We start from the raw sequence: 57,671 nt of genomic DNA, 5'->3' as shown, positions 1-57,671 counted from the left end.
CGGAACAATTGGCGGTATCTTCTAATAAATTGTTTGTCTCAAACTCCGGAGGTATGGATTACAGTACCGAGGTTGGGTATGATAAAACGGTATCAGTGGTTGATCTGTCTACTTTTACAGAGATAAAGAAGTTGGATGTAGTATTGAATCCCACACGGATACAGGCGGATGAGCAAGGAAATGTATATGTGGTTTCTATGGGTAACTATGCGGATATACCCAATACGGTACAAAAGATAAATACGGAGACTTATGAGGTTACTTCCCTTACGAATTGTCCAAACGCAACGGAGATGGCCTATGAGGATGGCAAGCTATTTCTGTTCTATGCGCAATGGGGAATGTCTAGCCCTGCATTTTTAACATTTGATACAAAGAGCCAATCTGCGGGAACGAGCTTTATTACAGATGGAACCTCAATACAATCCCCTTATTCAATCAGTGCCGTGGGTGGAAATGTCTATGTCGCAGAGTCTGATTATAAGAATAATGGCGATATCTATTGTTTCGGAGGTGACGGTAAATTGTTCAAGAAGTTTGAGGCCGGTTTAAATCCCATGAAAGTAGTCCTCGCTCAAAAAGATAATATCTAATGCGATTACTGATTCTCTTAGGGTTCGCTTTCTGGATGGTGGCATGTACGCCATCCGGAAAGCAAACTTCTTCCAAGGAAGCTCTTTCCTCTGATAGTATTCAATATGCCCAAGGTTTCACGGTTCAGCGCTTTGATACCTATATAATGGTGGAAGTTCGTGATCCGTGGGATAGCACCCGTCTGCTTCAACGCTATTTATTGGTAGACCGGACAAAGTCGGTTCCCGGCGGATTACCCAAAGGGACGATCGTGAAGGTCCCGGTAAAAGATATTGTGATTTATACTTCTGTTCATGCGGCTATTATTGATCAACTGCACGAAACCGATAAGGTTATAGGCGTTTGTGAGCCTCGTTATATGGATACTCCTGCCATACAAGAGGGTATACAGGCCGGAAGAATCGCTGATTTAGGTGAGGCTACCTCTCCGAATATAGAGAAAATGATAGAGATCGGCGCGGAACTCGTGATAGCTTCCCCATTCCAGAACAGTAGTTATGGGCCTGTCGAGAAGATAGGGATACCCATTATCGAAGGAGCCGACTATATGGAGGCATTTCCTTTGGGGCGTACGGAGTGGATTCGCTTTTATGGTTTGCTATTCGGAAAGGAAGAGATGGCCGATTCTATATTTAAAGAAACAGAGCAAGCCTATTTGTCTCTAAAGGACTTAACCGCAAATATAGATAATCGTCCTACTGTTTTGTCGGAGAAGAAGTTCGGCTCTTCGTGGTATGTACCATCCGGAGATAGTTATATGGCTCATCTTATCGAGGACGCCGGAGCCGATTATATGTTTAAGGATTTACCGGGTGCCGGAAGTACCCCCTTAGCATTTGAGACCGTGTTTGATAAAGCGATCCATGCGGATATTTGGCTTGTTAAATATAATCAGTCTTCTGAGATGACCTATAACGATTTACGCTCCGAATATACTCCTTACGAGAATTTCGACGCTTTTAAAAAAAAACGGATTTATACCTGTAATACAGGTGCAGTTCCTTATTACGAGGAATTCCCTATACATCCGGAATATCTATTGAAAGATTTAATCTGGATTTTCCATCCGGAGCTAGTATTCGGGTATTCTCCTCGTTATTTTAGAGAAATGCCCTGATTGTCTTAAAGGTTTCATATCTTTGTTGAAATGTCGTTTCTAGACAAATAAAGGTATTAGACTATGAAGATAAAAAAGGTATATGCTGATGCTTTAACTACATTAGCGAAGGGAACAGATGCCGGGATTTACAGGTTGAATCCCAAACGAGTTGAAATCGTGAGTTGTGAGCAGGATGTAAAACGTGTTCTTGCTGAATGTGAGAAGACTGGTAAATCTGTAACCTTTAAAGCTGGGGGGACCTCTTTATCTGGCCAGACTATTTCAGATTCTGTATTGATAGAAATCAGTCCTGACTATGGAAAGGTTAAGATTTCAGGAGATGGGAGTTTGGCTAAATTCCCTTGTGGTATAACTGGAGAAGAGGCGAACCGCTGGTTGAAACCTTATGCCCGTAAGCTAGGGCCTAGCCCTGCCTCCATCAAATCCGCACGTATCGGCGGGATCGTAGCGAATAACTCGAGTGGTTCTAGCTATGGTATTATCCATAACTCCTATAATACGGTCCGGGATATGGAGATTATCTTTGCGGATGGAGCCTTTTTGGATACTTCTTCGTTAGCGAGTCGCAGGGATTTCATGCAAACGCATATAGGCTTATTGGAAAAGTTGATGAATTTCCGTTTGGAGATCTTGTTGAATCCGGACATGGAAGACCGGATTCTATCTAAATATGAGTTGAAGAATACATGCGGTTATGGAATGAACTCTTTCTTGGATTATACCGATCCATACGATATACTCATGCATTTAATGGTTGGCTCGGAAGGAACCTTAGGGTTTATTTCTTCGGTTACTTTCGAGACAGTCCCGGATGAGTCTTTAAAAGCTTCCGCCTTGATTTATTTCCCCTCTTTGATAGAAGCATGCAGAGCCATAGACCCGTTACGCCAATGCAAGGTGTCCGCCGCCGAGTTGATGGATAGAAACGCCTTACATGCGGTAGAGGATGAACCGGGGATGCCGGAGATATTACATTCTTTACCCGAGGATGCGGTAGCGTTGCTGATCGACACGTCTTCTAATTCGGAAGAAGAACTTCAAATCCAATTCCGGGATATAGAGGAGCGGCTAGCAGATATACAGACCTTATATCCGGTATCATTTACGACCGATCCGAAGCTTTACGCTACTTATTGGCGGGTACGAAACGGTTTATTTACTTCCGCTGCGGGAAGACGGCCACGGGGGACGGTATCTATTATTGAAGATATTGCTTTCCGGGAAGAGGTTTTAGGAGAGGCTTTGGAACAAGTGCGTGGGGTCTTGTCGGATTATGGATACGGAAATGCGGTGATGTGGGGACATTTATTGGATGGGAACGTTCATTTCACGATTTTTCCGGATATAAACGCACAGGAAGGTATTGATCATTACGCTTCTTTTATGCGTAGCCTTGTAGATGTGGTACTTTACTACGACGGTAGCTTGAAAGCGGAGCATGGCACGGGACGAAATATGGCTCCATTTGTTAAAGATGAATGGGGTGAGGAGATTTATGAGTTGATGTGGAAGATCAAAAGGCTCTTTGACCCGGAAAATATATTAAATCCGGGTGTCCTTTTAAATCGGGACCCGGATGTGTTTATAAAGAACTTAAAGCAAATACCGTTGGCGAATGAGCTGATCGATAAATGCATCGAGTGTGGTTTTTGTGAGATACAATGTCCGTCAAGGCATGTGACATTGACACCCCGGCAACGTATCGTGATCTATAGGGAATTATCGGCTTTGGCGGAACAGGGGGAAACAAACTCTAAGCGATATAAAGAACTCAAGAAAGCCTTTAACTATAAAGGTAACGCTACCTGCGCTACCGATGGCCTATGTGCTACGGCATGTCCGGTTGGCATTAATACCGGTTTATTGATCAAAGAGTTACGGTGGAAAGAGAATGGTGTCTTGGCGAATGCTATCGCTTCGGGCATCGCCGGGAATATGGGAACCGTAACGGGTATGCTTCGTCCTTTGCTTAAGCTGCCCCATGTGCTTTCAAAGCTGGTGGGGTATAACGCATTCGAGAGATTTGCCTCTTTCTTGTTTAGGGCTTCCGCTCATAAATTCCCGCTTTGGACTCGGCATACACCTTCTGGCGCGTCAAAGTTCAAGGAACTGACGGGTGTAGAGAATGGGATGGAAATGGTTTATTTCCCGTCTTGTATTACCCGTACGATGGGAGCTTCAGCTGATTATGAAGATGTGGATTTTGTAAGTGTAACGGAACAAATAATCGCTTTATTGACAAGAGCGGACTTTACGATTCGTTATCCTGAGAATCTAAGTAAGCTTTGTTGCGGCATGGCTTTTAGCAGTAAAGGGTTCCGGAAGCAAGCGGCGCAGAAGGCGGAGGAATTGAATGAGGCTCTTTTGCGGGCGAGCGATAACGGCCGCTTGCCTATTTTGTGTGACATGAGCCCTTGCTTGCTGCATATGAGGGAAACCTTGGATAAACGTTTACGATTATATGAACCTGTGGAGTTTATCTATGACTTTATGCGTGATCGTCTGAACTTTACTAAGTTGCCGGTTACGGTAGCGGTACACTCTACTTGTAGTACAACGAAGATGGGAGTACAAGACAAGCTGGTGGAACTGGCGGGCTTATGCGCGAACCGGGTGGTCTCTCCCGCTCAAGTTACTTGTTGCGGTTGGGCGGGCGATCGTGGTTTCTTCTATCCGGAACTAAACGCTTCCGGTCTTCATTACTTGAAACCGAACTTGCATGGGGCGACGGAAGGATATAGCAATAGCCGTACGTGCGAGATCGGTTTGACGATGAATAGTGGGATATCCTATAAATCGATCGTATATTTAGTGGAAAAGGCTACTCGTTAAAAATCAAAAACCCCGGTTTCGTACAACTGAAACCCGGGGCTTTGTAGTTTGGCATTCGAAATTATAGGGAGTTTTATTTCATAGATTTTTTTTATTCATATTATGCGTAACCGTTAAGCATTCCGTTGAAATACATCGGTTTTAAAATATATACCTTTAAGATCCAAGCAAGCCATTGCTCTTTTGATGTATCGATCATCGAGAATGGGAATGAAACGTCGGGTTTCTTTTCGTAGTCAAACTCACAAAGCAACACATGGCCGTAATCCGTGACGATCGGGCAAGCGGCATAACCGTTGTATTTCTCGGTCGGCTCTTTGCCTTCCATGAGCGCGATCAGGTTCTTGGCGGCGATAGGTACTTGCTTACGGATAGCGGCAGATGTTTTACTGGTCGGGATACCGGCTACATCACCCAGAGAAACGATGTTCTGGTATTTCTTATGTACCAAGGTCTCTTTATCGACCATTACCCATGCGTCCGCGGCCAATTTACCTTCTGTCCAACCTAATCCGGCATCACGAACGAAATCAGGAGCGGACATAGGCGGGGTGAAGTGTAAGAAATCGTAATCCTCTACGAACGGCGTTACGATCTTTTCTTCGCCTTTTGTCTCTATCTTCTCAAAATGTACTTGCTTCGCGGATGTGTCTACACCTTTTACACGTACATTCAAGTTAATAGGTATGTTACGTTCATTATATATTTCTAGCAAGCGAGGTGTGAAATACGGGATATCGTATAGTTCCTTCGAAGCGGTAAAATAATTCAATTGCAGCTTGTCGCGTGTCCCTTGTTTCCTTGCGTAATGCTCGGATAATAAACAGATCTTTTTGGGGGCGCCACCACATTTATGTTTTGTATAGGTATCGGTATAAATACCTTTGCCTCCTTTTTTAGCGAATTCTTGAAGAGCTTTCCATGTCTTTTGGGCTCCTTCGAAATCGTAAATAGAGTTTGCGTTTCCTTGTCCCAAGGTATCGTGGGTAATACCCTCTACTTTTTCCCAGTTACATTGTAATCCCGGGGTCAGTACTAAAAAGTCGTATGGAATCTTTCCGTTACTTTTGGTCGTTACTTGATTCCATACGGGATCAACCGCGGCGACCGAGTCCTTTATCCATTTTATACCGCTAGGCATACAATCCTCTTGCTTCTTCCAAACATCTTCCGGTTGGTACACACCTGAGGCGATCAGAGTGAATCCCGGTTGATAAAACTGACGATCGCTGGGGTCAATCAGGGTGATATCCGGTTCATCAAGCCAATGTTTTAATCGGGCAGCCATACTGATACCAGCGGCTCCTCCACCGATAATAACGATTTTACCTTTTGCGCTGCTTGAAAAAGCGTTTGCTTTTCCGGTATTAGCTCCCGCGATCAGTCCTGTCGCCGCTAATAACTTAAAGAAATGTCGTCTGTCGACACCTTTCTTTTCTAGCGCATCTAATTGTTTCTCCAGTTCGTGTTTCATCATGTCGAAAGAATTTAAGATTTTATTCGCCGGCAAAGGAAACATAATAAATTACGGTAGCCATGAAAATGACTACTACACGACTTGCGCAAATGATTTTTTTATTGAATAAGACTACTACAAGACTTTCTCAATCTCTTTCTATGTGTGTTTAATATGCTGTTATATAGAATATTATATATTAAGCATATTCTAGAAAATATTTTTAGTAGTTCATTAAGAAATCGACAAGATTCGTATCCCCATCAAGGGCTAATCGCTTTCTTAAGCGGTATCTTCTTAGCTCGATAGCTCGTACGGATACATTCATTAACGACGCAATTTCCTTCGTGGAAAGGTTCATGCGGAGTAAACAACATATGCGCAAATCGCCTGCCGTTATATCTGCGTATTGCTGGCGTAAACGATCCATGAAATTCTGGTGGGCGCTATTAAAATAGGTCTCGAACTGCACCCAATCCGCTTGATCGTTCAAGGTAGATTCGATCAAGGAACGTAAACGGGTATATAACTTATTGGGATATCGGTCACCCAATGTCTCTTTCTGCTTATCCAGCTCTTCCAACAAAGCTTGGATTGCCTCGTTTCTTTTTACCAAAGCTGTTGTCTGGAGAGTAAGCTCATTGTTTTTGTTTTGCAACTCCGTTTCCAGCATCTCGCTTTTCATTTGTTGAAGCCTTTGCTGTTCGGCTTGTCGTTCAGCTTCCAACATTTCTTGTTCTTTTTTTCGTAAGTTCCTTAAATGATACCGAAGCCCTTCTTGAATGGCGAACCATATCAAAGCGACGTAGATCAAATAGGCCCATACGGTATTATACCAAGGAGGGCGCACCATGATTTGCATCGTGATCTCGGGAAACGGACCCCGGGTTACATATTTACGTACCCTTAGCTCATAAGTTCCTTCCGGAAGTTGTAAGAAGGTAATTTTGCCGTCTTTCTGCCAAGAAGACCAATCGGCGGATACCCCTTCCAGCTTATAACTGATTTGGTGATTAGGGGTGAATACCGTTGTCCCGATGTATAGCGAGAGTTCTTGGAAGTTATGGGGCATGTTGATTCTTTGAGTATCTGGATATAAATAATGTGTACCTTCTTGATCTTGATACTCGATGCGCATAAACCGTGGCATCGTCAATCCTCCTAGGCTTCCCTCTATTAATTGGCGGGTGTTGATTAATAGGGTTCCTTGCATGGCGGATACCAAATCAAGAGAATCATTCAAGGGGATGATCCGTTTGCCGTTGGTCACCAGATTCAGATCGTAATTATCGAATAGGATCCGGCATTTTAAAGTTCCTGTACCGTTTTCCCGATGGAAGAGTCCGGCCTCATTCTGGATCGTGAGCCAATACAAATTGTCTGGAACCGGGTAAATACTTTCTGCGTTGGCGAATACGCCCAATACATCTTTATTCTTAAATAAAGTGCTTACCGATAAATGATTGTCGGCCGTATCCGGATGGATATATGAACGTCCGATCTCACCGGATATCGGGGTAAACTTATCACCAAACATCAAGCTCCGGCTGAAGTAGCCGAGATTTGTCCGGATATAGAGGCGGTTATCCTCTTTTACAGCGTCTTCCAACTTTCCGATCTGGCTTCTTTTACCTAACATGGCGATGGGAGGATTGATATCTATTTGGGAGATACCATTATCCAAGGCGACCCAGATTAAGTTATTATCCTGTACGCAGATGGAACGTACGATATTATCTTGTAACTGATTATTGATGTTGAGATGTTGAAAGATCTCCCCTTCGTCGTTGGTGATATAAATGCCGGACGTAGATGTTCCCGTGAAATTGAGACCTCCGGCGCTAGCGAAAGAAGTAGGGTGCTTTTCCTCGATTTCTTTCGGGATCGTGTAGTTCGTCTCGGGGTTATCGAAACCGACGTGCGATGGGAGCGTATCGATCGGATGGTATTCCAGATTCCCGAGTTCGTCGTATAGCCAATAGCCTAACGATGATTTGCCTTGGGTATAGATAGAATCGTTCTGGAAAGATACTTTATAAATAGGGGTTTTATCCGGTAATGGATATGTGTTCCATGTATTCCCGTCAAAAGTAACCAGACCGGAATTATTAGCTACATATAAGATGCCATGATAGGAAACCGCTAAATCCCAATTCTGGCAACTAGCCTTATAATCGTCTACGGAATAATTTTGTACGAGGATAGAGGGAGCGACCACAGACGCACGCAAGGCGAAAACCGCCAGTATAGATAATAATATGATAAAAGGTAGCCGTCTGTACATGGTCTTTAAACTATAGAGACAAGGCATAAAGCCTTGTCTCTTTATATTACACACATGCAAATATAATCAAATTTTGATTACTTGTACTCCTGCCAGCTCTTAATCTGTATATCTTCTACGTTCATATTGCAGAAAGCGTCGATAAAGGCGCTAGCCAGACGGGCGTTCGTGATCAATGGAATGTTATGATCGATCGCCGCACGGCGGATCTTATAGCCATTGGTCAACTCACGTTTGCTATGATCTTTCGGGATATTTACTACCAATTCGAAAGCGTGATTGCTGAACATATCCATGATATTCAAATCACCTTCCTCATCCGGCCAGCAAACGGCGGTTGCCTTGATTCCGTTATCGTTCAGGAACTTGGCGGTTCCGTGCGTACCATAGATCGTGTAACCCTTGGCATCTAGCATGCGGCAAGGCTCCAATAGATCGACCTTACTCTTAGCTGCGCCGGAAGATACTAAAATGTTCTTCTTAGGAATACTGTTGCCTACGGCGATCATGGCGGAAAGCAAAGCCTCGTTGAAATCGTCGCCGATACAACCTACCTCGCCGGTGGAGCTCATGTCCACACCTAATACAGGGTCTGCCTTGTGCAAACGGGCGAATGAGAACTGGGAAGCCTTGATTCCGATCCAGTCGATATCGAATGCGCTCTTATCCGGTTTCGTATACGGAGCGTCCAGCATGATGCGGGTAGCCGTCTCGATAAAGTTGCGTTTCAATACTTTAGATACAAACGGGAAACTACGTGAGGCACGTAAGTTACATTCGATTACTTTCACGAAGTTATTCTTCGCCAAGAATTGGATATTGAACGGACCGCTGATATTTAACTCCTTTGCGATCATCTTGCTTACTTTCTTGATGCGGCGGGCTGTCTCGAAGTAAATCTTCTGAGCTGGGAACACCAAGGTAGCGTCACCGGAGTGAACACCGGCGAACTCGATATGCTCGGAGATCGCGTACTCAACCACCTCGCCATTCATAGCGACAGCGTCGAACTCGATCTCTTTCGTTCCTTGCATGAACTCGGATACGACCACCGGATATTCCTTGGAAACCTTAGCGGCCAAATCCAAGAACTCGATCATCTGCTCTTTCGTGTGGCAAACGTTCATCGCCGCTCCGGACAATACGTAAGACGGACGGATCAAGATCGGGAAACCTACTTTCTCGATAAATGCGTCGATCTCTTCCATGCTGGTAAGCTCTGCCCAACGAGGTTGGTCGATACCTAGCGAATCCAACATCGCGGAGAATTTATGACGGTTCTCGGCACGGTCGATCGATAGCGGGGAAGTACCTAATACCGGAACATTCTGGCGGTACAGTTTCATCGCCAAGTTGTTCGGGATCTGTCCACCTACGGAGACGATCACGCCCTTCGGCAATTCCAGATCGATCACGTCTAGCACGCGCTCGAATGAAAGCTCGTCGAAGTACAGACGGTCGCACATATCGTAGTCGGTAGATACGGTCTCCGGGTTATAGTTGATCATGATCGATTTATAACCTAGCTTACGAGCGGTCTGGGCGGCATTCACCGAACACCAGTCGAACTCAACGGACGAGCCGATACGGTAAGCTCCGGACCCCAAGATAATCACGCTCTTCTCATTCGGGTAGTAGGTGATATCGTGCGGCGTGCCGTCGTAAGTCATATATAGATAGTTGGTCAATTCCGGATGTTCGGAAGCGATCGTGTTGATACGTTTCACGGTAGGGAGAATGCCCATTTTTTTACGCAAGTTACGTACGCGGATATTCTCTTTCTCCATATTTCCTTCCGGGTTCTCTACGTAACGAGCGATCTGGAAGTCTGAGAAACCAAGGCGTTTCGCCTCTTTCAATACATCTTCCGGAAGATCCTCGATCTTGTTGTAACCTTTCAATACGTTGGCGTAATCCACGATATTCTTCAAGCCCTCCAAGAACCAGCGTGTGATCTTTGACAACTCATGTATCTTGTCTACGCTATATCCCTGTTCCAAGGCTTGCGCCACGGCGAAGATACGCAAGTCGGTAGGGTTCGCCAACTCCTCGTCCAAGTTATCGAAATGGATATCGTTGTTACCTACGAAACCATGCATTCCTTGTCCGATCATACGAAGACCTTTCTGCATGATTTCCTCGAAGCTCTTACCGATCGACATGATCTCGCCGACGGATTTCATGCTGGAACCGATCTGGCGGCTGACACCCACGAACTTCGTCAAGTCCCAACGCGGGATCTTCACGATCATATAATCTACCTCCGGCGCTTTGTACGCGGAGTTCGGAGTACCCATCTCGCCGATCTCGTCCAATCCGTAGCCCAACGCCAACTTAGCGGCGACGAAAGCCAATGGATAACCGCTGGCCTTGGATGCCAAGGCGGAAGAACGGCTCAAGCGAGCGTTCACCTCGATCACACGGTAATCGCAAGTCTCGGAGTTGAAAGCGTATTGGATATTACATTCACCCACGATACCTAAGTGGCGGATCGTCTTGGTAGAAAGTTCTTTCAATAAATCTAATTCTTTCTCGGTCAAGGAGCAAGTCGGAGCTACTACGATACTCTCGCCGGTGTGTACGCCTAGCGGGTCTACGTTCTCCATGCTCACTACCGTGAAGCAATGGTCGTTCTTGTCGCGGATCACCTCGAACTCGATCTCTTTCCAACCCTTCAAAGATTCCTCGACCAAGATCTGGGATGAGTAAGCGAAAGCGCTTTCCGCCAAGGTGCGAAGCTCGGCCTCGTCCTTGCAGATACCACTGCCCATACCACCTAATGCGTAAGCGGAACGGATCATTACGGGGAAACCGATCTTATAAGCGGCAGCCACGGCGTCGTCCATGCTTTCTACGGCTTGGCTGATCGGGGTCTTCACTTCTATCTCGTTCAGTTTCTTAACAAATAGGTCACGGTCCTCGGTGTACATGATAGCCTCAACGGATGTACCCAATACTTTCACGCCATATTTAGCCAACGTACCGCTGGTGTAAAGTTGAGTACCGCAGTTCAAAGCGGTCTGCCCGCCAAACGCCAATAGGATTCCGTCCGGTTGTTCTTTTTTGATAACTTCCTCCACGAAGTAAGGAGTGATAGGCAAGAAATATACCTTATCGGCTACTCCCTCGGATGTTTGGATAGTCGCGATATTCGGATTTAGCAATACGGTACTGATCCCTTCTTCTTTCAGAGCCTTTAACGCTTGCGAACCAGAGTAGTCAAACTCCCCGGCCTGTCCGATCTTCAGGGCACCCGAGCCCAGAACAATCACCTTTTTGATATCACTTTTCGACATAGTAATTTGGGTTGTTTTGTTTATTATAATGATTTTAGAATATTATACCTTTATATTATATCACCGGACCGATGGACACAAAAAAAATGCGTTAGTAAAAGTAACCAACGCATCTTATATAACCAAATTATAATCCCGTAAAATAGAGAAAAGAGCCTCAACCTCCGACATATAACCGGAATAGAACTTCGGATTATCCTTATGTGTCTTGTTTGTCATCTGCTCTCTCTTCAAAATTTCGGCAAAGATAGGGCTTTTGTTTGAAAGAACAAGTTATTTTCTTAAATTTGTAGTATTGTATCAGAAAAAAGAAAGCTTATGGCACGAATAACGATTCCTTATGCGGTAGCGGATTTTGTAGAGATGCGGGAACGCAATTTCTACTATGTGGACAAGACCGATTTCATTCCGGGCTTGGAAGACTATAAGGCTCCAGTCTTCTTGCGTCCCCGTCGTTTCGGGAAAAGCCTGTTTATCTCTACCTTGGCCTGTTACTACGACCGTACCAAGGCCGACCGGTTCGAGGAACTGTTCGGCGGGACTTGGATCGGGGAGCACCCGACGGAGGAGCATAATCGTTATATGATCGTGCGCTATGATTTTTCCAAGATGGTGATGGCCGATGACATGGAAGGGTTGGAGCGGAATTTCAACGATCTGAATCGTTCTCCCGTGGAGATCATGGTAACGCATAACCGGGACTTGTTTAAGGATTTTCAGTTCTCCAGCAAGAAAGAGGCCTCCAAGATGCTTGAGGAAGCTTTGGGGTACGCCCGTGAGCATGGACTGCCTAAAGTGTATGTGTTGATCGATGAGTACGATAATTTCACCAATCAGTTGTTGACGGCCTACAAGGATCCGCTCTATGAGCAGGTAACCACGAAGGATAGTTTCCTGCGCACTTTCTTCAAGGTGATCAAAGCGGGTATCGGCGAAGGTAGTATCCGTACATGTTTCTGCACGGGGGTTCTTCCCGTCACGATGGACGATTTGACAAGCGGATATAATATAGCGGAGATCCTGACCTTGCATCCGAGGTTTCTGGATATGCTTGGTTTTACGTATGAGGAAGCGAGCGCTTATCTTCGTTATGTCCTTGACAAATACGGCACGGGGCAGGACTCTTTTGAGGAACTTTGGCAACTGATCGTGAACAACTACGACGGCTATCGTTTCCGTCCTGGCGCGGAGCCTTTATTCAATTCCACGATCTTGACCTATTTCTTTAAGAACTTCGCCACGATGGATGGTATGATCCCGAGTGAGCTGGTGGATGAGAACCTGCGTACGGATATCGGTTGGATCCGTCGCTTGACCCTCTCGCAAGAGAACTCCAAGGAGATGCTGGATGCGTTGGTGATTGACGACGAGTTATCCTATAACGTTTCCGACCTGTCGAGCAAGTTCAACAAGAGGAAATTCTTCGACAAGAACTTCTATCCGGTCAGCCTCTTTTATCTGGGTATGACCACGCTGCGGAATAATTACCGCATGGTGCTACCCAACCTTACGATGCGCAGCATCTACATGGACTATTACAACGAGATGAATCATATAGAGGGAAACGCCCAACGCTATGTGCCTACTTACGAGCGTTTCACGGAAGAGCGTCGTTTCGAGCCGCTGGTACAAAACTACTTCGAGCAATACCTCGGGCAGTTCCCGGCGCAGGTGTTCGACAGGATCAACGAGAATTTCATCCGTTGCTCCTTCTTCGAGCTTTGTTCCCGTTACCTGAGCAGCTACTATACGTTCGCCATCGAGCAGAACAATTCGGCGGGCCGTTCGGATTTCGAGATGACCGGTATCCCCGGTACGGACTATTACAAGGATGACCGGTTGGTGGAATTCAAGTATTTCAAGGTGAAGGAGGCGGAGCGCATGCTGGCGCTCAGCGATCCCCGTCCCGAGGACGTGGCGCAAGTACTCGCCTACGCCAAGGATACCAAGGAGAAGTTCCCGTACTACCATGTCCGTTCCTACATTGTATATATCTGTGCCAACAAAGGATGGAAATGCTGGGAGGTGACTCCGTGATATCAATCCAATTGCTTTATTAATAGTACTTTGTGGTGCCAATGATGTGCCATGCTATTGGCACAGTTGTGCCACCATGCTGGCACGCCCGTGCCACCTCGATGGCAAAGGCGTGCCACTGCGATGGCACACGCATGCCACGGTGATGGCACGTTCGTAACATGGGTAGTGGCACAAGCCTCTCTTCCTTGGTTTACCAGTCGTACTCTTCGAAATAAGCGTCGAAGTCTTTTGGTTCCTTCACCCCACAGCGTTTAAGCGCATTCAATACGACCTGTTGTTCGGAGGGTGAAAGCGGCCTTTCTCCCTTGCGGACACGGTAGTAAGTACGCCGGCTGAAGTGCCTCATGAGTCCCGGGATAACGGAGAGCATCTGTTTGTGCGGCAAGCTCTCCAATAGGCTTACGAATCCCGCGGCATAGCGTACTTTCTTGTTCGGACGGTAATAAGGGCAAGTTCCCTTCAATGAGGCGAGGTGTCTCGGGCTGATGATCTGCCAATAGGCCGTCTCGTCGGGCATACTTCGCTCCGCCAGTTGCCTAAGGCAAGTAGAGGCTTTGGGGCATTGCCGGTCTAGGCATAGGGTATATTGGTTGGGGATTGTAGCGTTGTCAAGTTTTTCTTCCATATTTTTATGTATAAATAGTTTGTTATCGTGGTATTTCCGGATTAAATGATTGTTCTCCCGCGAATGTAAATATAAAATGAAGACAGATACGGAATTTACGGTTTAATTGTCTGGTTGGGCCTCAATATTTGTTGGATAAGTGCCGTGATGCGTTTATTTTATTTATATGTGAATATTCTTGATAAAAGATTAGGACGATAAGAAATATTTTGTATACATTTGTGAAAATACATCTTGGATGTATTTGATAAACTGTTAATAAGACCTGCTTTTTTTCTTTCCAGTTTCTATGGTGATGAAGGCCAGTCCAGTAAGGAGCCTAATTACTATAGGGTTTTTAATTATGAACATTTGAATAGGAGGCTCAATCTTGATTGGGATGTGGAGCCGGTGCGTAACAATGATGGGTGAGAGGTAATCTCGCTTTCGTTGGATAACCTAGATACGAATGATCTCATGGATGCGATCATTTTGTAGGTTCGGCGTAGATTCGGTCAGACTGGCGGAATTGGATAGACGATATCTATTTTGTTGGGTATTCTCGTTAAAGGTGATTGTTTTATGTACTGCTTCAGTTGCGGTCCGGTAGGCTGTATGGTGAGTTTGGTATATGATAATGGCCTTGTATTATGAATTTTATTTCTGGAGAATTTAAATTTTAAGACCATGAAGACGATTAAATCTTTTTTGTTTGTGATGTTTATGTTGCTTGCTAGCAATGCGATGGCTAATCCGATTCTCGGTGAAGTTAATGAATCTGAGCCTGTAGAAGGAGCAGTTACTGGGAGTGAGACTCTTATGATTTATTTGTCAAATTTCTATGAAACTCCGGGGCATAAAGAAGCGGTGGCTCAAGTGGTACGACCTGGCACTTCTGCGGATTTACCTCTACTCCCAATCGGTAATTACACATATGAGTGGACTATAACTCCCGGTGGAGCTACTACTTCTGCGAATATGTGGCCTACAAATGCACGTAGAGGGGATGTGAGTGTCAACTTTAACACACAGATCAGTTCTCGTGTAGAATTGGAATGCAAGGTCTATCTAAATGGTAGTTTATACGATACCTTGTCTTATTTCTGGTATTTATACTAGCTATATGTTTCGTTGATGTTCGAGAGGTGGGCTTCAGAAACGAAGCTCACCCTTTCGTTAGCATTGGATAAAGGTCGGAATATATTTGTTCGTACAGCTTAATGTTTGGTTGATATGAAAAAACTTTTTCTTTGTTTGTTCTTTTTGCCAGTTCTTATCGGTTGCATCACCGACTTCGCTCCCGAAGTGGAGGGTGTACAGGGAATCTTAGTGGTGGATGGAATGATCACCTCGGGAGAATCCGTGTTCCGGTTGAACCGGAGTATAAGTATTACGGGAGACTTGCGTGATAATGACGCGATCTCGGATGCCGTGCTGAATATAGAGCGGAGTGATGGGGTATTGTTTGAGGCTAGGCAAGATGAGAAGGGTGTTTACAAGATACAGAATGGAGAATTCGATTTTAATTTAGCGTATCGCTTGAACCTTGCGGTAGACAATAAACAGTACCAGTCTACTTTCTTGAAGCCCTTGTTCACTCCGGAGATAGATAGCCTTAGTTATCAGAAAAGAGGTCGTGAGGAGCCGGTGACCATTCATGTCTCCAGCCATGCCGGGAAGGATAGTCCTCCCTATTATCGTTGGAGCTATAAGGAGAACTGGGAGGTTCAATCTCCATTGTACGCTAATGCTAGAGAAGAAGGATTCGGTAATATTATTTGGCATAATCCTTATACACCCGACAATCTCTATCATTGTTGGGTAAAGGATTCCTCGAAGATATTGCTGATAGGCACCACCGAAAAGCTGGCTGAGAATCGGCTGGCGGAACACAAGCTATTCGAGATCTCTGCGGCAGACGAGCGATTGTCTATCTTGTATCATGTGGAGATCTCGCAGATGCAGATCCGTAAGGAGGCGTATGATTATTTCAAGATGTTGCAAGAGGAGATCGAGCGCACCGGCAGTATCTTTAGCCCGGTCATGTCGGCTGGTGATAATGGAAATATTTTTAATATATCCGATCCAGATGAATTGGTGATAGGGTATGTTGAGGTGACTAGTTCGACACGGAAGGGAATGTATCTCTCGTATGAGGATGATCTATATGTCCCGGATAAGATTATCCCATGCGAGATCTATCCAAAGGACTTTCCTATGGGAGGTTTGGCTTGGTATCAATATCCGGATTCGAAGACTTATCCTCGATGCGTGGATTGCCGTCAGGGGAAGGCCACGAAGGACCGGCCGTCTTGGTGGCCGAACGATCATTATTAATTTAAAATAGGAACCCGATCATGCGAACAGGAAAAACCATCTTTTATATGCTTTGCCTCCTTTGCGGGTGGCAAGTATCGGCGCAGGAACTGGCTGTGTCGGAGAGTTTACCGGTAGACGGTAAGGAAGGACGTTATGTGGAGAAAGCCGGTAATCAAGCCTTGATCTATGCCGGGGAGTTGGAGCCTCTGTACCTGAACCGGTTGGAAGGGCATCCTTATTTGGATACGAAGGATTACCGAAAGGGAACGTTGGCATTCGATGGGATCGTATATCCCGGGGTGGAGATGCGTTTGAACGTGTATCTGGAAAAGCTGATCGTGCTCTCGCCGGATAGACGGTTGCATGTGATCGTTCCCTCGGAACGGATTCAGTTTGTACGTCTTCCCGGCTATGATTTGTATTATATGGAACCGAAAGGGGAGAAAAGGAATTACCCCGAAGGTTTTTATGTTCGGTTATATGCCGGGAAATATTCCCTTTGGAAAAGATCGACAAAGGGATTGGAGCGGCGCATGGAAGAGCTGACCCTGACAGACCGGTTCGTCGAAAAGATATCTTATTATATATGTAGGGACGGGGTATATTACCCTGTAAGTGGTAAACGCTCGCTTTTCAATTTATTCAAGGAAAATAAGAATGAGCTGAAGCGATATATAAAAGAGCGAAGGCTCTCGTTTGGAGATGAACGGGAACGCTCGCTGATCGAGGTGGTGGAATATTGTGAAACCTTAAATCTACGCTGATGAAAAAACGAAAGTATATCTGGGTGATCCTGTTATTTGTCACGGTAGCGACTTTTGCCGGACGACGGGTAACCATTCGGTTGGACGGACGTCCGGCTATGGAATTGATCGAGGCGATCGAGGGGCAAACGGGTCTCCGTGTATTGGGCGATCCGGCGGTGCTGGATTCGCTGACGGTTACGGTGGAAGTGAGGGACGCGGAACCGGAGCGAGTCTTGCGGGATGCTTTGCGTTCTGCCTCATTGTTTGTGACGAGGTATTCGAATGACTTGATCGTCACGAGCGAAGAAGAACTGACCGCCTCTTTGCCAGAAGGATATTTTAACGCCATCGTGGTTCGTGAGGTGGAAGATGCAGTTTCCTCTCTCTCTTTGCGGCGTGAGCAACGGGCCTCTTCCGAAAATAAGGTGTACGAGGTAGGTTCCCCGAGCGGACCGGTGGAGGAATGGGTGACCTTGACCGGTACGATCACGAATTTTAAGACGGGCGAGCCGCTGAAGGATGTCTCCTTGCAGGCCAATGATCCGGCCATCGGTGTGACGAGCGACACCAACGGTCATTATTCGATCCGGCTTCCCGCCGGACGCCGGGATTTGCGTATCCGCTCCATCGGCTTAAAGGATACCAAACGACAAGTTATGCTTTATACCTCCGGTAAATTGGATATCGAGTTGGAAGAACAGGTATATGCCTTGAGCGAGGTCTCCGTTTCGGCGAATATCGTGGAGAACGTGCGGAGTACGGCTTTGGGCGTGACTCGTTTGAAAATGAAAGAGATCAAGAATATCCCGACGGCTTTCGGTGAGTTGGATATCTTGAAAGTGGTCATGGCCTTGCCGGGAGTCAAGTCGGTGGGCGAGGTATCCAGCGGATTCAATGTACGGGGAGGAGCCACGGATCAGAACCTGATCTTGTTTAATGGCGGGACGGTTTATAATCCTACGCACCTGTTCGGGCTTTTCTCTATCTTTAATTCCGATATGGTGAAAGATATGGAATTATATAAAAGCAGTATCCCCGCCAAATTTGGTGGTCGTATCTCCTCCGTGTTGGATATCAATTCCCGGGAAGGAAGTAAGGAGAAATTCCAAGGTTCGGCCAGTCTCGGCTTGCTGACCAGCAGTCTTACGCTAGAGGGGCCGCTTTTCAATAAGAAGACCTCGTATATTGTCGGTGCCCGTACCACGTATTCGGACTGGCTCTTGAATCTATTGCCGGAGAAGAGCGGATATAAGGACGGTAACGCTGGTTTTTACGACTTGAACGCCTCGATCGATCATCGTTTTGATGTGAATAATAGTTTGACGTTGACCGGATATTTCAGCCACGACCGTTTTCATTTCGATGAGGAGGAACGATACGCTTACCAGAATGCCAGTGCCTCGCTGAAATGGACGCATGCTTTCCATCCGAATCTCACCGGGACATTTATCGCCGGATATGATCATTATAACAATCGGACCGAGAACACGGATAACCCGGCGACCGCTTATACGCTGATTTTCGGTATCGACCAGTTTTACGGCAAGGCTGATTTTAGTTGGCAGGCGCATGATCATCATACGATCGGGTTTGGATTGAGTTCCTTGTATTATAACTTGAATCCCGGGGAATATCTGGGGAAAGGCGAGGCTTCATTGGTGCTGGACGACCGGATGCAGTCCGAGAAAGCGCTGGAATCGGCTATTTACGTGGGCGATCGTTGGGATATAACTCCTACCTTATCGATAGACGCTGGAATCCGTTATAGTATGTATAATGTAATGGGGCCTAGAACTTATAATTTGTATGAACCGGATAAGATGCCGTCTCCTTCTGCCGTGATAGATACGAAAGAGGAAGGGAGTGGAGTTTATAAGACTTACCAAGGGCCGGAGTTCAGGATCTCCGCCCGCTATGAGTTCACGGACGGATTCTCTATCAAGGCCGGTTATAATACGATGCGGCAGAATATCCATAAGCTATCCAATACCACGATCATGTCTCCCACGGATACTTGGAAACTTAGCGACGCGAATATCAAGCCGCAAACCGGTTCGCAGGTGGCTGTCGGGCTTTATAAGAATTTCATTAGGGCCGGACTGGAAACTTCTGTGGAGGGCTATTATAAAACCATGGATAATTATTTGGATTACCGTAACGGGGCGAACTTGATCATGAATCATCATATCGAGACAGATGTGGTCAATACGAAAGGACGGGCCTACGGTGTGGAGTTTATGATACGCAAGCCGAATGGGAAGTTGAACGGTTGGGTGAGTTATACCTATTCCCGTACCCAGCTCCGACAGGAGGACGCTCGTATCAAAAAGCCGGTCAACCGGGGCGAGTGGTATCCGGCGGATTACGACAAGCCACACGACTTGAAGTTCGTGGGTAATTATAAATTCACCCAACGGTTCAGCGTATCGGTGAATTGTGACTATAGTACCGGCCGCCCGGTTTCCATTCCGGTCAGCAAATATAATTTTGCGGGAGGGGAGTTCGTCTATTTCTCCGACAGGAACCAATACCGGATTCCTGATTATTTCCGGATGGATCTTTCTATCAATATAGAGCCGAGCCATCATCTGACTTTACTTACGCATAGCACTGTCTCGCTGGGAATTTATAACGTGACCGGACGGGATAACGCTTACTCCGTCTATTATGTTGCAGAGGAAGGCCGCTTGAAGGGCTATAAACTGGCGATTTTCGGAGCTCCCATTCCGTATATTTCTTATAATATTAAATTCTAAAGGCTTGAACCATGAAATATTCGATACTATCATTGATCTTGACACTGCTGTTTCTGGGACATGGTGATTTATTGGCGGCGAACGATTTCCGGGAGCGTATTTACGTGCAAACAGATAAACAGGTCTATCTGGCAGGCGAGTTGCTTTGGCTGAAGCTTTGCGTGACCGATGCGACAGGTATCCCCGTTTCATTCAGTAAAGTGGGATATGTGGAGTTGCTCGATGAATCGACAGCCTTGGTACAAGCGAAAATAGAGATCAAGGAGGGGATCGGGGAAGGATGGCTGGAACTTCCCGCCCTTTTGCCTACTGGCTATTATCGCTTGGTCGCTTATACCCGTTATATGCGGAATGAGGGCGATACAGTCTTTTTCCGGAAAACGATCGGTGTAGTGAATACCTTCCGGAAAGACGAGACTATTCCCACAGACACCCTTATAAAAGCTACTTCTCCGGATATATCCGGTAATACGCTTCAACTGACTATGGATAAAGCTTCTTTTTCACGAAGGGAACAAGGTCATATCCGGATTCAGGGTCTACCTGCTGATGTGTATACGTTGGGAATCTCTATTGCCGGCAAAGAATTTATTCCGGTGCCCGACGATCATTCTATTTGTCAATGGCAGGCTATGTTACCTTCTCTAAACCAAACAATTTTTACGGACGATTATCTTCCGGAGTATGAAGGCCATTTGATCCGGGGCAAAATTGTGAATATCAGGACTGGGGAAGCGTTAGCGCAAACGAGTGTTTCTCCATTACTCGGGTTTGTAGGTGATGAGATCCGATTGTTTGGCGGTCAGCAGCAGGAGGATAAGGAATCCGTGCTGTTTTATACCTCGAGGATCACGGGTACGCATGAGCTAGCCACTACTACCGATTCAAAAGGGACAGAGGCTTATCGAATAGATATCCAATCCCCTTTCGCTCTTCATCCTGCCTCGAGAATGCTGCGATTCAGGATGAATCCCGCTTGGGATGAAGGATTAACGCAACGTAATATCGGTCTGCAAGTTACCCGTACGTTTACGGCGGATTCCTTGGGACATGTAGAACCGGTTCGTGCGTATTTCCAATGGAAACCGTATAAGACTTATTTACTGGATGAATATACCCGTTTCCCTACGATGGGAGAAACGGTCTTTGAATTTGTGGAATCCGTCTCTTTCCGGAATACGAATGGGAAACGTTCGCTTTTCGTCTTGCTAGAGGATCTTTCCAACCAAACGGTATCTCTGAATAGCCCGCTGGTGCTGCTGGATGGTATTCCTATCATGGATCATGAATTGATTTATAACTATAATCCGGCTTTGATCCGTCGTCTGGAGGTGTACAGGAATCGATATAGTTTTGGGGGGCAGGTTTTTGAGGGGATCTTGGCTTTCCATACTTATAAGAACGATTATCCTACGCTGAAAGTCGGTGCGTCTACTCAGCTATTTGATTATGAGGGTACACAGCGCCGCCGTTTGTTCTACGCTCCCTCTTACCCGGATGAGATTTCTCGTGAAAGCCGTATTCCGGATTACCGGCATACTTTGTTATGGATGCCGAATGTACAAACCGGAGGCAACTCGGTATTGACTCTTCCTTTTTACACATCCGATTTGCCGGGAGAATATACGGTGACTGTCGAGGGGATAACAAAAGAAGGGAAAACCGTTCGGGGTATTGTTTGTTTCGGCGTTCTGGAATAGGGGTGTTTACGCATGCGGCCTACCTCATGAATTTACGAGGTAGGCCGCATAAAAAATAGCTATTATCAAGTACTTATTTAACCGTTACATTCCACCCGGAAAGAATACCTCCGTAGAAGTAGAAATCTACGCAGAAAGTCTTACCGGTGTTCAGTTCTTTCACCTCGTAGTATTTCGTGGCACCTTGCTCTTTCACCAATTTATAATCGGCGATATTCGGAATAGGCACGTTGGCGAGCTCCTTGATCTTTGCGTTTATCCTATTCAAGATATCCATGTTCTCGAAAGGATTCGTTACTTTGGTACTCTTGGATAAAGCCGGATTCACCCCATTGTTCTCGGCACGAACCGCACGAACACTATCCGCGTAAGCCTTGAACATCGCACGGCTTTCCGGAGTGCGTAAAGCGGATACGGTAAAGATAGAGATTCCTTCCGCCCCATGATTTAGCGCGGCGTCCATGCTGGCTTGCATATCGTCTGAAACCATTAAGCCGCAGTAAAGCGTAGTTTTCGGGTTCTTATCCCGGACATCCTCTATCATACAGTCTGAGATAAAACTAATATCTTCCGTGTAGAAGTTATGGTATACCATGGGGAAGACAATGTCCAGATTCCATTTACCCCAGTCTTGACGAACCATTTTGGACGCCATCTTGGGGGTTGGGAAAGGGGAGGCTGCCATTTTCTTTCCATAGGAGTGAACCACGTCGGCGATCATATTGGCTACCTCGGTAATCTGGTCACAACGGAATTGAAGCCATTTCTCGTCTTGCGAGGGATCTTCTTGTTCCCTTGGATCATATCCGTAAGCGGCCTTGAACTTCTCGATCATAGCCGGGTGATAGCCAAAATCCCATTGCGGATATTCTTGATCTTGCACGATACCGTATTTCGGCCAAAGGGTAGTCGGCAGGATAACGTCCACGAAACGGTTGTAATCGATAGCGATACCGTTCAAACCCTCTACCTCGCAGTAAGCCTCTATTTTCTTCTTGATAAACTCCCGTACCTCGGGTAAGGCGGGGCACATAAATTTGTAGTAATCCACGTAAGCGGTCGTATCGGCCAAGCTTTGTCCATTGTGGTTTACGCTGAACCATTCGGGATGTTCTTTTAAGATAGCGTCCCGGTCATGTTCCGGATTCATTGTCCATAGCCAAGCGTAGACCTCTATCCCATGTTTCTGGGCGATGGGAATAGCGACCCGATAATCATCCGGAGTAGGGGCGTTTAGCATGACACCGTCTATCCCCGCCTCATTCATGATCGTACAGATGGAGTCGAAATTCATTCCGGGCTGGTAATCCAACCAAGTCCAGAACATCGGATAAGCATCTTTCGTATCATTTTTCGGGGAACTGCAAGCACCTACGCAACAAGCTACTAGAAGCAATACTAAATAATTTATGTGTCTCATAAGTTTAATGAATTTGATTAACGATTTATCCGTTAAAGATAAGTATTCCTGTTTAATGCCGTTCTTTTTTCAGCGTAAATATCGGTAAATAAAAGAAGATGCCTAGGATAGACATGATAAGGCCGCCTATCGTTCCGGCGGCGAGCGGGAACCAAAAGGCTTCTTTATCGGTGCCTAGCATGAACGGGATAAATCCGAGTATGGTCGATATAACGGTTAGGAAAATCGGCGTGATCTTGGCGTTCCATGCCTTTAGATAAGCACGGATTGGGGAAATAGCGGGTATCCGTTCCCGAATTTGGTTATATTCGTTTAAGATATAGATACTGGCGTTTACCGTGATACCGCATAATAAAACGAAGGAGGCGAATCCACCTTGGTCGAAGTTCAGTTTGAACCAATAGAAGGTCAGGAATACCCCGATATAAGAGATCGGTATGACAAAAATGACCGCCAGCGGTTGTTTCAAGGAATTAAACAAGATACTGGTCGTAAAGAAAATAATAACGATGATCAAGAATAATAACGCATATTGTTTATTATCTTTCTGATCCCATGACCAATAGTTCTTTTCCGCTTTAGCCGTATACCCCATAGGCAGGATCTTGTTAAACTCTCTAAGTTCCCTTTTCTGTATCTTCTCGCCTTGTGAGGAAGCTCCGATATATTCATATTGCAGGCAGAGCCTGTATTGCTGGTTTACTTTCGCTATCTGTTGAGGGGTCTGGCTTTTCTCGACGATAGCGAGTTCGGACAACTTATAGGATTTATCACGGATGGTTTGAGGTACATATTGCATACTCCATATATCGAACTCCTTTGATTGGCGGGAAGAAAGTTTTAGCTTTTCCGTCTCGTTATCAACGACGATGGTACCTGCGTAGATATCTTTACCGAAAACAGGCCGGATAGACGCGAATAAATCGATAGGCAATATATCCGCTTGCGCCATACGGGATTTATTCAAGTTGAAGTAGAATTCCTGATAATCATCCTTCCACCAAGAAAACTCGGAATTGATCAATACTTCCTTGATACGGCGATACGTAAGCAATTTCTCCCGCAGTTTCTCCGCCCATTCGTATAGCTCGTCATAATTATATCCGTACATCTCGATCCGGAAAGAACCTGCGTTCTCACGGACATCATTGCTGAAACCTTGGTCCATAAGTCCCCATACGCCCCAACTTCCACCACCTAATTCCAACGCTTTGCTAATCACCCTGCTTTTCAAGGTGTAGGGGAAACCACTTCGCTCGTTCTCACGGGTGAAATAGACGTTGATACTGGCTTGACGTGCGTTATAGATACTGGTCTGGAACTGCCGTATTTCCTTATAGGTACTCAAGTAAGCCTCCATTCGGTTGATCAAGTGGTTCATTTGATCAAGGGTCGTACCGTTTGGCATGGAAGCGCTGATACTTAATACCGTTTCTTCATTCCGGGTAAAATAACTTCCCTCGTATACCTTTTGGACAAATAGCCGCAAGGTTCCTCCCAAACTCTTATCGACGATAGGTTTTATCGTTTCCTTCCAAATATCTTTCGCTGCGAATTCATTGTAGCGGGCGATCCACAAAGAGTCCCTTGCGGATAGATCCTTCTCTTCCGGCTCGATCTTCTCCGGCAATAAAAATATCGGTAGTCCGAAAGCCAGTACTAGAATAAGGCAAGCCAGCTTTTTCCAATTGCAAAGGAAACGGATCTGCGCCCGGTAATAATGAGAGAAATAGACTGGGAAACGGTGTATGAACGACCGTATCGGACGGACCACCGGATGTTGTTTCCAATGACTTCGAGCTTTTGGGGAAGAAGAAGCGGCTTTCTTCGGGTGCAAATTCATCTTATCGATCAATGCCGGAACCAAGAATAACGCGATGAACAAAGATACGGCCAGATTAATGATCACGACAGCGGCGAAATCTTGTAAATTCAACCGTATCTTCTCATCCAAGAAGAAGATAATCACGAGGGCACCCATAGTCGTCAAAGTTGCCGCCAGAATAGACAAGAAAGCTTTCCGGTCATGATGGTGCCGGATGTGATCAGTCATCACGATCGTATTATCGATCACCAAGCTGAGAGAGATCGTGATACCCGCCAGCGAGTACAATTGCATCTCCAACCCTAATAAATAATAAAGGATAACGGCTATACACAGGTTGATACTTAAACTGATGATGATCAAGAATAGATAATGTACATTCCGGGTAATCAGCAGAACGAAGAGCAAGAGGATCAAGATGGTCAAGCCTGTACGGACGTAGATTTTATCCAATTCTTCTTGGATAAATTCGGTAGCGTCGTAACTGGTATGGATCTCGTAACCGGGAGGAAGCAGGGTGCGGATATGCTCCATTTCTTCCTTCACTTTCTTGGCTAATTGCAACTGGTTGGCAGTCTCTTCCGCACGGATAGACAGGTAAATAGAGTTTAAACCATTGATCCGGTAGTAACTTTGCGGGGCCTCTTCTTGCCGGGTTACCTTTATCAATTGATCCAGCCGGATTAAGCTACCATCTTTGTTTGCGACGGTGATATGCGATGGTTCGAACCCATTCGTGATCTTTTCCGGCATTAACGCCAGACGAATCCATTCCTTGCCGGTATCTCCTTGTCCCATATTAGCGGTTCCAAGGAACTCTTTTTTGTAATATTGGCTGATCGCCGATTGGATATCCTCTATCGTGATCCCCAGATCCCGTAGCTGGCGGCTATCGTATTCCAAGCGCCATTCCATAGGGGTTGCCCCGCTAACATCGATACGATAAATACCTTGCACGCTGCTAAGCCGGGGCTTTATCTGATCCTCGGCGAATCGCTGGATGAATATCGGGGTAGCGGAAGCGTTCAAGGTATAACTCATGAACGGGCGTGATTCCTTGTCGTCCGGACGGCTCATCTCTAAAATCGGATAACTTAATTCCTCCGGAAGGTCCGGCCACGTCTGCCTTACAATGGTTGATGCCTCGAAACGTGCGGCGTCTATATTCGTATGTTTATCTAGTTCTAAGGTAATCCTTCCCCATCCGTTTCCCGAGGTCGAGGAGATCTCTTTGATTCCTTTGATACGGGCAAGCATCGCTTCCAACCGGGAGGTTACCTCCATCTCGATAACCCTCGCTGAGTTGGAGGGCATATTATAGCTGATACTTAATTTCGGCAGCGTACGGGAGGGAGATAGCTTGATCGGCAATAAAGGCACGAAGGCGATCCCCGCCAATGCGATACAGAGGAAGGTGACGATGATCGTAAAGGATGATATGTTCGGCTTAGAACCCATGCTCGTAATCAAATTCGTTGGCTAATGAGATGCCTGTCTCGAAATCATGTAAGGTGAGCTTACGTATTTTGTAATAGCTCAACCAATAATTTTGCAAGGCCGTGATATAATTACGTTGCGCTTCCTGCTGTCGGTTCAAGGAGAGCGTAAGGCTATTGATATCCGCTTTGCCGATCATGAAACGTTGCTTGGTCTCGTTATAGGCCATGATCGCGATGTCCAAAGCCTCTTCGGCACTGGCGATCAGGTTTTGCTGTACATTGAAATCGCCGACAGTCATGATTACGTCTTCCTCCAGAGTGACTTCCGTCTGCCGTGCGGATATTTGCGTAACATTTAGATTGCTTTTGGCTATATTGTATTTACCCTTCCGTACTCCCCAGTCTATAAGGGGAATAGAGATAGATATCGATACCAAGTCCTGCTGCAGCGGATTCTTGTAAACTTCCTTAAACTGGGTCGCTACTTGATTGAAACCGATACTGGCATTTAAGGATGCGTTGAATAAGGTTTCCTTCTTGGTCTTATCTACTTGTTGCTCGGCCTCTAGTACCTCTTGCCGCACTTCCAGAAACTTGGGGTTATTTTCCCGGGCTAACGTCAATGCTTGATCCACCGGAATATCCATATCATGGGGGCGTGACGGCAGCCGAAGCCGTATCTCCGTATTCTTATCGAAATTCAAATACGAGGCCAGACTGAACATGGCTCGCTTCAAGGCTATATCGGCGTTTTGTAACGTATTGCGGGCATTGATCGCATCCAGTTTGAGTGTTAGTAAATCCGCTTGACTAATAGCCGCGATCTTATGCCGCTCTTGGCCGGTACGGTATAACGTATCGGTTGTCGCTACATTTTCTTTAGCCATATCATATTCTACTTGAGCCATGGCTAAAGAGAAAAAGTAGGTGGTGGCTTGCTCGCTGACGGTCTCGATATTATAAAGCAACTCTTTCTTTACTTTCTCATATTTTAGAGGCTCTATCTTCTTCTCCCACCGGAAAGGATTGTATCCCAATAAATCTTGGCTGTATCCGATACGGATTGGAACGGAGGTGAACTGATTATAAGTATTCGAGCCGAAATAGCGCATATACCCCAGATCCGTGTCCACGAAGAAACTACCACCCAGCATATCGAAGTTCTGTTTGATCTTTAAGTTTCCTCCCGCATAAAAGGACTGTTGCTTACGGTATTCGTCGATGTCTTTTTCTGAATCGTATCGTTTCGTGATATCCCGGTAATATTCGGCGGGTGTAATATTCAATGTAAGACTAGGCAGTCGCTCCGCTTTGTAATTACGAAACTCCCAGTAGCCGGACAAGAATAGGTTTTTCGTACGAAAAGCCTCCAGCGAGCTATCGGCGGCCAATGAGATCGTCTTCTCAAGGGAAAGGATGAGCGATTGGGCCGATACTCCTCCGGCTAATAGCGAACAGAACGCATATAAAACTAGGAATGTCCTCTTGTATCTTTTTTTCATAATGCATGTCTCCTATAGATAAACCAATAAACCAAAGGAATAATAAATAAACTGACTGCCGTACCGATCAGCATCGCCGAGATCATGGCAATGGAGAGTGGCTTTTGCAACTCACTTCCCATATCGAAGGTGAATAGTAGCGGTACCATACCGAATATAGTTGTCAATGAGGTCATGATAATCGGGCGCAGACGGCGACGACCCGCCTCATGGATCGCTTCCATCAAGGGTACACCTTCTTTCCGAAGCTCATTGATCGCGTCCAGTTTCAAGATAGAGTCGTTTATGATGATACCGCAAGTTACCACGATACCGATAGCACTCATCAGGTTTAAGGTATGCCCGCATATCCATAATACCAGTAAGGAGGCGGCTACGTCTATAGGTATTTCCAGCAGGACGATCAAGGGCTGCAAGAAGCTCTCGAATTGCGCCGCTAAGATAAAGTACATCAAGAGAATGGATATGAACAAGATGACGACCAGTTCATTCAGCATTTGTTGGTTCGAGAAGAAGCTTCCCGAGAAATCGATGTCCCAATTCGTCTTATCTTTGGATTCGCAGCGGACGAGCTCCCGAATATTTTCCATTAACTGTTCCGCGTTCTCTACTTGATAGAAGCTAAAAGGAATATATTCCCCGTTCTTTCCAGCGGTGAGTATCTTCAAATCCTCTCCGGGAGTAATTTTTGTTACTGCGCTAAGAGGGACATGATTCGTCTTTTGGTTTTCGTCCGGTTGCGTACGGATTAACGTATTATGTAGGATATGATCGACCGTTTGCTCGTTTCCGGCTAGCGTGATCGGTAAATACTGTTGATAAGAGCGTAAGGTAGCGACTTCATTTTCCTTGAAGGCCGTCTTAAGTACCCGGTAGACCTCTTCATAGGAGATATTATAAAGTAATAGTTTCTGATGGTCTATGGATATGTTTAATTGATTCTCGAAAGCTACGCCAACGGGAGCGAGACCGGTCTTACTCTCTAGTGTTTTCTCTAGTTTTTGCAAAGTAGGGGCATCCGGAGCTTGTTCTTTGTTACGGGCATAGAACTCGGCTACGATATCGGCCTCACCGGTTACGAACAGTTTCTCAAACACAGTCTCCGGCGGAGAGAACGATAATACGGCTGTCGGGTAATTTCGCTTTACCCAAGCGGAGATTTCTTGTTGTAAAGGAGCGATAGCATCGGTCTCTTCTGTCTTGAAATAAAGCTCTACTTCCGAGATGGATAATTCCCTGTCTCGGTTTAGCAGGAATTGTTGCTGTCCGATATAGGCCGTGTGTTGCGCGCCTAACCGATCGGCCTCACCAAATAATTCGGTGACTCTCTTTCTATTCTCATCAATATGGATGTTCTCATTCCATTCAACATGTGCGATTAACTCATTCTGATCGATTTCCGGCATCCGGCTTTTGGGGATCATATAGAATAGGATCGCGCAAAGGGGGATAGTGACAGCTACAAATAGTAGGCTAGTGGTTTTATGCCTGAATATGAAATCAACCCCTCCGTCATAGAATCGGTCTAGCGTATGCTCCTTGATCAAATTGTTTATTTTCAGATTGAAAAAGGAATGCTTGATCTCCGGTATGCTGTAAACTAATTTGTAAAGTACAGGCAGTAACATGATTCCAGTGAAATAAGAGACCATTAAACCAACCGTAACAGCAAACGCCTGATCGAAGAAAATCGCTCCCGCTATACCACTCATAAATACCAGCGGGACGAATACGGCGATCGTGGTAAATGTGGAACTAAGCATGGGGGTGATTACTTCTGTGGTCCCTTTTATACACGCTTCTTCCAGATTATCTCCTTTTGCCCGGTATTGCGCTATATTCTCCGTCACGATGATGGAACTGTCTATCATCATACCCAATGCCAGAATTAATCCGGATAGGGAGATGATATTTAAGGACATATTGAAAAGGTAGAAGAACAAGAAACTAATGATGATACTGACTACCATACTTAGTCCGATTACCGCCGGGCTTTTTACGTCCCCGAGGAAAAGGATCGCCACGATGCAGATAAATAAGAAACCTAACGATAGATTCTGTTTGAGGTTGGAGATCGTATAATCCAATAACTCGGTCTGGTTTCTTGTGATCGTAAATTCAATATCCGGGTAAATAGACTTGAAATAATCGGTAACCTCGGCAAGCGCCTCTTTCATATTGTCCATATTCTCATCCGCTTGCTTGATAACGGCTAATGTAACGGCCCTTTCCCCGTTGGCTAGCGATAAGCCGGTTTCTTTTTCCGGTACGACAGCTACTTTTGCCAGATCTTTTATCTGGAAGATCCGGTCATTCTTACGGATATAGATATTTTGTACGTCTTCCGGTGTACGTAATAAGGTAGAAAATTTGATATTGTACTCATAATAACCATCCCGTACGGTCATGCTTCCCGGCTCTATATTATTGGCAGACAAGGCTGATTCCAAATCATTTAACGTAATATCAGCCATATCCAAGAGCTTCATATCCGGTACGATCTGTAATTGCCGTCCTAATATGCCCGTGATATCCACCATTGCGACTTCCGGCAACTGTTCGATCCTTCGTTTGATTACTGTTTCCGCGAATTGGCAAAGATCGAGGAAAGCCTCGTCGTTTTCAATTGTCTTGAGTGTGAGGTTGAGGCAAAACACCGGAATGTCCGTAGCGCTCGCCTTGACCACCCGTGGACGTTCTACCTCACGGGGCAGGTAATTCATGGCGGCGTCTATTTTCTCATTGACCTCTATAAAGGCAAGATCCGTATTCGTGCCAAAGTCGAAGCTAAGGCGGATAATACCCGCTCCATCACGAGTCTCGCTATGGATATCCCGTAATCCTGCCACTTGCATCAATTGCAAACGGACCGGCTTCACGACGGTGTTTTCCAATTCCCGTGCGGATGTATTTTGTCCGGATATCTGAACGGTAATCTCTGGTATGGCGATATCAGGCAATAAGGAGACCGGTATGGTGAAATAAGTCACCAACCCCACGATAAAGCAGGCCGTAAAAGCCATCAATACCGCTATCGGACGTTGTAGCAGGAAGCGAATCATACGCAACTAATTTTCAATTCTCAATTCTCAATTTTTAATTACCTTGACCGGTGACTCATGCGCCAGATTAATATTGCCGCTTGTAATCACGACATCCGCTTCTTTCAATCCTTCCAAAAGGGTATAACTATCCGCGTTTTCCAGTCCGGTGCGCACGTAGTTCCAATAAGCGTGCCCATCAACTAAAGTAAATACGACCTGTTTCCCGGAACGTAATACCACGGCCGTTTTCGGTACGACCAATTGCTTCCCGAGCGAGCGTTGTACGCTAACCCGTACATTCATGCCTTCGAATAATTTACCTTTGTCGTTTACCGCCGCTTTCACTTGTACCATCCCGTTCTCATCCACTAGCGGGTTGATCTCGGATATACGTCCTTCAGTCTTTAAGCTGGTGGTGGCGAAAGGGGTAACTTCCACTTTATCTCCGTTTTGGATAAGCGGCAACTCACTTTCCAATACGGTGAAAGAGGCTTCCAGACTATGAGGATCGATAACGGTACAGAATGCGTCCGTCGTAGACGCCACGTTCTCTTGTTTAGCGAAAAGGTTTGCGATAATACCGTCGAAAGGCGCGATTAGCGTCGCATTCTGTTCCTCATATTGGGCAAGTTGATATTGGGCGAGCGCCAGATCATATCCACTTTTTACCCGTGCTAGGTTGAGCGTCGCAGGCGGGACTTTCGCTGAGTCTTCCAGCATATATCCTTGACCGATCAATACGTCTTTTAATTCAAGCCTCGCTTTCTCTAGGGCATCTTTGGCTTGCGCTGTTTTGTTCGTGAGCCGGAAAGTAGCGAGTTCCGCTATTTTCTGTCCTTTGTTTACCCGGTCTCCGTTCTTCACGTAGATGCGGGCGATCGGTTCCGCCGACTCAAACCGTAAGTCCACCAGCTTGCGAGCGGACAGTTTACCATTGCTTATCAACTCATGATTAAATTCCGTTTGCTTCAATGTCATGATCGTGACTTCGTTCGCCTCATCCGGCAATACGGTCTCTACGGAATCCTGTGTGGCATCTGTATCTTTCTTTTCTCCACCGCATGCGCTTAAACAGAATAAAAGCGTAAAGGTCAACAATTTATAGTATTTCATACTCGTATGATTGATCGGTTTGTACAATTTATCATTCGCAAATATAAGTATTTATTGTTACGATGTAGTCGTAATTGCTATAAAAATAAGGATATTGTATTCATATTGATGTGTTGTTTAACATACTTCGTGCTTTCTCTTTCATTTCTTTAATAGCGGAACTTTCCACTTTGGGTTTCTTAGTTAATACGGAATCAATCGCCATTTTCAATTTTGCAGGTTGAAAATAAGATGGTTCCGTATAAAGATTCATTAACAGATAATACGGATAGATACGTTCCGGTAAAATATCAATGGCATGTAACAGGTGCTTCTCCGCTTGCCGGTATTGTCCTAATGACTGTTCGTTTTTTGCCATTACGTAATAAAGCATGGGATCGGAGCTTAATAAGACAGCTCTTTCCAGATATTCATTCGCTTTCTCGTATCGTCCGGTCTTGCTTAGGCATTGAGCGACCTCGAAAAGGAATTCCGGTTTATGCTTCAATAATGGATACAAAGGTTCATATACCTCCAAGGCCGCTTCGTAAGCTTTATTTTTGTAAAACATTTGCGCCTTGTTCCATTTTTGATAAGCCTTATAATGATCTTTTTGCATCCAGAACAAACCAATTCCAAGGATAGCGATTCCCATAAAAAATATCTGTTTGCCCCATCTATGGCCATTTGATTCGGCTTGGTTCTCACGGATCTCATCCTTGTTCGGTGTTACGCTCATCACCCCTAGGAATATCAATACTACCCAAAACTCCGGCAATTGCAATGGATAAGAAGAGAAGGCGAATATAGCCAGAGACATCAATCCCCCGCAACAAGCATACCTTTTGTTCTTTATTCCTTTATAAAATAGAAGCCCCAGCCAGCCTATAAATAGGGCTAATCCTACTAACCCCTGTTCTAATCCAATCTGCAAGTATTCATTAAATGCGTACTCCGGGCATCCGGCAACCAACTTTTCCTGTTCAGTCGCTTTTCCCGAAGCCATGTATTCCGCTTGTGTTTCAGCGTAAGCGGCAGGGAACCCACCTAGGCTGGTACCTGTAATCGGTTGTTTTTGTATTGCTTTCGTCGTGATCTTCCACATCAGAAACCTTCCGTCCGCCGAATCTTTCTTTAATGTATAGAGTGATGCGCTCCCGCCAAGAAGCAATATGCCGCCTATGATACCGCCTATGATATACCACCTTTTGTGTTGTCTCAGTCTGGTCGCTGCCTGTTTCCTGTCAAGGCGGTACAGGGCATATACCCAGGCGCAAGAAACGACCACCGCTATCCATGCCGATCGGCTCATTCCCGCAGGAAGTACAACGATCGCTGTGCCTATACATCCCATGGACAGGTAATAGGGCATATTTCGTTTGGACTGTTCCAGCAAGATGCCAAGAGCCACCGGTAATGTGATCGCCAAATATCCGGAATAAGGCCCCGGATTGAAAAAAGAGCCGGTCAGCCGAAACAGGGAATGGTTCGAATAGGCCCATCCCTGTAATTGACGGAAGCCCCAGATGGCTTCTATAAGGCCTGTCGCGATAAAGAACATTGAAAAATATCCTATGAGCACCGGATATTCATGGAACACCTGCCGAAGCAGATACCACAAGACAACCATTTGTCCGATAAACAGGAGCTTTTCCGGCTCCGGGTGTATGGAGTAGGGATAAGAGAGGAGGATAAGCCCCAAGAGGGAAAGGGGGAGGATATCCACGTAAGTCCATGGGCACAGCCCCTTGCTTGGATTCAACCACAAACCTTGTAGGGACACGGCGGATAAGAACAGGGCGATTAGTTGAATCCAAAAGGTTTTCTCTGTCACCAAGTGTGTGGATAGCATTCCCAATCCTGCGAAAGGGGCGCTTAGCAAAAGTGTCCCGAGTAGGGTATATACGCCGAGTTTCAACAGCTCTTTCATGGTTAATATCTTTTTACCGTATCGTTTTCCACCAAAAAGATACGATCTTCCGCAGCCTTTTCCGGTCGCGAGATCATCGCTTTCAACAGGCTCCCTTTAGGTATCTTGCGAATGAGGATGCCACCGGGTATCGTGTCTGTCGGGAAATATCCGTTTTTAAAACACTGCTGTTCCTGTTCCCAATAAGCGAGTGTATACGGCACTTGCTGTTGATACGGGTTGTCCGAGGCGATAAAGATGGAATCGGTTCGGGCCGGATCGGGCTTAATTTTCGTGATGATCCCCGTATTGCTCACATGGAAAGGGGATGTGATGAAGCGTAGTGAGCCATAAGCCTCTTTGTCATATTCGGCGATGATAAACACATCATCGCCTACGATCTTCGGGAAGGTACAGCGGTTGCCGATCCGTTCGCTCATGGCGAAAGGCCTCCAGTTACCATGATTATAGGTACAGAGGTAAATAGGTGCTCTTTTTGATCTCACCGGGAGGTCGCAAGTCGTATGGATATCTGCGACAGGTGGTAGGTATTGCTCCGTGACAGCGGTCAATAACGGATTTTTTAAGAACGTACGGTATTCATCGGTCGACTCGGTCGTTACCGGATGTAAGGGGGCGAATCCGTATCTGTAAACCTTGGCCGGGGTCAAGAACGGCTTGGTTAGGTTGTAGATCAAGGAATCCGGGCCTTCGTACTCCGGAGCGAAAGGTAGGAATCGCCCATCCTCGTTTAAGAATGCGCACCAATAATGTTCCCCGTTCCTACGAGTCCAGATCGTATGTTCTGCTACAGTGGGAATACCGGCCGCACGCATCAGCTGGATACCATACAAGACTACCCCATCACAACGTCCAACCCCTGTCCGGTGGATCTCCTCTGCGGTTGGATAGTGGATGGGTATCTCCGTTTGATAGGTGACTCGGGTTCGTAGTATCTTTTGTAACCTCACGGCCGCATCGTACGTGTTATCAATATGCGAACTATCCAGCAAAGGGAGGTACGTCCGCATCAGCTCCTCACGTAAACCGGAGGGCTGTTCGTATAACCCCCGGTAGGGAAGTATATACCTGCAAAAATTCTCGAAACTTACCGATTTATTCCAGGGCTTGGGCCACGCCTGAAACGCCAGCTCGATATTACGGATTAGATAGTCCGAGGATAGGGTGGTGATGTCTGATACCCTCTCTCGCTTCTCATATCCGAAATGATAGACCATATTGCGTATCAAAAAGCGGGCGGCCTCTCTTTTTAATGAATCCCCTTCATAGTATTTGATGACATATTCCAACTCTTTCCTGTTATCGCCGGCTTGCGACAACGCATATTCCAACATACTTTCTTCTTGGCTTTTTGAGAAACCGCAAGAGTGCAGACAGATCCAAGCGCATACATATAAAATAAGCTTATTCATAATTCTTCAATTGTTTCGAATATTTTTCCAAAAACGTCCCTTTCTGTATTCCCCCGTGTAAGGGTCAACGGATTTCCACACTTTCCAAGCTACCCCTACGATAAATTCCTCCGGTATAAGTCCGAGATAACGGGAATCTCTAGAGTTTTCTGTCTTATCTCCGGCCACGAAGTAATAGTTGCTTTGGAACCGGTATTGTCTTACCTGTTTGTCTCCTATATAAACTTTACTATCTTTCCACGATAGGGAATCTTTTGATTCCCACTCGATCATTTGTTTGTATAGCTTATAATTTGTTTGATTCACGGTAATTCTATCCCCTTTTCGGGGGATATACAAAGGACCGAAATCATGAACATTCCAATTGAATGTAGAATCAAAAGGGAAACAACGGTAGACACCGTCCGGCATCCGATCCGCTTTTTGTCTGGATAGGTTCGCTTGACTTTCCACATTCCCCAAAGGCTCTTTTGTATGGTTGTTTCGGTAGAATCCCTGTTCGATCCGGATGGAGTCTCCCGGTAACCCGAGGCAGCGTTTGATATAATATTGCATGATGTGCATTTCGATCCGCTCCCATGAATAGGGATGCGGGTAGTTGAATACGAGAATATCATTCCGTTTGATTTGCCCGACTCCGGGTACTCTGTATATATCTACCCGCTTCCCTTTCATAGATGCGAAAATATTGAATAGCCTAGGTCCGGCTATCCATTTGTTTACTAATACTTGATCTCCGGTTTGGAGTTGAGGCTCCATGGAATCGGAAGGGATTTTGAACGTGCTGAAACAGAAGATGAGGAAGAATGCGTATATGCAACCAATACCAAATACCCCATAAAATATAAGTGTCAGATATCGTAACATCTGATTTATATTTGTTTTGTATATACGTTTTTCTATTCCCATTCTTTTATGTTTATGCCTCATTTCCTAAATCCAAATTCTTTGGATATCAGTCATCAATAGTCGAACACTACGATATGATATTCCGGATCATCACTGATACCATAGATCTTCCGTTTTTGATTGTCTACAGCGATGGAGGAGACTCCTTGGTCTAATGTGTAATGGCATTCAAGGCTACCGTCCCATCCGATTACAAATAATTCTTTGCATAATATATTGTAATTAGGCTCTGTCACCATTTTTCCATTATAAAGAACAAATAAACTATTCCCCACGTTTACAGGACTATAAAAAGCGTCTCTATAAGTTTGCGGGCTCGCTTTACTTCCGATAATGTCTCCATCCCTAAATTCTTTGAAAACAGATGCGAAATGATCCGGTCCCCGTAATTGTTTTTCCAAGGTCCCGTTCACGTTATAGATGCAAATTAAATCAGTGAAGTAGTGAGTGATTGCAACCTTCTCTTTTCGGTTGGTGGTTAGGTCTGCCCGAAACGCATTGATTAATTCGGCAGGAGTATACTCCTGCTCAGTTTTAGGATAAGTACCGAAATCCATCGTTTTCTTACCTGTTTGATCAAAAAGGAATCCAGGACTCGTCTCTTGATAGGATACGCCTAAGAACCCGTTGCCCAAGCTTCGAATATTGCTCCATAGCGGTTTTGTATCTAGGGAGATACGGCTGGCGTATTCCGGTTCTTTTCCACTGGTAAATTCCGGGATAGAGTAAGTGAAAATCGTAGAGGTCATCATATCAAAAATGACTACGGAATCGTTCCGATTGACGAAACATGGTGTCATCATCTCTTTAGGCCCTTGTCCTACAGGGATACATTCTCCTTCCTTATGTGCCGTATTGAGGTTGAAGATGTGGAATTGTTTTTCCGCCCCTTGATTGCAAGTAACTAGGAAGGAGTCGAATAATTGGATTTGTGAAGGTCGTAAAATAAGACTGTCAAATTCAATAGTTTTTCCGGATAGTGATTTTCGGACTTTGAAATCACTTCTCTGGAAAGTTATGTTTTTGTCATCTTGTTTTTGATCATCGGTACAAGCGATGAATCCTAATAGGATGAGTGAAAGATGTAAGATAATGTATTTCTTCATGATACTGATTTTTTAAGGAGGGCATGCCAAATTAAGGGATTGAACACATTTTCTTCTTGCTCAAGATACCTAGAGTCTATGAAATACAAATTAAAAATCAATGAGAAAACATCTGCATTCCATTGATTTACCGACTGTATTCCATTGTGATTTTTTTCGTTTTGGCACACCCTCCTTTGATTAAATTTTAGTTCCAACGTCCCGGTATGTAAGTGGATGTCCCATCGGAATATTTGATAATACATCCTCCCCCAGAGTAACTGCAATATCCGCTTCCACCTTCCCCACTAGCCAATGCCTCCACATTGTCAAGCGCTAAATCAGAGAGTTTAATCTCGTTTTCACTCTGGTTGATGTTCCATGCCGCAGCTACTGCTACGACTGCCATTACGGCTATTCCTAAAATCTTTTTTCTCATGATATTTCTTTTTTATAGTTTATGTTTTTGAGAATTTAATCTCTTGCTTACTATTCTTCTGCAAGATAAGGATATTCTCGAATTCCTCTTTCAATTTAATTTACTACTTTTGTGTCACCTCCTTTCTGCTTCATGAGTAAAAGTGGGGTGGGAGGCTTGCTTGTGATCGTTCCAATATATCCGGCAAGCTCTCCCTTCTTTTTTATTTATTGAGCCATCCCCCGAATGTTTAATTTTATCAGTTGATTCGTATTGCATTTCACGGTAATCGTCTCGTCAAAGACTCCTTTGTCTTTCGGTGTCATGATGACTCTTACTTGAAGGATCTCTCCCGGCTTGGCGGGATGTTTGTCGAAAGATGGGCGGGCACAGCCGCAGGTTGTAGCCGCGTCTAGTATGACTAACGGGTTGTTTCCTGTGTTTGTTAATCGGAAAACAGCTTCTTTGCTTTCTCCCATTTGGATAGTTCCTAGCTGTATGGATGCCTCTTCCACTTTCACGGTGGTCTGTATTTGTGAAGCGGGTTGTTTTCCGGTGATCTCTTTTAGGTATAGCTCCCGGATATTCGGGTTGTGGATAGGATTTCCTATCACTACGACCTTATTGTCCTTATCCAATAGAAAGGTTTGAAATCTCCCGTCGGCCGGGAAATGATTCAGTTCGTTCAGCTTGTCGGATTGATCCAGACAGATAGGTTTGTCGAAATTGTCTTTTTTCAATATATACCGTATTTCTTTCTTATCATCGGACTGGAAGAAAAACAGGAATGGAACCGTTCCTTGGGTAATGGAGTCGGTGTATTGAATCAGTTCTTTCCATCGGTGCAGTTGGAGTTTGCAACTGGTACATCCTATGGAATCCACGAAAACCAGCACCTTGTGGGGGGATTTTGGCAGGGTGAAGTCTACCGTATCGGTTGCAAACCGTGCAAAGACCATGTCTTTCGGAAATCGTATCTCTTTTCCTTGCCATTCGGATACTAAATGCTTGATCTCGTCTTTTTTCTTGTCTTGGCAAGCTAGAAGGAATAATAATAGTATGATTAGATTTAAGTATTTCATGATATTTTGTCGTTATATTTTAAATGAAAGAATCGGATCGTTGCTGTTTACATCCGTGGCAAGGATCGTCCCCGTATCCTCATCTACGTCGATACCATAAATGGCATGGTCGAGCACGTATTTCCGGACGGGGTTTCCTTTGAGGTCGAATACATAGATATATCGTCCTCCATCCTCAATCTCTTCCCCTCGTAGGTATGCTTGTTCGATATCTTTGAAGCTACGCCCATGGAATACGGCATAAATGAAATGGTCTGTGATATGAACATCACTGAATCCCATGATACCCGTTGGAATTCCCTCCGATTGTGAGATTGCGAATTGAGGTTCTCCATTAGGTCCGTATCGTACGGTTTGTGTAGTATCTGTGAAGTTGTATATTTCTAATGCCTCTCCTAGTTGGGTTGCCATGACCAAGATGCCTTTTTGGGGATTATAGTCGAAGAAGCTTCGCCACGCTTGCGCCAATGCAGGGCGTGCGATGTCTTCATAATTATTTTCGGTCGGGATCTGATTAGCGGAGTGAATCCATTTCCCTTCTCGGTCTGTCCACTTTTGTCTATATTCACCGAGGTAGTCAGATACTAAAAAGCCCGATTCCATCGGGTAAAAGTCCAATGCCCTAACCAGCCGCTTGTCCATATCGATCGTTTCTACGGGGATGATGTTGTTCATATTTTGTTCAATCTTCCACCGGGTTGTTCGCATTTTGTTCGCATCGAGCGTCCAGATAGAATCCTTGGAGATAAACCGGAAGCAATCTGCCGATACCATTTCTTCGGGTCCCTCGCCTCGTTTGCCAAACGATGTCATATATTCCCATTCGGGGTAAGAGAAGGCATGGAAGAAATAATCTACGTTGTGCAAGTCCATGATAATAGCGATACCATCCTTGACCGCTACCCGGAAAGGATAGCGGAACAAGGCGGTATCTAGGTGGATAACCTGCGCATTTAATGCCTTTTCATCGGGAAAATCCTCGTAGCGGGGGAAGTGCCGTGAGGATTCCGAACAGGATACCAGACTACCTATTAATAGAACTATGTACACGTAGTAGTTCATGTGTTGTTTTAACGGTTGTATATATATTTGTAATATCCTCCATTACATGATAGAGAGCCAGCCATATAACAATCTTTGGATCCACTTTCACCGGAAGCTAGCGCTTCAATATTAGAGAAAGTAAGATCTGAGAAATTTTGTTTTCCTTCTTTCAAAAGAAAATACGAAGCACACAAGGCGCAAATGAAAATGATAGCGAAAGCTTTCTTGAAAGTAATTTGTTTCATGTCGTTTCTAATTTTTGTTACAAACGTACGGCTTGGTCTTTGGATAGCCAATCTTTTTAGGTGACTTTTAGCTGACAGTTGAAAAATAAGCCTTTTGTCTACCTATAGTCATCTTTCATCTTGCGAGTTGAATGAATTTATTCGTAGAAAGGGATGGAAAACGTATCTTTGCAGTTTCAACGAGGAATAATTATGGAGAAGCAAAATTGGAAATTTTATTGGAAGTGGAGTGTATTTGTTCTGATGACGATGATTTGCTTGTTGTCTTTTTATAAATCATACCAAAATGTAAAGTATGAATTACAAGAAGAGTCTCAAACGTTATTTCAGCAGGCAGTTCAAGATGATACAAATAGGCGGATAAAAGATTTAGGGGATGCTTTTTGTTTTTCCTATTCAGGCGCTAATCGATTGGAACGAGATAGCATTACAATCAAGACTGCCGATGCGATTATACATATGAGGAATAATAAGGAGGTGGCACGGAGGATGTCTTCACAGGAGAAGTCTGATTTTTGTCTCCAACATTGTTTGTCCATGGAGAATCCGATTCAAGTAACCTTACTGGATAGTGCTTTTCGTGCATCTTTGTATGAACATGCGATTTCGGCTCAGACCGTAACTTGTTATACCTTTATAGACAAGACGGAATGTAGCTCTTCAGATACTTCTTTTTATCAATCTTTCATACCATTAAAAGAAATTGTTTTTGGAGCGAATCGGGCGATCGTTTTGCGAGCGTTTGTTCAATTTCCTTTCCTTTATATAGTAGGTGAAGTGTTTTTGCGAAATATATTTTGGATTCTGGCAATGGTTATTCTCTGGGTTATTGCGATTGTCTTGACATGGAAAAGACCAAGGATAAATATCTTGCCACTACAAGAAGCACCTAAAGAGATGATACAAATAAAAGAAGATATCTTGTTCGATGAAACACATGGCGTATTGCATTATCATAGGCATCGTATCGAATTGGCAAATCAACGGCTGAAACTGTTTTGTATTTTATTAGAACATAAAGGATATTTCATAGAGTCCGATCAGCTGAAAGAAGAAATCTGGCCGGATGGAAGTGTGTCCAAAGATGCTCTTACCGCTACGGCTAAAAGGCTTAAAGAGGATTTGTCTCCTATTCCGGGTTTGGTGATAGAGAGTGCTCGGGGTAAAGGATATTCGCTAAAGATCGTTTCGGGAGAGTAAATTCTCTATCTCAACGTTCATTTGATGGTTTATTTGTGTGATGAGCTTGCTATCGGCAGTAGTACTGACTTGGCTAAGTAATATATACTGACTTGCCCAACACAGTATATATTACTTAGCTAAGTCTGTATTGGTCTTAGGATTGCCAATCTAAGGTCACCTATTTATATCGTGAGTTGAATGAATTTGTGCAAACAATGTTAATTATTTTTGTCCGGCTTAACCTCGTTCATGAATAAGATAGAACATGGTCAACCTCTTTTATTACTAAGTAGCAAACCGGTCAACCTGCTTTATAAATAAGATGCGAAGTAGTCAACTAAAAACGTTAACATACAGGGGTATTGTTGTTTCTCGTAGGGAAAACAATGGTTTCTCCTATAGGAAACTTTAGTTTCTTCCTAGGGAAACAAAAGTTTTCCAGTTATAAAACAAAAGTTTCATAGGCGGAAAACTTTTGTTTTTGCCAATAAAAACTGTAAGCTATTGTATGTTAATGTTCTATAGGTATCAAGAAGAGTGCTGAAGTGATGAAATACGGCGAGTGTAAGAAGATCGTTCTGTTTTGTGGTGAAAAAGCGTAAGTGATTGTAGATAGGATCGGATTATTGTAGATGTTTTTTTATCTGCAATCATGGGTTAAACTTCGTATAACCAGATGTCTATATGCGAAGTTGTAGATGTTGTAGATGTTTTTGATTATTTATAGGAAAGGATAGGGTGGTAAATGAATAGTGAGTGGGACGAGGGCGTTTTTAAGCAGATAGCCTTAGGGCAATTTATATAAAGGTATTTGCACGATACGATGTGCAATTTTTATACAAAATTGCACATCGTATCGTGCAATTTTGTATATTTGTCCTTTAAACATGAATCGATATGGAGACCTTATTTCGTTCCTTTAGAACTCAATTAGAGCATACTTCGACAGAAGTCGTGCGCTTTCTTCACGATCAGATCGCATGGGATAGCCGATTGGTTGCGATTTTAGGTGCTCGTGGTGTTGGGAAGACTACCCTATTGTTGCAGCATATCAAATTGTATGATCGTGAGGATGAGTCTTTGTATGTTACGGCAGATGATTTCTATTTTACCAAGTATCGGTTATTCGACATGGCTTATCAATTTTATAATCTGGGTGGGAAAAAACTTTATATTGACGAGATTCATAAATACAAAGATTGGTCTAGGGAGGTGAAGAATATATACGATCAAATTCCTGGTCTTCAAGTTATCTATACAGGTTCGTCTATTCTTGATCTGGAGAAAGGTGGTGCGGATTTAAGTCGCAGGAAGGTAGAGTATAGATTACCCGGACTTTCTTTTCGGGAATATTTGAATATTTCGCAGGGGTGGCAGCTTCCATCGTATTCGTTGGAAGAGATTCTTGCTGGGAAGGTTGAGTTCCCTTATAAGGAAGCTCGTCCACTCAAATTATTTAATGATTATTTATTGACAGGTTATTATCCATTTTTTCAAGATACGGAATATCTCTTGCGTCTGCGTAGCGTGATTAACCAAATGGTGGAATCTGATATTCCGATTTTTGCGGATATGACGGTGGCTTCTGCCGTAAAGTTGAAGAAATTATTATATGTATTAGCTCAAAGTGTCCCTTTCAAACCAAATTATACGAAGTTGGCGAGAGATTTGGATATCAGCCGGAATGTGTTGCCCGACTACATGAGTTATTTGGAGAAGGCAGGTCTGGTTAATTTACTGCGAGAAAAAGCGCAGGGCTTGAAATTATTGGAGAAAGTAGAGAAGATCTATCTGAATAATACGAATCTGGCTTATGCGTTGTCGGAGCAGGTACCGGATATCGGTTCCGTGCGTGAGACGGTTTTTCTATCTTGGATGCGAGTCGTATGCTTCGTTACTTCTTCTGCGATTTCAGACTTTGAGATAGATGGCCGAACCTTTGAGATTGGGGGAAAGAATAAGACGCGGCAACAGATCAAGCAAGCGGCGGATGGGTATGTGGTGAAAGATGACATAGAGTATGCTTTCCGCAATATGATTCCTTTATGGATGTTTGGCTTTATCTATTGAATATCTATTAGGAAATCCACTGGAATAAGGCTTGTCTGTGTTTGCTGTAATATGCTGATATACAGTATTTGTTTATCTCCGGTCGTATCGAGAAACTAGATCGAAACGAATAAAACTTAATATATCGTCGTTGAAATCGGGGTTCATGAAATGGCTGTTACATATGTAAAGGCCATCGGGTAAAACTAATAATTGTCTTGAATTGTACGTGTAATTAGGGAAAAGAGTCTCTCCTAGCTTGTTTAACTCTTTGTCAAGGATTATGATTGAAAAGGTCTTTCGTCCATATTCTATAAGTTCCATAGCTTTAACCCCTTTCTCGATCGTAGTGGATGGATAAGCGATCCGATAAAAAACCTCTCGGTAAGGATCGTATATCAAGTCTCCATACATCGCGTTTTGACAGAAATCGATCGCTTGGGCGGTTAGCTCGTCTGGCAATTGCACTTGGTCGATATACTCGCTTTTCACGGATACCTTGCGGATGGAGTCGTGTGCGATATTCGCCACATAGACAGATTCATCGTAAATGAAAGAATATACAAATCGCTGCCCATCAAAAGAACGGCTATAGCTACCCTCTAGCCCGTATCGTTTCAATTTGACCGAAGAGCCGGGATAGTCCGGATAAACAAAAGGTAATGCTCTGATCTCCTTCGTGTCGAGATTGATAGTAGCGGAGACATAATCTTTCTCTATCAAACGGTTGGGATCTGAATAGATATATAGATCCCTCCCTATCAGGGTGGCGGTTCTGAAACTTAGGAAACTACTGTTGTAAAGTCTTGTGCCATCATTTGCTTCCTCATAATTTATTTTTTCTAGTATTTGGCAATCCTTATTGATGCGTATGATCTCTGGTTCAAATAAGCTGGTGAGATATAGGCTGTCCCAATCCTGTATATAGCATCCTAATACACGGCCTACTCCATTTGAACCCTCGATCTCCGGTTCTATCTTGAACGCTAGTTCTTGACTATCCTTATCATAAAAATAGAATTTATTGCTACGGGACTGCATGGAGTAAGATTGTAACACAATATATTCCTTTCCCTTTTTGTCACGATAGTACGATAAGAAAGGGGTTACGTTTTTTGTCTTATCATCCAAGGTGAAAGCCAAGGTCTGATCGGATCTTACTAATTGATAAGACCTACTTTTCTCTGCTTGCTCACAAGAAGAGAGGATAAAGAGCAAGAGTGATAGGAATCGGAAAAATGGTTGTAGTTTCATTCGTTTATTGTATTTAAAATGAATGCATATATTTTATTCTAAATTTAAATAAGCAAACTGAATCTCATCCTCCATGCTCATAATGATCCGCTCGTTTCCTTTGTCATAGCGAAGATTGATGATGTTATATCCTATATCTAAAGTATAGAGATAATTCGCGTTTAGGTCAAAGACACGAATTTGAGTGCAAGGAGTCGGGAGGAGGTTCCCGCTTTTATCTTTGAGGAAGTTATCTTGTCCGGAATAACAAGCGAATATCTTATCACCACAAAATACGATGGAGCGATAATATTCTATCTTGTTAGTTTTCCGGTTGTCCCATCTAGGGCCATATAAGTTATATTTTAGATTACCATCTAAATCGCATATCGTGATCAAATCGTGGTAATTGTAAGCTTCCACATATATATTATGCTCCATGGAAGCATCGCATACTATACGCTTTTTCTCTATTTCCGGGTGTTCGTATTTCATGATTTGGATATCTCCGGTTACCATATTCCATTTACCGATGCTGGGCTTGAAATCATTAGTCCCTATAGGCTGTATGATCCTGCCTATGCATAATGTATCATTTATATATTGATAATCGCTTGGGAATCTTTCGATGTCGATATTCATTTTTACGTAAGGTATGTAAGTGGGATCAGCTAGAACGCTATCCAAATCGAAACTAAAGATTTTCTGTTTGCCATGATCCGTTACATAGAATTTCCGGCGGACTTCATCAATACCTATGTCTCCCATATTTGCGATTTCGGAGGGACCTTCTCCTTTCTGTCCTGTACTGGCTAAGAATTTAAAGGTGTTCTTGTCAAAGATATAGATGAGGTTGTCATAAGCCTTATAATCCTGTATGATTAAATAATTATCCATCAAGTAAATTCGGGGATATCGATTGATCATAATCTCTCCGGTACTTATTTCTTTTACGTTATGCTTTACATCGACAATGTTGTCCATGCTACTTATATGTTTCTCTGTTGTGGAATTTTGTGTACAGCTTAAACATATAATGAAAAAGGATAGGTATAATAATGTTCTCATGATCTGCTATCTTTAGGTTGTTTATTGATTGAATATCCAATTAGGGTCTTGCCACGATCATTACATAATCCCTCTCGAACACTTTAGGATCGTCTAAGAATTTGATCAGGTCTTTTTGGCGGGAGGAGCCTGTGCGTTTAACGGTCTCACGCATTTCGGTGACGGTACGAATCATATAAACACAGTCATCGGTTTGTCCGTCTGGCCAGAACGGAAGTCCATCATCTATATCATTGATAAATCCTCCGGAGCTTTTGGGTAAGGCGTATGTTTTCTTCTCTTTCTTGAGATAGACTACTCGATGGGTGATAACCGGTTTGTAATCGTCCAGCCATCCCAGCCAATTATAGATGGCGGGAGAACCTTTTTGAAAGACTCCCATAAATAGCCCGTTCGGATTCTCCAAGAAAGAACGAAGACCGGTCGGTTTATCTTGATTGTCTTTATGAAGCGCATATAAAGGGGTGATCGAGTGGGAACTTGAAAGCTGGTATACCGTATCTCGATAAGGAATCAAGAAATTCATTCGGTCTTGATCCGTATTCCAATAAAAGGTTTGAAACCGGGTGATCGTATCCGGAGAGACGTTAATATCCTTGGTATCCGCAAGGATGAATTTGCAAAGCGTATCTCCTCGAAGGTTGAATGTCGTTATTCCTTTCGGGATTTTAGAGCCTTCCGCATAATCACAAAGCATATATCCCGAGGAGGAGAAGCCTACTATTTGACTGGCATCCGCATTTATCGAATATTTGGTAGGCAGGTTTTCGGGGAATATATAATTCTGAATGGTCAGCATCGTATCTAATGTGGGTAATTCCCCGATACATGGCCTTATATCGTTGAATGTGGTCGAATCTTTTTTATTGTCTTGGTCGAGGCCGCTCAAGGCGCAGTACATACGGGTTGTTTTCCTGTCGTAAAATAGATTAAGGCCGTTCATACCATGGTTCCATTTATAATCCAAGGCCTTAAATCCATATCGTTTGCTGGGAATGCCTTGCTTACGATAATAAATACGTGGGTTATTGAATGTGATGAAAGCGTCGCTATCCGGAATAGCGATCGCTTGTGTTACCGTGTAACGAGCGTCTCCAACATTATAATATTCCAGCTTAGAGGCTATTTGACTCAGTTTCAACATCGCCGGATGGTCCAGCGCCTTTTCTATATCAATGAGGGCCGGAGTCGTCGAACGATTATACTCCGCTTCATATTGGGGAGAGGCGGGTTGATTCCTTTGTTGGCAACTATTTAAGAGCAATGCAAGGAACAATAAGCATGTTGAGAACTTGGTGATCATGATTGGATACGTATTGTTTATCGCAAACATATGTAAAATAATTGATTGTAACAACTGATATTACGAATTTATCATAGATTTGCGACAGACCCGTAGAATAGTGTCTAGAAATGATGCCTGTATATGATTTTATGATTTAGCGTTCTTTTTCTTAAGCGGAAGCCTTGGGAAAAGCTTTCGGAAACGGACTAGGTGGCTTGTTACGTTACTTCCTGCGATAATGAGGGTAACGGCTAGGATGATCAAGATGATTCCGCAACACAATCGTAACGTTAATGATTCACCGAAGACAGTCACTCCGAAGAATACGGCGGTCAACGGTTCCAAGGCTCCGAGGATCGCCGTTGGGGTGGAGCCGATATATTGGACCGCTAGTGTCGTGCAAAGGAAAGAGATAGCGGTTGGGAATATGGCTAAAGCGATCAGGTTACCCCATAAATACCAATCATGGACAATGTGAAGGCTCCTGCCGAAATCTATACGGACTAAAAACAAGGTCATTCCGAAAAGCAAGACATAGAACGTAAGTTTCAACGTAGCGATATTCTTCAATAGCGGACGATTTGCGCCTACGATATAAATAGCATAGGAAAGAGCGGAAGCCATGACCAACAGGACACCGGTTAAACTAAGAGTCGTTCCGTCGCCACTTTTATAAAGTAAGCCGATACCGCCTAATGCCAGCAAGATACAAAAGATGGTTTGTAACGTTAATTTCTCCTTGAAGACAAACGCCATGATCAGCGCCACTAAGATCGGATAGACAAACAGTAAAGTCGAGGCGATGCCTGCTTCCATATAATTATAGCTTTGGAATAACGCTAGGGAAGAGAAGGAAACCAACAGCCCCATGAGGATTAAAGGAACGATCTCGTTGGGTTTCAACTTAAAGTTCCGCCCTCTCGCTTTGATCATGATACCCAATACCGGGATCGCGAATAAATATCTGAAAAACAGGACTGAATCCGGATTCATACCGGCTTTATACAAGGGTAGGGCGAACAAGGGGTTCATTCCATAAGTCGCGGCGGCGATAGCCCCTAGAACATATCCTTTTGCTTTTGCATTCATGATTAAAAATATTAGCGCGCAAAAGTAGTATATTCATGATAAATATTATATATTTGTAGATTATCATTTCAATAAATCGTTAACTAAAAAGTAATAAATATGCCTCCAGCAGCAAGATTGACAGATATGCATACATGTCCTATGCAAACCCCGGCTTGGCCATCACCGATACCCCATGTAGGCGGTCCTATTGTAGGGCCGGGAGCGGCGACTGTTCTAATCGGCAAGCTACCGGCGGCGGTAATGGGAGATAATTGCGTTTGTGTAGGCCCTCCGGATACGATCATTAAAGGATCTTCCACCGTGATGATCTGCGGTAAACCTGCCGCCAGAATGGGAGATACGACAGCTCACGGAGGGCAAATCGTATTGGGATGTCCCACCGTTATAATAGGTGGTTAGGAGGATCTGCGGCATATAATATATGTATATTGTGAGAATATTACTATCTTTGCCGCCACTTGAAAACTAAAAATAACAAGACATGGAAACAGTAGTAAGTGGAATCAGACCAACAGGTAATCTGCATCTAGGCAATTACTTTGGCGCGGTAAAGAGTTTCTTGCGGATGCAAGATGAGTATAATTGCTTCTTCTTTATCGCTGATTGGCATTCGTTGACTACTCACCCGCATCCTGACAATATACGAAATAGCGTAAAGACGATCCTCTCGGAATATCTGGCTTGTGGTATCGATCCGGAAAAAGCTACCATTTATATTCAGAGCGATGTGCCGGAGGTGGTAGAGTTGTATCTATATTTGAATATGAACGCCGGTATCGGCGAGTTGATGCGTACGGCTTCCTTTAAGGATAAGGCTCGTCAGCAGTTGCATATCAGCCGGGAAGGATGTGAAGGCGATGTAGAGAAAGAGATTTTTAATGAAGGTAATAAACATAGCGTAAGCGCTGGTTTGTTGACTTACCCGACCTTGATGGCCGCCGATATTATTATCCATAAGGCGTTGAAGGTTCCTGTAGGTAAGGATCAGGAGCAGAATATGGAAATGGCCCGTCGTTTCGCCCGCCGTTTCAATTCTACGTATGGCGTGGATTTCTTCCCGGAACCAGCTTCGTTCCATTTGGGCGATAAGTCCGTGAAAGTACCGGGCTTGGATGGCTCCGGTAAGATGGGCAAGAGCGAGGGTAATGCGATCTACTTGATAGATGATGAGAAAACAATCAAGAAGAAGGTTATGAAAGCGGTTTCCGATGCGGGACCAACCGAGCCGAATAGCGTGAAGCCCGAGCCGATCGCCAATTTATTCACGATGATGGAAATTGTCTCCGAGAAAGAGACCTATGATTTCTTTAATGAGAAATACAACAATTGCGAGATCCGTTACGGCGATATGAAAAAGCAGTTGGCCGAGGATATCAATAAGTTCTGCGCTCCGATCCGTGAGCGTATCTTGGATATGGCCGCCAATACGGAATATCTGGATAAGGTAGCCCGTATGGGTGCGGAGAAAGCTCGTGAGAGCGCTTCTAAGACTTTAAATGAGGTACGCCAGATTATCGGTTTCCGTCCATATTGATGCTTATTAATTAAAAATAAGAAAAAGCGTTTAGGGATAAGTCCTTAAACGCTTTCTTTTTATTAAAACCATTATAAAGAACCTGAAAAGCGATTTGTTAAAAAGAAAAGGTTGTTACTTTGCGGTGAATAGTTACAGATAACAAACGTATGGCTGCTATTACCACCCAAGAATTTGAACATCATTTCAAGAGTTTATATAAGCCCTTGTGTTTGTTTGCGCTTCGTTATACCGATCAGGTGGACGATGCCGAGGATATCGTGCAACAGGCCTTCGCGGATGTATGGGATAAGAACCGGGCTGGTAATGTGATCGGGAATCTCAAGGCTTATTTATATCAAGCGGTGAGGAACCGTTCTCTTTCATTTACCTCACAACCCGTAAACGCTGAGGCCACCGAGCAGTTACCCGACGTAGAAGATACCTCGGAAGAGGAAGACATCCTGCGATCGGAGCGTGACGCCCGCCTGTGGGACGCTATCGATCGGTTACCTCCCGAACGGAAGAAGATTTTCTTGTTATCCAAACGGGATGGCTTGAAATACCAAGAGATCGCGGAGGAATTGAATTTATCGGTAAAAACGGTTGAGAACCAGATGAGCAAGGCATTGAAAGCTTTGCGAGAGACCGCTATCCGTGTTTATATGTTCTTTTTCGGATAAATTTTATAGAAAGGAATGGGGGTTTTTCATATTTCTCTGTCTTAGAGATAAAGGTTACTTGTTTATTTCATTAAAGCATGGAGAGTGTATGAGGAAGTTGGTGGTATTTGTGATGTTGATGTCGTGCGTGATCTCGGCCCAAGCGCAATGGAAAGTGACGCCGGAAGCCGGTATGAACGTGACAAAGTATAAGGGAGATGTCGCTAAGGTAGGCTTTAAGGCTGGGGCTGCGGTCTCTTATACATTCGGATCGGGCTGGTTCTCGTTTCAATCCGGTTTGTATTATGTGCGACGGGGGAAGGGGCTGTCTTCTTATAGTGAGATTTATGGAACTAGTGAGAGTCCATATGGGGGACGGGAAGGTACGAGTATATTTCTCTATCCCGTTTCCAGTGATTATTTGAATCTGTGGGGATACGGTTATGGTAATGGTTACGGCTTTACGGGCTTCTATTATGATACCTATGGAATTAAGGATTTTGATGTAGAAGGTATAAGGCATCGCAGTCAGAAGGAGCATCGTGAATATATCCAATTACCGATCTTGGCTCGTTTCGATTGGCAGGTAAGTAAGGATGTTCGGTTACATTTGGCGGTCGGTCCCTATTTGGCGGTTGGCTTGGGAGGAAAAGTGACGTATGAGGAAAGTGATTATTCTTTAAAAGGAAAGCTGCCCTATAATAAGGAAATATCATATAACCCGTTTAATCCCGGCCAAGGATATGCGGTAGCGCCTCGTTTTGACTGGGGAGCTACCATAGAGGCTGGTATAGAGGTGAAACGGGTCGCTTTTAAGGTTGGCTATGATCTGGGTATAGATAAGCAATACAAGGGATATGCTTATAACATAGGTCTGAACTATCATACGGCTAGTTTTACCTTGGGATACACATTTTAAAGAGAAAATAGGATGAAAGCGATGGTTTGTATAAAGTGGGTATTTATATTCGCGGTGTCGATGATGATTTTCTCATCTTGCGTATCGTCTAGGATCTCGCCGAGTATGAGCGTGGGAGTTCCATTGAAGAAGGGGCAGGCCCCAAATGTCGGATTCCAATGGTATGAGACTGGAAGGACTTATTAAATAGAAGGAATAGTTATGAATAATAACGAGCATGACAATAAATTGGAACAACGCATCCGTTTCGTAGCGAAACGCTATCGGGAAGGAAGCCTTGACCCGGATAAGGCATGGCAGAAGTTCGCTTCTGAGCATGCGATTAGCCGGAAGGTCTCGTTTCGCCGGTATTGGATCGGGGCGGCCGCTGTCGTGTTAGTGCTCGTAGGTTTGGGGACATGGTTTACGGTAGAGAGAAACGCCCCGGATTGGGTTGCGATTACTACCGCCCCCGGACAAATGAAAGATGTTTACCTTCCGGATAGTACCTTGGTCGCTTTGGCCGGCGATTCATGGATCCGGTATGACGCGAAGAGATATGATAAAGAGAGGCGTGCCGTGGAGATGAATGGAAAGGCCTTTTTCCAAGTGACGAGGAACGAGGCACGCCCTTTCTCAGTGAAAACGAGCCAAACGGAAGTTACGGTGCTGGGAACAAGTTTCCAGATAGATGAGAAGCCTACCGTTACGGAAGTCAATGTAGTTACCGGCAAGGTATGTTTTACCGCCGGGGAGGAAAAGGAGAATGTGATACTTACCGCTGGAATGTCGGCTCAGTATTCTATGGAGAACAAGGAGATAACGGTAGTGACGGAAGAAGACGTGAACAAGTTAGCTTGGAGGACAGGGCAACTTCGTTTTATGGAGACACCGCTGGATAAGGTGATTGAGGACTTGAGTGATTATTATCAAGTCAAGATTGCGAACCAGACAAAGAATGAGGGAGCGAGATTGACCGCTACTTTTAATAATCTGCCTTTGGAGGATGTCTTGCAGGTTGTTAACCAGACATTGGACGCACGTTTGGTTTCCACTTCGAAGAAATAAAATCAGATCATTTATGAGATCTATTGTTGTATGGCTGATAGGGATTCTTTTGCTTCCCGGTTGGATGGGACATCTATATGCGCAGATGCCCGAACCTACGCCGACGGTTACGTTGGATATGCGGCAGGTTCCCCTGTTGGATATATTGATGGAGCTTGAGAAACAAACCGGATTGTTCTTCTCGTACGAGTCTTCTCTGCTGAAAGAGCTGCCAGAGGTTTCCCTGTCGGTCCGGGATGAATCCTTGTCGTACTGCTTGAAGCGCTTATTTTCCCCATTACCGATTATCTATCGGGTTACGGGGCAATATATCATCTTAAAGCGAAAGCCCCGTCAATATACGATCAGCGGATTCGTCAGGGATTCAGCCTCGTATGAGAGTTTGTTGGGGGCCTCGGTTCTGGTGAAAAGTTCGAGGGGAGGGACGATGTCTAATAATTACGGCTTTTACAGCTTGATACTTCCACCCGGTAAGGTTCGCCTTAGGGCCTCGTATGTGGGCTTTAAGGCGATGGAGATAGAGATCGATTTGCAAAGGGATACGATGATCGACTTCCCGTTGAGGTCATTGGCCTCGTTAGGCGAGGTCGTTATTCGGGGGACCCGGCCTCGCTACGAGATATTGAGTAGCCGTGCGGGGGTGATCGACGTACCTGCCGAGCGGGTGAAGTCGATGCCCGCTTTGCTGGGGGAGGCGGATCTGGTGAAGACCTTACAGCAGTTGCCGGGCGTGGCGGTAGGCACCGAGGGAATGACCGGCTTGTATGTGCGTGGGGGCGGGGCCGATGAGAATTTGTATCTGCTGGATGGAAATCCGGTCTATCATGTGAACCATTTGTTGGGGTTTTTCTCGGCGTTCAACCCGGACGCGATAAAGAATACCCGGTTTTATAAAGGGAGCTTTCCGGCGGAATACGGCGGAAGGCTCTCGTCGGTTGTAGATGTCCGTATGAATGACGGTAACCGGCAGGAGTATCACGGGAATATCTCCGTGGGTTTGCTTTCCGCACGGGCCAATCTGGAGGGGCCGATTGTTAAGGATCGCTCCTCGTTTAATGTCTCGGTACGCCGTACGTGGTTGGATTTGATAACAGGGACGGCTTTGGCGATCGTTAATAAGAACAGTGATACCAAGGAGAGTTTCGGTTATCACTTTTTTGATATAAACGCGAAGGTGAACCATTCTTTCTCGGAACGTAGCCGGGCCTATTTGAGCTTTTATATGGGGCAAGATGCTTTTCGGCAGGGAAGCAAGGAGAAGCATGAGGATTCGGATGATATGTTTCTCTGGCGTTGGGGAAACTTGATCGGCTCCGCAGGGTGGAACTACGTGTTCGGGCAAAAGCTGTTTGGTAATCTAATGGTGGGCTACAGCCGTTTTCGCTCGCATATCCGACAAGAGGCGAAGGGGTATGAAATCGAAGGAAATAGGGCAGAACGGCAATCAATTAAGCGGGATAGCCGTTATAAATCGGAGATGGAGGATCTGAGCGTACGGCTGTCAGTGGATTACAGTCCTTCAATGAATCACCGGATACGAATGGGCACGGATTACCTGTATCATAATTTTCGCCCGGAGAATAGCCAGCAACGGTCTTGGGTGAACGATTCGTTAGTAAATCCCGTATATGAGCTTTTGTATGATTATTCCTTGATAAAAGGGCATGAGTTCTCTTTGTTTGCCGAGGATGAGATGCGGGTCACGGATCGCTTGCGGGTGAATGCCGGATTGCGGTATACCTTGTTTCATGTAGAGAATGAGATCTATCATTCTTTTCAGCCTCGTTTGTCGGCACGTTATTTACTTCGTCCGGATCTATCGGCGAAGATATCCTACAGTAAGATGAACCAATATGTCCACTTATTATCGAATACCTATGTGAACCAACCTACGGATATTTGGGTCCCGGTGACGGAGCAAGTCCCTCCGATGAGTTCTCACCAGATTACTGCCGGGCTTTATTATAATCTGAAACGGATGTATGATTTCTCGATCGAGGGGTATTATAAACGGTTGAATAACTTGATTGATTATAAGGATCATTGGCCGGTTGAGACACATTTCTCCGGTTGGGAAGACCGGGTCGGTTTGGGAAAGGGTAAGACCTATGGTGTGGAGTTTATGGCGCAAAAGACAAATGGGAAGACAACCGGATGGATCGGGTATACGCTCTCTTGGTCGGATCGGTGGTTTCCGGATGGTTCCGTGAATAAGGGGCGTCATTTCCCGTTTCGCTTCGACAACCGGCATAAGGTGAATGTGGTCGTTTCTCGTAAGTTATCCCGGAAGGTGGAGTTAACGGGAGCTTGGGTGTTCGCCTCAGGAAACCATATTAGCTTGCCGGAGTATAAATATCTGTCTCCGATTTATCAGAAAGAGAACGGGTATGCCGGAGTAGATTCATACAGACCGATGAATTCAGGTTTGAGCGCTCGTAATAATTATCAATTGTCTCCTTATCACCGTTTGGATCTGGGCGTGAATTTTTATCGATATAAAAAGAAGGGTCGGATGGGGATTTGGAACATAAGTATATACAATACGTATTTGAAACCGAATCCCTTTATGACGGAGGTTATGGTAAACCAGGATATAAATCAGCGATATCATGTAGTGCTACAGGAGACGATTTTGTTCTATTGCATGCCCTCGGTTTCTTATACTTATAAATTCTAGCTTATGAGAAGATATTTACCTTGCCTGTTTGTGCTAGGATTATTGATGGTCTCTTGCGTTCGGGATGTGGAGATTGATTTGGAGGATCTACCGGATCGGATTGTACTGAACGCATCGGTATGTCCCGGAAAGGAGGTGTGTGCTCATCTCTCGAAAACATGGTTTATCATGGATAGCGTTCCCGATTTTGAGCTATCCGACGCAAAAGTCCGTGTCTATGTCAATGATGAGTTTCAAGGTCTTATGCGCAATGATGACCTGCCGGAAGATTCTATACATTCACGGGGGCAATATGTTCTGCCCGGTTGTTTCGTGAGACAGGGGGATTGTTTGCGTATAGAGGCCGAGGCCGATGGGTATGAGCCGGTATCCGGGGAAACTCGTATCCCCGGTCGGGCACGGATTTATGAGGTGGATACCTTATCCTATCGATCTTCTGCCTACTATGCCGAATATCTGCGTTTCTCTGTTAAAATCGGGGTTGAGACGGATTCCTATTATCGTTTAATCGTGGAGCAGATCTTGGACTTCCGGAAGGGGGATAGTACCCGTACCGTAACCTCTTTCCGTAGCTTAGGAGGATATAGTTGGTATTATTCTGGTTTTAGCGTGGATTATGAGGATCCTGTTTTCCAGTCTTTTGGAGGTAGTCCTATCACGAGCCAGATGGATGGGCGTTACTGTATGGGTGTATTTAGAGGGGAGGATCTGGTTAATACGAATGCTATTAAGGTTTCTGTTTTTCCTGTTGAATACTCGTATGAGAGTGATACCCTTTCTATGGACGTTCATTACGATGTGCGCCTGTTGTCTATCTCCGAGGATTATTATCGATATATGAAGATTATGAGGGGGTACTCTATCACGATCGGCGACGCGAATTTCGGGGCGTTGATAGAGCCTGCCGATACGTATTCGAATGTGGAGAACGGCTTTGGGATTGTCGCCGGATATCAAGAGGATAAATTGCGTATCACGATGCCGAGAGACACGGTGCCTCCTTATTGGAATCCTTGGGATGGATAAGCCCATCCCGCGTTGACGACCTGTGCTTGCCGGTTCATACATCATGAAGCGGTAAGTTCACGAGGTATGAAAAAAAGGCTTTTCCTTGATAGGGGTATTTCCGGGAGATCCTGTCTTATCAATGAACTCAATAAAGTAGAATGATGACAGAGTGGATGAATAAATGGCTTATGGCCATTTTTTGCTGGATGATTTTTATGCCTGTTCCAGACCTCTTGGCCCAATCAGCCAAGACGAAGGATGATCCCCGGATTACGTTACGTATGAAGGAGGTTTCGTTGCCGGAGGTCTTGTCGGAGATCGAAAGGCAGGCGGGCGTGACCTTCTCGTATGAGTCTTCTTTGTTGAAAGAGCTTCCGAAGATCAGTTTCCAAGTGAAAGATGAGGCATTGACGGATTGTTTGACCCGCTTGTTCGAGTCGTATCCGATCGTGTATAAGGTGAGTGGAAAGATCGTGATTCTGAAGCGTAGACAGAGACAGGTAACGATCAGCGGCTTCGTGAGGGACCAAGCGTCCTCGGAGTCTCTGATCGGAGCCTCTGTTTATGAGGTCGCCAGCCGGAAAGGCTCGGCTACGAATAGCTATGGTTTTTTCAGTTTGACGCTTCCGCCGGGGAATATCCGCTTGCATGCTTCTTACATTGGCTATGAGAGCTGTTCCTTTAATTTCACGGAATTGGATAGGGATACCATATTAAATATTGAGTTGCGTCCGAACGCTCGTCTGGAGGAAGTGGTAGTTATCGCTTCGGAGCGGGATCGTTTGTCTGTAAATAACACCTTGATGGGAACGATGGGGTTTAGCCAGAAGACGATCAAGGCGACACCGACCCTGTTTGGTGAGTCCGATATCGTGAAGACCTTGCAACTGACTCCGGGTGTAGCCAGTGGGACAGAGGGACTGGCCGGTTTATATGTTCGTGGCGGCGACCAAGATGGAAATCTGTTTTTGATAGACGGTAATCCGGTTTACCAGATCAATCATGTCGGCGGGCTATTCTCCGCTTTCAATCCGGAGGCGATCCGTAATCTGGACTTTTTCAAGGCGGGTTTCCCTGCGAGATATGGCGGGCGACTCTCGTCTGTGGTAGATGTCCATACCAAAGAGGGCAATATGAAAGAGTACCATGGTAGCGCTACGATCGGGCTGATCTCCGGTAATCTGAGCTTGGAAGGCCCTATCATCAAGGATCGCACGGCTTTTCAGATAGCGCTTAGACGCTCGTGGCTGGATGTACTCTCTGCCCCAGCGATAGCGATAGCAAATAAGGTTCGAAAAGACGGTCATAAAATAAATCTTCGTTACGCTTTTCACGATTTGAATTTAAAGCTTAATCATCGTTTCAGCGATCGCAGCCGGATGTTTTTCAGCTTATATAACGGGAATGATGTATTAAAAGGAGGGGGAACGGATTTCTCAACAGAAGAAGAGCAAGTCCCTTATACGGATGGTACCCATTCATCGCTGCGTTGGGGTAATTTGATGGGAACCTTGGGCTGGACTTATGTCTTCAATAACCGTTTGTTCGGACGGGTTTCCGGGGTCTTTTCACGGTATCGCTCGAATGTACGGAGTTCAAAAGAATATAATTATGGTGTGGAAGGAGAAGATAATTATCTCTCTTCTTCATCGGAAACGAGTAGTTCTACCTCTATCTTGGATATGGGCGTCCGTTCCTCTTTTGATTACACGCCTTCTACGTCGCATGTGATTCGTTTTGGA

General features: G+C 44.7%; 40 protein-coding genes (2 of these 40 cut by a window edge). 19 read left to right on the top strand and 21 right to left on the bottom strand.

Annotation, left to right across the window (positions count from 1 at the left end; translation table 11 throughout):
* The 3 genes from DWX33_RS08235 to DWX33_RS08225 all read left to right on the top strand — a co-directional run.
* Positions 1-593, top strand: partial view of a DUF5074 domain-containing protein gene (locus DWX33_RS08235; protein ID WP_005859612.1) — the final stretch only. The gene continues 772 nt to the left of window position 1, outside the view; only the last 593 of its 1,365 coding nucleotides appear in the window; its start codon lies beyond the left edge, outside the window; it ends in the stop codon at positions 591-593.
* Complete coding sequence (locus DWX33_RS08230) at positions 593-1,711, top strand: ABC transporter substrate-binding protein (protein ID WP_005867452.1); 1,119 nt, start codon at positions 593-595, stop codon at positions 1,709-1,711. The genes DWX33_RS08235 and DWX33_RS08230 overlap by 1 nt, the downstream gene beginning before the upstream one ends.
* Before the next feature lie 63 nt (positions 1,712-1,774).
* On the top strand, positions 1,775-4,546 hold the full coding sequence (locus tag DWX33_RS08225; RefSeq protein WP_121961564.1) for an FAD-binding and (Fe-S)-binding domain-containing protein: 2,772 nt from the start codon (positions 1,775-1,777) through the stop codon (positions 4,544-4,546).
* 100 nt (positions 4,547-4,646) lie between these two features.
* Here the strand turns inward: DWX33_RS08225 and DWX33_RS08220 are convergent, their stop codons facing one another.
* The 3 genes from DWX33_RS08220 to carB form a co-directional block, all read right to left on the bottom strand.
* Complete coding sequence (locus DWX33_RS08220; RefSeq protein WP_005859606.1) at positions 4,647-6,023, bottom strand: NAD(P)/FAD-dependent oxidoreductase; 1,377 nt, start codon at positions 6,021-6,023, stop codon at positions 4,647-4,649.
* Positions 6,024-6,225: 202 nt separating this feature from the next.
* Positions 6,226-8,286, bottom strand: coding sequence for a transcriptional regulator (locus DWX33_RS08215; protein WP_170106227.1), 2,061 nt, complete (start codon positions 8,284-8,286; stop codon positions 6,226-6,228).
* Between the two features lie 77 nt (positions 8,287-8,363).
* Complete coding sequence (gene carB, locus DWX33_RS08210) at positions 8,364-11,582, bottom strand: carbamoyl-phosphate synthase (glutamine-hydrolyzing) large subunit (protein WP_005867460.1); 3,219 nt, start codon at positions 11,580-11,582, stop codon at positions 8,364-8,366.
* 318 nt (positions 11,583-11,900) lie between these two features.
* Between carB and DWX33_RS08205 the strand changes: the two genes are divergently transcribed.
* Entirely contained in the window at positions 11,901-13,619 is a 1,719-nt protein-coding gene (locus DWX33_RS08205) for an ATP-binding protein (RefSeq protein ID WP_044546325.1), read from the top strand.
* 193 nt (positions 13,620-13,812) lie between these two features.
* Here the strand turns inward: DWX33_RS08205 and DWX33_RS08200 are convergent, their stop codons facing one another.
* The gene (locus DWX33_RS08200; RefSeq protein WP_199486262.1) at positions 13,813-14,247 is read right to left on the bottom strand and encodes a DUF6078 family protein; all 435 of its coding nucleotides are present in this window, start codon (positions 14,245-14,247) and stop codon (positions 13,813-13,815) included.
* A 666-nt stretch (positions 14,248-14,913) separates the two neighbouring features.
* Between DWX33_RS08200 and DWX33_RS08195 the strand changes: the two genes are divergently transcribed.
* From DWX33_RS08195 to DWX33_RS08175, 5 genes are all read left to right on the top strand, one after another.
* A complete protein-coding gene (locus DWX33_RS08195) occupies positions 14,914-15,345 on the top strand; it encodes a hypothetical protein (protein ID WP_122380184.1) in 432 nt (143 codons plus the stop codon).
* A gap of 114 nt (positions 15,346-15,459) precedes the next feature.
* A complete protein-coding gene (locus DWX33_RS08190) occupies positions 15,460-16,563 on the top strand; it encodes a DUF4249 domain-containing protein (RefSeq protein ID WP_122380183.1) in 1,104 nt (367 codons plus the stop codon).
* A 20-nt stretch (positions 16,564-16,583) separates the two neighbouring features.
* Positions 16,584-17,309, top strand: coding sequence for a hypothetical protein (locus DWX33_RS22785; RefSeq protein WP_233570144.1), 726 nt, complete (start codon positions 16,584-16,586; stop codon positions 17,307-17,309).
* Positions 17,309-20,047, top strand: coding sequence for a TonB-dependent receptor domain-containing protein (locus DWX33_RS08180; protein ID WP_122380182.1), 2,739 nt, complete (start codon positions 17,309-17,311; stop codon positions 20,045-20,047). Before DWX33_RS22785 ends, DWX33_RS08180 begins: the two co-directional genes overlap by 1 nt.
* A gap of 11 nt (positions 20,048-20,058) precedes the next feature.
* Complete coding sequence (locus DWX33_RS08175) at positions 20,059-21,747, top strand: hypothetical protein (protein WP_122380181.1); 1,689 nt, start codon at positions 20,059-20,061, stop codon at positions 21,745-21,747.
* Between the two features lie 73 nt (positions 21,748-21,820).
* Here the strand turns inward: DWX33_RS08175 and DWX33_RS08170 are convergent, their stop codons facing one another.
* The 13 genes from DWX33_RS08170 to DWX33_RS08105 form a co-directional block, all read right to left on the bottom strand.
* Complete coding sequence (locus DWX33_RS08170; RefSeq protein ID WP_122380180.1) at positions 21,821-23,167, bottom strand: family 10 glycosylhydrolase; 1,347 nt, start codon at positions 23,165-23,167, stop codon at positions 21,821-21,823.
* Positions 23,168-23,219: 52 nt separating this feature from the next.
* Positions 23,220-26,450 carry an efflux RND transporter permease subunit gene (locus DWX33_RS08165; protein ID WP_122380179.1) on the bottom strand — a complete coding sequence of 1,077 codons (3,231 nt, stop codon included), beginning with the start codon at positions 26,448-26,450 and terminating at the stop codon, positions 23,220-23,222.
* Entirely contained in the window at positions 26,440-27,933 is a 1,494-nt protein-coding gene (locus DWX33_RS08160; protein ID WP_122380178.1) for a TolC family protein, read from the bottom strand. The genes DWX33_RS08165 and DWX33_RS08160 overlap by 11 nt, the downstream gene beginning before the upstream one ends.
* The gene (locus DWX33_RS08155; protein WP_122380177.1) at positions 27,930-30,995 is read right to left on the bottom strand and encodes an efflux RND transporter permease subunit; all 3,066 of its coding nucleotides are present in this window, start codon (positions 30,993-30,995) and stop codon (positions 27,930-27,932) included. Before DWX33_RS08155 ends, DWX33_RS08160 begins: the two co-directional genes overlap by 4 nt.
* A 27-nt stretch (positions 30,996-31,022) precedes the next feature.
* A complete protein-coding gene (locus DWX33_RS08150; protein WP_122380176.1) occupies positions 31,023-32,090 on the bottom strand; it encodes an efflux RND transporter periplasmic adaptor subunit in 1,068 nt (355 codons plus the stop codon).
* 100 nt (positions 32,091-32,190) lie between these two features.
* Positions 32,191-33,999 carry an O-antigen ligase family protein gene (locus DWX33_RS08145; RefSeq protein ID WP_122380175.1) on the bottom strand — a complete coding sequence of 603 codons (1,809 nt, stop codon included), beginning with the start codon at positions 33,997-33,999 and terminating at the stop codon, positions 32,191-32,193.
* A 2-nt stretch (positions 34,000-34,001) separates the two neighbouring features.
* Positions 34,002-35,411, bottom strand: a complete 1,410-nt coding sequence (locus DWX33_RS08140; protein ID WP_044545980.1) for a transglutaminase domain-containing protein — start codon at positions 35,409-35,411, stop codon at positions 34,002-34,004.
* Positions 35,412-35,417: 6 nt separating this feature from the next.
* Complete coding sequence (gene lepB, locus DWX33_RS08135) at positions 35,418-36,278, bottom strand: signal peptidase I (protein ID WP_005867479.1); 861 nt, start codon at positions 36,276-36,278, stop codon at positions 35,418-35,420.
* Positions 36,279-36,373: 95 nt separating this feature from the next.
* Complete coding sequence (locus DWX33_RS08130) at positions 36,374-37,426, bottom strand: BF3164 family lipoprotein (RefSeq protein WP_122380174.1); 1,053 nt, start codon at positions 37,424-37,426, stop codon at positions 36,374-36,376.
* A gap of 187 nt (positions 37,427-37,613) precedes the next feature.
* Positions 37,614-37,844, bottom strand: a complete 231-nt coding sequence (locus DWX33_RS08120) for an NVEALA domain-containing protein (protein WP_005859565.1) — start codon at positions 37,842-37,844, stop codon at positions 37,614-37,616.
* Between the two features lie 206 nt (positions 37,845-38,050).
* Complete coding sequence (locus DWX33_RS08115; protein WP_122380173.1) at positions 38,051-38,905, bottom strand: DUF1573 domain-containing protein; 855 nt, start codon at positions 38,903-38,905, stop codon at positions 38,051-38,053.
* Positions 38,906-38,917: 12 nt separating this feature from the next.
* Entirely contained in the window at positions 38,918-39,967 is a 1,050-nt protein-coding gene (locus DWX33_RS08110) for a TolB-like 6-bladed beta-propeller domain-containing protein (RefSeq protein WP_122380172.1), read from the bottom strand.
* Between the two features lie 8 nt (positions 39,968-39,975).
* Positions 39,976-40,194 (bottom strand): NVEALA domain-containing protein, encoded by a 219-nt coding sequence (locus tag DWX33_RS08105; protein ID WP_009275352.1) that lies wholly within the window; start codon positions 40,192-40,194, stop codon positions 39,976-39,978.
* Between the two features lie 192 nt (positions 40,195-40,386).
* Between DWX33_RS08105 and DWX33_RS08100 the strand changes: the two genes are divergently transcribed.
* Both DWX33_RS08100 and DWX33_RS08095 read left to right on the top strand, forming a co-directional pair.
* Entirely contained in the window at positions 40,387-41,394 is a 1,008-nt protein-coding gene (locus DWX33_RS08100) for a helix-turn-helix domain-containing protein (protein WP_233570143.1), read from the top strand.
* An 879-nt stretch (positions 41,395-42,273) separates the two neighbouring features.
* Positions 42,274-43,446: an ATP-binding protein gene (locus DWX33_RS08095; RefSeq protein ID WP_122380170.1), complete on the top strand. Its 1,173-nt coding sequence runs from the start codon at positions 42,274-42,276 to the stop codon at positions 43,444-43,446.
* 72 nt (positions 43,447-43,518) lie between these two features.
* Here the strand turns inward: DWX33_RS08095 and DWX33_RS08090 are convergent, their stop codons facing one another.
* From DWX33_RS08090 to DWX33_RS08075, 4 genes are all read right to left on the bottom strand, one after another.
* The gene (locus DWX33_RS08090; RefSeq protein ID WP_122380169.1) at positions 43,519-44,679 is read right to left on the bottom strand and encodes a DUF4221 domain-containing protein; all 1,161 of its coding nucleotides are present in this window, start codon (positions 44,677-44,679) and stop codon (positions 43,519-43,521) included.
* Positions 44,680-44,712: 33 nt separating this feature from the next.
* Entirely contained in the window at positions 44,713-45,642 is a 930-nt protein-coding gene (locus DWX33_RS08085; RefSeq protein WP_306797874.1) for a 6-bladed beta-propeller, read from the bottom strand.
* Positions 45,643-45,766: 124 nt separating this feature from the next.
* Positions 45,767-47,029 carry a DUF4933 domain-containing protein gene (locus DWX33_RS08080; protein WP_122380168.1) on the bottom strand — a complete coding sequence of 421 codons (1,263 nt, stop codon included), beginning with the start codon at positions 47,027-47,029 and terminating at the stop codon, positions 45,767-45,769.
* Between the two features lie 129 nt (positions 47,030-47,158).
* Entirely contained in the window at positions 47,159-48,100 is a 942-nt protein-coding gene (locus DWX33_RS08075; RefSeq protein ID WP_005859559.1) for a DMT family transporter, read from the bottom strand.
* Positions 48,101-48,199: 99 nt separating this feature from the next.
* Between DWX33_RS08075 and DWX33_RS08070 the strand changes: the two genes are divergently transcribed.
* The 8 genes from DWX33_RS08070 to DWX33_RS08035 all read left to right on the top strand — a co-directional run.
* The gene (locus DWX33_RS08070; protein WP_005859557.1) at positions 48,200-48,502 is read left to right on the top strand and encodes a PAAR domain-containing protein; all 303 of its coding nucleotides are present in this window, start codon (positions 48,200-48,202) and stop codon (positions 48,500-48,502) included.
* Between the two features lie 82 nt (positions 48,503-48,584).
* The gene (gene trpS, locus DWX33_RS08065) at positions 48,585-49,637 is read left to right on the top strand and encodes a tryptophan--tRNA ligase (RefSeq protein WP_005867488.1); all 1,053 of its coding nucleotides are present in this window, start codon (positions 48,585-48,587) and stop codon (positions 49,635-49,637) included.
* Positions 49,638-49,786: 149 nt separating this feature from the next.
* Complete coding sequence (locus DWX33_RS08060; RefSeq protein ID WP_005859552.1) at positions 49,787-50,299, top strand: RNA polymerase sigma-70 factor; 513 nt, start codon at positions 49,787-49,789, stop codon at positions 50,297-50,299.
* An 88-nt stretch (positions 50,300-50,387) separates the two neighbouring features.
* Positions 50,388-51,197, top strand: a complete 810-nt coding sequence (locus DWX33_RS08055) for a porin family protein (protein ID WP_122380167.1) — start codon at positions 50,388-50,390, stop codon at positions 51,195-51,197.
* A gap of 201 nt (positions 51,198-51,398) precedes the next feature.
* On the top strand, positions 51,399-52,244 hold the full coding sequence (locus DWX33_RS08050) for a FecR family protein (protein ID WP_008772830.1): 846 nt from the start codon (positions 51,399-51,401) through the stop codon (positions 52,242-52,244).
* Positions 52,245-52,257: 13 nt separating this feature from the next.
* A complete protein-coding gene (locus DWX33_RS08045; RefSeq protein ID WP_009016869.1) occupies positions 52,258-54,921 on the top strand; it encodes a TonB-dependent receptor in 2,664 nt (887 codons plus the stop codon).
* A gap of 3 nt (positions 54,922-54,924) precedes the next feature.
* On the top strand, positions 54,925-55,947 hold the full coding sequence (locus DWX33_RS08040) for a DUF4249 domain-containing protein (protein WP_122380166.1): 1,023 nt from the start codon (positions 54,925-54,927) through the stop codon (positions 55,945-55,947).
* 140 nt (positions 55,948-56,087) lie between these two features.
* On the top strand, positions 56,088-57,671 hold the 5' portion of the coding sequence (locus DWX33_RS08035; RefSeq protein WP_122380165.1) for a TonB-dependent receptor. It continues 1,173 nt past the right edge of the window; only the first 1,584 of its 2,757 coding nucleotides appear in the window; it begins with the start codon at positions 56,088-56,090; the stop codon falls past the right edge of the window.

Source organism: Parabacteroides sp. AF19-14, from assembly GCF_003635485.1.
Lineage (GTDB): Bacteria > Bacteroidota > Bacteroidia > Bacteroidales > Tannerellaceae > Parabacteroides > Parabacteroides distasonis.
Note: the sequence above shows the minus strand (reverse complement) of the source record. Positions and strands in the feature narration are given on the sequence as shown.

Excerpts from the sequence above, each read along its gene's own strand:
- DWX33_RS08230 (WP_005867452.1), top strand. The coding sequence starts at position 593 with ATGCGATTACTGATTCTCTTAGGGTTCGCTTTCTGGATGGTGGCATGT.
- DWX33_RS08225 (WP_121961564.1), top strand. The coding sequence starts at position 1,775 with ATGAAGATAAAAAAGGTATATGCTGATGCTTTAACTACATTAGCGAAG.
- DWX33_RS08220 (WP_005859606.1), bottom strand. The coding sequence starts at position 6,023 with ATGATGAAACACGAACTGGAGAAACAATTAGATGCGCTAGAAAAGAAA.
- DWX33_RS08215 (WP_170106227.1), bottom strand. The coding sequence starts at position 8,286 with ATGTACAGACGGCTACCTTTTATCATATTATTATCTATACTGGCGGTT.
- carB (WP_005867460.1), bottom strand. The coding sequence starts at position 11,582 with ATGTCGAAAAGTGATATCAAAAAGGTGATTGTTCTGGGCTCGGGTGCC.
- DWX33_RS08205 (WP_044546325.1), top strand. The coding sequence starts at position 11,901 with ATGGCACGAATAACGATTCCTTATGCGGTAGCGGATTTTGTAGAGATG.
- DWX33_RS08200 (WP_199486262.1), bottom strand. The coding sequence starts at position 14,247 with ATGGAAGAAAAACTTGACAACGCTACAATCCCCAACCAATATACCCTA.
- DWX33_RS08195 (WP_122380184.1), top strand. The coding sequence starts at position 14,914 with ATGAAGACGATTAAATCTTTTTTGTTTGTGATGTTTATGTTGCTTGCT.
- DWX33_RS08190 (WP_122380183.1), top strand. The coding sequence starts at position 15,460 with ATGAAAAAACTTTTTCTTTGTTTGTTCTTTTTGCCAGTTCTTATCGGT.
- DWX33_RS22785 (WP_233570144.1), top strand. The coding sequence starts at position 16,584 with ATGCGAACAGGAAAAACCATCTTTTATATGCTTTGCCTCCTTTGCGGG.
- DWX33_RS08180 (WP_122380182.1), top strand. The coding sequence starts at position 17,309 with ATGAAAAAACGAAAGTATATCTGGGTGATCCTGTTATTTGTCACGGTA.
- DWX33_RS08175 (WP_122380181.1), top strand. The coding sequence starts at position 20,059 with ATGAAATATTCGATACTATCATTGATCTTGACACTGCTGTTTCTGGGA.
- DWX33_RS08170 (WP_122380180.1), bottom strand. The coding sequence starts at position 23,167 with ATGAGACACATAAATTATTTAGTATTGCTTCTAGTAGCTTGTTGCGTA.
- DWX33_RS08165 (WP_122380179.1), bottom strand. The coding sequence starts at position 26,450 with ATGGGTTCTAAGCCGAACATATCATCCTTTACGATCATCGTCACCTTC.
- DWX33_RS08160 (WP_122380178.1), bottom strand. The coding sequence starts at position 27,933 with ATGAAAAAAAGATACAAGAGGACATTCCTAGTTTTATATGCGTTCTGT.
- DWX33_RS08155 (WP_122380177.1), bottom strand. The coding sequence starts at position 30,995 with ATGATTCGCTTCCTGCTACAACGTCCGATAGCGGTATTGATGGCTTTT.
- DWX33_RS08150 (WP_122380176.1), bottom strand. The coding sequence starts at position 32,090 with ATGAAATACTATAAATTGTTGACCTTTACGCTTTTATTCTGTTTAAGC.
- DWX33_RS08145 (WP_122380175.1), bottom strand. The coding sequence starts at position 33,999 with ATGAAAGAGCTGTTGAAACTCGGCGTATATACCCTACTCGGGACACTT.
- DWX33_RS08140 (WP_044545980.1), bottom strand. The coding sequence starts at position 35,411 with ATGAATAAGCTTATTTTATATGTATGCGCTTGGATCTGTCTGCACTCT.
- lepB (WP_005867479.1), bottom strand. The coding sequence starts at position 36,278 with ATGTTACGATATCTGACACTTATATTTTATGGGGTATTTGGTATTGGT.
- DWX33_RS08130 (WP_122380174.1), bottom strand. The coding sequence starts at position 37,426 with ATGAAGAAATACATTATCTTACATCTTTCACTCATCCTATTAGGATTC.
- DWX33_RS08120 (WP_005859565.1), bottom strand. The coding sequence starts at position 37,844 with ATGAGAAAAAAGATTTTAGGAATAGCCGTAATGGCAGTCGTAGCAGTA.
- DWX33_RS08115 (WP_122380173.1), bottom strand. The coding sequence starts at position 38,905 with ATGAAATACTTAAATCTAATCATACTATTATTATTCCTTCTAGCTTGC.
- DWX33_RS08110 (WP_122380172.1), bottom strand. The coding sequence starts at position 39,967 with ATGAACTACTACGTGTACATAGTTCTATTAATAGGTAGTCTGGTATCC.
- DWX33_RS08105 (WP_009275352.1), bottom strand. The coding sequence starts at position 40,194 with ATGAAACAAATTACTTTCAAGAAAGCTTTCGCTATCATTTTCATTTGC.
- DWX33_RS08100 (WP_233570143.1), top strand. The coding sequence starts at position 40,387 with ATGGAGAAGCAAAATTGGAAATTTTATTGGAAGTGGAGTGTATTTGTT.
- DWX33_RS08095 (WP_122380170.1), top strand. The coding sequence starts at position 42,274 with ATGGAGACCTTATTTCGTTCCTTTAGAACTCAATTAGAGCATACTTCG.
- DWX33_RS08090 (WP_122380169.1), bottom strand. The coding sequence starts at position 44,679 with ATGAAACTACAACCATTTTTCCGATTCCTATCACTCTTGCTCTTTATC.
- DWX33_RS08085 (WP_306797874.1), bottom strand. The coding sequence starts at position 45,642 with ATGGACAACATTGTCGATGTAAAGCATAACGTAAAAGAAATAAGTACC.
- DWX33_RS08080 (WP_122380168.1), bottom strand. The coding sequence starts at position 47,029 with ATGATCACCAAGTTCTCAACATGCTTATTGTTCCTTGCATTGCTCTTA.
- DWX33_RS08075 (WP_005859559.1), bottom strand. The coding sequence starts at position 48,100 with ATGAATGCAAAAGCAAAAGGATATGTTCTAGGGGCTATCGCCGCCGCG.
- DWX33_RS08070 (WP_005859557.1), top strand. The coding sequence starts at position 48,200 with ATGCCTCCAGCAGCAAGATTGACAGATATGCATACATGTCCTATGCAA.
- trpS (WP_005867488.1), top strand. The coding sequence starts at position 48,585 with ATGGAAACAGTAGTAAGTGGAATCAGACCAACAGGTAATCTGCATCTA.
- DWX33_RS08060 (WP_005859552.1), top strand. The coding sequence starts at position 49,787 with ATGGCTGCTATTACCACCCAAGAATTTGAACATCATTTCAAGAGTTTA.
- DWX33_RS08055 (WP_122380167.1), top strand. The coding sequence starts at position 50,388 with ATGAGGAAGTTGGTGGTATTTGTGATGTTGATGTCGTGCGTGATCTCG.
- DWX33_RS08050 (WP_008772830.1), top strand. The coding sequence starts at position 51,399 with ATGAATAATAACGAGCATGACAATAAATTGGAACAACGCATCCGTTTC.
- DWX33_RS08045 (WP_009016869.1), top strand. The coding sequence starts at position 52,258 with ATGAGATCTATTGTTGTATGGCTGATAGGGATTCTTTTGCTTCCCGGT.
- DWX33_RS08040 (WP_122380166.1), top strand. The coding sequence starts at position 54,925 with ATGAGAAGATATTTACCTTGCCTGTTTGTGCTAGGATTATTGATGGTC.